This window comes from Streptomyces sp. NBC_00358, assembly GCF_036099295.1.
Lineage (GTDB): Bacteria > Actinomycetota > Actinomycetes > Streptomycetales > Streptomycetaceae > Streptomyces.
Map to the genome: position 1 here is coordinate 3909010 of NZ_CP107976.1, position 57671 is coordinate 3966680.

Consider the following 57671-nt stretch of genomic DNA (forward strand, 5'->3'; position numbering starts at 1 on the left):
GAGGAGTGCGATGACCGCCGCGAAGAGCGTGTTGTGGGCACCGGAGAGGATGGACAGGCCGATCGCGTCGGCGTCCTCCTGGATCGCGGTGTCGACGATCTGCTCGGGGGTCTGATGGAGGCCGGTGTAGATGACCTCCATACCCGCGTCGCGCAGCGCCCGCGCGATCACCTTGGCCCCGCGATCGTGGCCGTCGAGCCCCGGCTTGGCCACCACCACGCGGATCGGACCGGCTGCCACACCCATCACTGCCTCCATGAACCGACTACATCAACCTGCGCCGACGAGGACTGCCGACACCTGCCTACGACTACTGACCGACTACCGACTGGCTGTCTTCCGGCTGACGGCCGGCTGACGATGGACGACCACTGATCGATCGTCGACCGATTGACCAGTAACGACTACCCGCTGTCACCAGCGGACGCCTGCCGGCCGCGCCGACTACTGACCATCGACACATACCGCACATTTTTCCGCTCGCCACACCGGATGACTCCGGATCGCCGATCGTGCCAAGCGGCACAGGCCCCCCGGCCCCAGTCGGCCGGGGAAGTGAACGAACGTTATCGCCAGCATCCCGCAACCGGCAGTTTCGCGGTGGAGACCGAGGGGGAAATCACACACTGGGACAAGTTCGCCGCGCACGGTTCCGTATCGCGGCACTGGCGCCGCAGGGAACTGCGGCGTACGGGCCACGGCCGGAGCCGGCGCAAGAAGAGCCGCGATCAGGTGGCCGCACCACCGCGCCGTCACGGGACGGCGAGGTGCTGGGGCACATCGGTGACGGCACGACAGCGGGGAGCAGGACCGGGCAAGAGGACACAAGGGAACACGAGGGCGACTCCACGCCACGACACGACGCCGGCGCACCCAGCCCGGCGGACCGTCGCGGAGGCGGGGTCGGTGTCGTATCCCGCGACCTCCGGTCGAGCACTCCGTAGCGCCGGCGGGGTCACACTCCGCGGACGCGCCGTCGGCCACCGCCGTCGCCGACCTCACGGCTTTCCACTAGGGCACACGGGGGACGGAGTGGTCCTGCCGCGTGCCGACTGGAGGTCGGCCATGAAGGTCACCGAGGCTGCGTCGCCCTTTCTCCCCCTGTGCCAGCGCCTGTTCCCGACCAAACTGGCAGGGCTGTCGGTGGCCCTCCTGAAGGCGACGGCCCTGGAGCTCGCGATCCTCGCCGGGCACCTCCTCCTCTACCCCTCCGGCATCACCCAGGAACGCCGCGCCGGTTCCCCGCTCCCCTCGCCCGATGGCGCGACCCGGCTGCCCACCGAGGCCAAACCCCCGGTCGTGCTGCTGCACGGCTTCATCGACAACCGCTCGGTCTTCGTCCTGCTCCGCCGCAACCTCGCCCAGCACGGCCGGCAGCACATCGAGTCCCTCAATTACTCGCCGCTGACCTGCGACATCCGCACCGCGGCCGAGCTGCTGGGCCGGCACATCGAGGAGATCTGCGAGCGCACGGGTCATGAGCGGGTGGACATCGTCGGGCACAGCCTCGGCGGACTGATCGCGCGCTATTACGTGCAGTGCCTCGGCGGCGACACCCACGTGCGCACACTCGTCACGCTGGGCACCCCGCACTCGGGCACCCGCGTGGCCCCCTTGATGAACGCGCACCCGATCGTCCGGCAGATGCGCCCCGGTTCCCCGGTGATCGAGGAACTGACCGGACCCGCCCCGGGCTGCCGTACGCAGTTCGTCAGCTTCTGGAGCGACCTCGATCATCTGATGGACCCGCTGGAGACGGCCTGCGTCGAGCATCCCGACCTGCTCGCCCAGAACGTCCGCGTGAGCGGTGTCGGCCATCTGGCGCTGCCGGTGCACCCGGCCGTCGCGACCGGGATCCGCCAGGCACTCGACATCGAGGTGTCGGGGGAAGCCCGCACCGGCGCCCGGATCAGCGGCCTCACGGTGGCCTGAGGACGGCCCGGGAGGGGCCTGGGAGCGGCCCGACGGCCGCCCCGCACCCCTCCCACACCCCCAAAATCTCGAACGCTTATCGAACGCCAGGCCAAGGCCTTGCCCGCCCTCCCCCGAAACACGGCCGATTGCCCGTTTCCCGGGAAGGGGAAACCTGCCGAAGATTGTCGCGCCCGCATACCGCCGGGTACAGTCGCCGCACTGCTCTGCCAGCCCCTGTTGTCGAGGCGAAAGAGAAGTTGGTGAACGACCGTCACCCGTCGGGGATCGCGACCGCCCCGGCTCCGGCTTCCGACGCCGCATCGGCGCTCTACGCGCCCTACGGTGCGCAAGAAGCCCAGTACGGCGACTTCACCGCGTACGGCGACCACTCCGCCACGGCTTTCGGCCCCGGTACCGACGCGGGCGTCCACCCGGACACGAACTTCGCCGGGGACCCGCTCTTCGGGGCCATGCCCGGCGGGGGCGACGGCACCGGTTCGTACGACGCCACGCAGTGGAACTCCGGCGCCCAACAGCCGCTGAACCACGACCCGTACGCGACGCAGCACCAGACCGCGTACACCACCGGCGGCCACGACACGAGCGCATGGGCGAACGGGTACCAGCAGCTCGCCGACATCCCCGCGCAGTACCCGGGCCCCGACGCCTCGGGCCAGTGGGACGCGAACGCCTGGATCCATCCCGAGCAGCCGCTCGACGGGACCCAGCAGTGGACCGTTCCGACGCAGCAAACGGGCGCGTACGACGCCACGCAGTGGAACTCCGCCGGCGGCCAGGACGTGTACCAGGGGTACGAGCACCCGCAGCAGGAGTCCTACGAACAGCGGCACCAGCAGGCCGAGTCGTACGGACAGCCGCACGCGGAGCCCGAGCCGTACGGCCATGACCTCACGCAGCTCGACATGACCTACGAGCACCCCTCCGAGCCGGCGGCCCAGGTCCCCTTCGACCAGCAGGCGACGTCGACCTTCGACCAGGCGGCCGACGGTGGGCTCGACTCCGACGAGGACGAGTTCGCCGGAGCCGACGCAGAGGATTTCGCCGACGCGGACGACTCCCACGGCTCTCACGACTCCCACGACGCGTACGACCCGTACGACGAGGAGCGCGAGAGGCCGCTGCTCGACGACATGGAAGAGGTCACCCCGGCCCGGCGCCCCGCACCGCGGACCGCTTCCCGCTCCCGGCGCCGCAGCCCCGCGAAACGTTCCGCTCTGCTGACCGTGGCGGTGCCCTCGGTCTGTGTCATGGGGGTCGCGGGGTTCGCCGCCGCCTCGGTGGGCGGCTTCGGCGGCTTCGGCGGGGACGACTCGAAGGACACGACGGCCAGCGCCTCCGACGCGACCGCCGTGAAGCCGTCGGCCGCCAACGTCAAACTGGACACCCAGCTCCAGAGTCTCTCCGCGGGCGCGGACGACTTCGCCGACCGGGCGAGCCGCACGCAGGAACGTATCGACCTCAAGACCCAGCAGGCGACGGAGAAGAAGAAGGCGGCGGAGGCGGCGGCCCGCAAGGAGCGGCTGCGTCCGAAGTTCGTCCTTCCGGTGACGCAGCGGGGCCTGAGCGCCTACTTCGGCCAGGCGGGCGTCAACTGGATGTCCGTGCACACGGGCATCGACTTCCCGGTCTCCTACGGGACGTCGGTGATGGCCGCGACCGACGGGACCGTGCGGACGCAGTGGAACAGCGCGTACGGCAACATGCTGATCCTGACCGCGATGGACGGCACGGAGACGTGGTACTGCCACCTCTCCTCGTACAAGGTCCCCTCCGGCACCACGGTGAAGGCCGGTGACCAGATCGCCTTCTCCGGGAACTCCGGCAACTCGACCGGCCCGCACCTGCACTTCGAGGTCCGTCCGGCCGGTGGCGCGGCGATCGACCCGCTGCCGTGGCTGCGCAGCCACGGCCTCGACCCCACGTAACGACCCGACCCCACGTAACGACCCGGGCGCGCGTGCCGACCCGGGGTCGGAGCGGATGAGCGCCGGGCCCCGGCCGTCATCGGACGGCCAAGGGTCCCCGCGACCGCGATCCGGTCCCGCGAACGATCTCGCGGGTTACAGCTTCTCCACCGGCGCGTACCGCAGCAGCAGCCGCTTCGGCTTGGGCTCCCCGAAGTCGACCGTCGCCTCCGCGTTCGCGCCCGTCCCCTTGACTCCGACGACGGTGCCGAGGCCGAACTGGTCGTGCGTGACCCGGTCCCCGACGGCCAGCGAGACCACCGGCTTCTCGGAGACACCACGGCGGGTGGCGAACCCGGAGGCACCCGAGGCCGCGGACCGCGAACGCGAGGACGAGAGGGAGGCGGCGACACCGGAGACGGGACCGGCCGGCATGGGCGCGGTCGCCCCCGTGCGCTTCCAGTCCAGATGGGTCGCCGGGATCTCCTCCAGGAAGCGGGAGGGCGGGTTGTACGAGGGCTGTCCCCACGCGCTGCGCATCGACGACCGGGTGAGGTAGAGCCGCTCCCGCGCGCGCGTGATGCCCACGTACGCCAGGCGCCGCTCCTCCTCCAGCTCCTTGACCTGTCCCAGCGCGCGCATGTGCGGGAAGACGCCGTCCTCCATGCCGGTCAGGAAGACCACGGGGAATTCGAGGCCCTTGGCGGTGTGCAGGGTCATCAGGGTGATGACGCCGTTGCCGTCCTCCTCGTCCGGGATCTGGTCGGAGTCCGCGACGAGCGCGACCCGCTCCAGGAACGCGGCGAGTCCGGCCGGGGTCTCGCCCTCACCCGTCTCCTGCTCGAACTCCAGGGCCACGGCGGCGAGTTCCTGGAGGTTCTCGATCCGGGTCTCGTCCTGCGGGTCGGTCGAGGCCTGCAACTCGGCGAGATAACCGGTGCGTTCGAGGACGGCCTCCAGGATGGTGGCGGGTCCCGCGCCGGACTCGACGATCGTACGGAGGTCCTCCATCAGCGTGTTGAACCGCTTGACCGCGTTGGTGGAGCGCGCGGCCATGCCGTAGGCCTCGTCGACGCGGCGCAGCGCCGCCGGGAAGCTGATCTTCTCGCGCTGCGAGAGGGCGTCGATCATCGCCTCGGCGCGGTCGCCGATACCGCGCTTGGGCACGTTCAGGATGCGGCGCATCGGGACCGAGTCCTCGGGGTTGGACAGCACCCTGAGGTACGCCAGGACGTCCCGGACCTCCTTGCGCTCGTAGAAGCGGACGCCGCCGACGACCTTGTAGGGCAGGCCTACGCGGATGAAGATCTCTTCGAAGACACGGGACTGCGCGTTCGTGCGGTAGAAGACCGCGACGTCTCCGGCCTTGGCCTCGCCCGCGTCGGTGAGACGGTCTATCTCCTCGGCGACGAACTGGGCCTCGTCGTGCTCGGTGTCCGCGACGTAACCCGTGATGTTCGAGCCCGCGCCCGCGTTGGTCCACAGGTTCTTGGGGCGGCGGGACTCGTTGCGCTCGATGACCGCGTTCGCGGCGGACAGGATCGTCTGGGTGGAGCGGTAGTTCTGCTCCAGGAGGATCGTCGTCGCGTTCGGGTAGTCCTCCTCGAACTGGAGGATGTTGCGGATCGTCGCGCCCCGGAAGGCGTAGATCGACTGGTCCGCGTCACCCACGACGCACAGTTCGGCGGGAGGCAGGTCGAACTCGCTGGGCGGTACGTCCACGGGGTGCTCGGAGGTCCCCACGAGCTCCCGCACCAGCGCGTACTGCGCGTGGTTGGTGTCCTGGTACTCGTCGACCAGGACGTGCCGGAAGCGGCGGCGGTAGTGCTCGGCGACGTCCGGGAAGGCGCGCAGCAGATTGACCGTGGTCATGATCAGGTCGTCGAAGTCGAGCGCGTTGGCCTCGCGCAGCCGCGACTGGTACATCGCGTACGCCTGGGCGAGGGTCTTCTCGAAGCCGTCGGTGGCCTGAGCGGCGAAGTCCTCCTCGTCGATCAGCTCGTTCTTCAGGTTCGAGATCTTGGCGCTGAACGACTTCGGCGGGAAACGCTTGGGGTCGAGGTCGAGATCACGGCAGACGAGCGCCATCAGCCGCTTGGAGTCGGCGGCGTCGTAGATCGAGAACGACGAGGTGAAGCCGAGCGTCTTGCTCTCGCGGCGCAGGATGCGGACACAGGCGCTGTGGAAGGTCATCACCCACATCGCGTTGGCGCGCGGGCCCACGAGCGCCTCGACGCGCTCCTTCATCTCGCCCGCGGCCTTGTTCGTGAAGGTGATCGCGAGGATCTGACCGGGGTGGGCGTTGCGCTCGCCGAGCAGATGCGCGATCCGGTGGGTGAGCACCCGGGTCTTGCCGGATCCGGCGCCGGCCACGATGAGCAGCGGGGAGCCGGAGTGCACCACGGCCGCGCGCTGGTTCTCGTTCAGCCCGTCCAGCAGGGCCGCCGGGTCGACGGCGGGCCGGGGCGCGCCGTCGCGGTAGTACGCGTCCCGGCTCGGCGGCACGTCGAACTTCCCGCCGAACAGATCGTCCGGAACCGGCTCCGGTACGTGATCGTCCTCGGGCGGCGGCGGGTGTTCGTCCTCGTGGGCCCCGGAGGGCTTGAGGTCCGCCAGGAAGCTGTCGTCAAAGAGGCTGCTCATCGCTCTCCGAGTCTAGGCCGCCCCACTGACAGCCCGCCGCCACCCCGGGAACTCCACCGGAGTTTGTGACGCGGATCCCGAACGGCGGGGGCGACGAGCGAGCCCTCTCGCTCCCCACGCTCGCGTGGGGAGCGGGAAAGTCCCCACGCTCGCGTCCCGCGCGTCTTCGTGCCCCTCGCGCGCGTGGCGCGCGTTTTCGGCCCGCACCCGCGCGTGCCCCGCGGGGAACCGGTCCGGAGATCCCTAGCATCGGGCGCATGCGCGATACACCGGACATGCCGGACACTTTCTCGTTCCGCGCCTGGCGGGAGGGGCGTCCGCCCGCCGTCGGGAGCGCCGTCATGGCCACCGGCATCATCTCGATCGGGCTGCACCTGACCGGTGACGAGACCCTCTCCCGGATCGCGCTGGTACTCGCGTCGGTCGCCTGGATCGGGCTCGCCGCGGACTTCGCCGTCCGGCTGGTCGGCGACCGGGAGCAGTGGCTTCGGCAGGCCGGCACCCCGGCCGGGCTCACCGCGGTCGCGGCGAGCAGCGTGCTCGGCACCCGGTTCTCCGAACTGGGGTGGCAAGGGGCGGCCGAGGCCCTGCTCGCCCTGTCGGCCGTGCTGTGGCCGATCCTGCTCCTGGCCGTCGTACGGCACCGGCGGCGGCGTATGGAGGGAGGTGTGTTCCTCGTCTGCGTGGCCACGCAGGGGCTCTCGGTCCTCGGCTCCACCATCGCCACCGCCGTGGGCTCAGACTGGCTCGCGCACGCGGCGATGGTGCTGTTCTGGCTGGGGATCGTGTTCTACGGGGTGTCGTTCGCCCACTTCGACCTCTGGGAGCTGAAGCGGGGCGCCGGGGACCAGTGGGTGGCGGGCGGGGCGCTCGGCATCTCGGCGCTGGCCGGGTCGAGACTCGTCGCCGCGCACCACGTGAACCCGTACCTGTGGAACAACGACGACCAGGGCGTCCTGCGCGCCGCGACCGCCGCGCTGCTGGTGCTGGATCTCGTCTGCTACTGCGTGCTGCTCGTCACGGAGGTGGTGTGGCCGCGCCTGCGGTACGACACACGGCGCTGGGCGACCGTCTTCCCGATGGGGATGACCGCGGTGGCGGCACTCTCGGTCGCGAGCGCCCTCGGCGTCTTCTGGCTCAAGGGGACGGGCCACGTGCTGCTGTGGATCGCGGTGGCGGCCTGGCTCGTGGCGGCCACGGGCGCCGTCCTCGCCGTCAGGTCCGCGACACGGAGGTGAGGGCGCCGGTCAGGCCTGCCGCGCGGGCGCGCGGAGCGAGGGCGCCGGTCAGGTCCACAGGACGGCGATGAAGATGTTCGCGACGGTGAGGAGCCCGACGAGACCGAAGAGGCCCTTGTCCACCTTCTCGTCGTCCCGCTTCACATAGACGAGCCCGAGAATCACGATCAGCAGGGCCAGCTTCACACCGATCTTGAAGGTGTTGACCGTGTTGCCGTCGGCCTGGTTGAGGCCGACCAGGGCGACACCGGTGACCAGCATGGTCAGCGCACCGTGCAGCATCGCGGGGACGAAGCGGGCCGTGCCCTGGCCCATCGCCTTCATCTGGGTGAAGAAGCCGCCGAGGAGTGCGGCGATGCCGATGATGTGCAGGCCGACGAAGAGGTGGATGAGTACGCCCATGGGGCCGGAGCCTAATCGCACGCCCTGACGCCCCTTCCCACCGGGCCACCCCCTTCGCTCCGCCCCCTCTCACCACCCTCTCGCCACCCGGCCATCGCGTGTCATCCATAGCACCGGCGCCACTCGGGTAGTCCGGGATTCGGCGCATCGGTCATCACCCTGTGTGAAGCCGACGGCTACGGACCAGATTCTTGGCCACATTGAGTCATCTGCCGATCCAATGGCGACAGTTCCGCACATAGCGTTACCAACGTCGCACCTCCAGGTTTAACGTCCTCCCCCAGGTGACCGGCTCCCCACCGCCGCCCGGGCCAGGGGCGGCAGTCGGACACCACCGCCGAGAAGGTCCGGCGGCGGCCCGCTCCCCCTGTGCGAGCCGCCGCCGGACGTGTCACCGCTTGACCGCACCCGCAAGGGCGGTCGCACGGAAGGATGTGGGCCCTCGTGGCAGCGCACCGCAAGACCAAGCAGCGCTCGATCGGCGGAAACACGGCCCGCACAGCAGTCACCATCGCCCTCGCGGGCGCGGCGACGGCGACCGGCTTCGACGGGGTCGGGCAGGCCGCCCCCCAGCTGTCCCCGGCGCAGGTGAAGGCCAAGGTCGACAAGCTGTACGAGGAGGCCGAGAGCGCCACCCAGAAGTACGACGGCGCCAAGGAGAAGGCCGACCGGACGGAGGCGCACCTGGGGACACTCCGCGACGAGGCCGCGCGCCGCGAGGACCGGCTCAACTCGGCGCGGGAAGCGCTGGGTTCGATGGCGGCGGCGCAGTACCGCAGCGGTGGACTCGACCCGGTGGTGCAGCTCGCGCTCTCCGACCACCCCGACCAGTACCTGGAGGGGGCCGCGTTCGCCGAACGGGTCGGCACCCGGCAGTCGGCGGCCGTCGCCGGGGTACGCAAACAGCTCTGGGAGATCGAGCAGTTGCGCGGCGCGGCGCACGTCGAGCTGACCTCGCTCAAGTCCCGGCAGACCGAACTGAAGCAGCAGAAGAGGACGATCAACGAGAAGCTCGACGCGGCCCGCCGACTGCTGGCGCGGCTCACCCCCGAGCAGCGGACCCAGTTCGCGGAGCGGGGCGGCGCGGGCGGGCAGCAGCACGTCTCACGGTCCTCGGCCCGCGGACCGGTGCCGGTGGCACCGTCCGGCACCTCCGGTACCGCCGTCGACGACGGCGGCGGCACCGTCGCGGCCCCGAACTCCCGGGCGGCGGCGGCCGTCGCCTACGCCTATTCGAAGCTCGGCAGCCCCTACGTCTGGGGCGCCACCGGACCCGACGCCTTCGACTGCTCCGGACTCGCCCAGGCCGCGTACCGTTCCGCGGGCATCTCGCTGCCCCGGACGACCTACTCCCAGATCAACGTCGGCCAGCGGGTCACCGTCTCCGAACTGCGCCCCGGCGACCTGGTGTTCTTCTACTCGGGCATCACCCACGTGGGCATCTACGTCGGCAACGGCCAGATGATCCACGCCCCGAATCCGTCGGCACCCGTACGGCTGGCCCCGATCAGCGAGATGCCCTTCGCGGGAGCGGCGCGGGTGGTGTGATCACCTGGCCCCGCATCCGGCCGCCTCAGACCAGCCGTCGCGCCGTCGCCCAGCGGGTCAGCTCGTGGCGGTTCGAGAGCTGGAGCTTGCGCAGGACCGCCGATACGTGCGACTCGACCGTCTTGACGGAGATGAAGAGCTGCTTGGCGATCTCCTTGTACGCGTAGCCCCGGGCGATGAGGCGCAGGACCTCGCGTTCGCGCTGGGTGAGACGGTCCATGTCCTCGTCGACGGGCGGGGCGTCGGTGGAGGCGAAGGCGTCGAGCACGAACCCGGCGAGGCGCGGCGAGAAGACCGCGTCGCCGTCCTGGACGCGGAAGACGGAGTCCACGAGGTCCGTGCCGGTGATCGTCTTGGTGACGTACCCCCGGGCGCCGCCGCGGATCACGCCGATCACGTCCTCGGCGGCGTCCGACACGGACAGCGCGAGGAAACGGACCGGCTGCTCCGCGTCGGCCATCAACGGGGCGCAGCGGCGCAGTACTTCGACACCGCCGCCGCCGGGAAGGTGGACGTCGAGGAGGACGACCTCGGGGCGGGTGGCGGTGATGACGGTGACCGCCTGGTCGACGTCCGCGGCCTCGCCGACCACCTCGACGCCGGTCCGCTCGGTCTCCCCGATCTCGGCCTGCACCCCCGTACGGAACATGCGGTGGTCGTCGACGAGCACCACACGCACCCGGCGCCCGCCCTCGGTTCCGGCCGGCCCCGTCCCGGCGGCCGCACCGGACGCGGCGGCAACGGGGGTCCCGCCGGCCGAACCGCCGGACTCCACAGGCTCGTTCGTGTCGCTCATGACGTCTTCTCCACCCTCTCCATCTCCAGCTCGACCTCCGTGCCGCCGTCCGGCACCGCGCGCAGTCGCGCCGTGCCACCGTTGCGCTCCATGCGGCCGATGATCGATTCTCTGACGCCCATGCGGTCGGCGGGTATCGCGTCGAGGTCGAAGCCGGGGCCTCGGTCGCGGACGGACACGAAGACCTTCCTGCCCTCGACTTCGGCGTAGACCTGTACGGCGCCGCCCTCGCCACCGTACTTGGCCGCGTTCACCATTGCTTCCCGCGCCGCCTGCATCTGCGCGGTCAGGGGGTCGTCGAGCGGGCAGTCGCCCACGACGACGACCTCGATGGGAACGCCGTGCTTGTCCTCGACCTCGGCGGCGTGGCGGCGGACCGCCTCGGCGAGGGTGTCGGGCTCCTCGTCCTCGTCCTTGCCGCTGCCCTCCGGCTTGTAGAGCCAGGCCCGCAGATCGCGCTCCTGGGCGCGGGCCAGCCGTCGCACCTCGTTCGCGTTCTCCGCGTTGCGCTGGATCAGGGTCAGGGTGTGCAGCACCGAGTCGTGGACGTGGGCGGCGACTTCGGCCCGCTCCTGCGCGCGGATGCGCATCAGGCGCTCCTCGGAGAGGTCCTGGGTCATCCGGATCAGATAGGGGCCGGCGAGCAGCGCGATGCCGACGAGGACCGCGAGCGCCGCCTGGAGCACCGAGCCGAGGTGGGCCGCGGAGCCCTGCAGGACGAATATCCCGGAGACGCCGGCGGTGACGAGCAGGACGCCCGCCGCCGAGCGCAGCAGCGTGAGCGTACGGCGACGGCGGCCGACCTCCGCCCAGCGGGCCCGCCGCGCGTTGTCCGCCTGGCGCCAGACCAGGGCGACGCCCGCCCCGACCAGGACGGTCGGCCACAGATACGCCTTCGTGCCGCCGCCGAGATTCACGTTGCCGACGAACACCATGGCCACGACGACCATGAGGAGCAGGGCGACGATCTGGCCCCTGTCCGGCTTGCGGGCCACGAGCCTGCGGCGGCCGTCGGGCGAGGTCTCGGTGGTGAACGCCGGTGTACGGCCGGAGCCGACGCCGCCGACGCCGAGCGGCACGAAGAACCAGAACGCGGCGTACAGCAGAGCGCCGAGCCCGTCCGCCATGAACAGTCCGACGAACATCAGCCGCACCCAGACCACGGGCAGCCCGAGATGCCCCGCGAGCCCTCGCGCCACGCCCCCGAGCCAGCGGCCGTCGCTGCTGCGGTAGAGCTTGCGCGGGGGCCGCGGTTCGTCGACGGGCATGGCTGCGGCTTCCGGCATGCCATCGATGTTCACACGCCCGGCGGACCGGAGCATCAGGGTCGGCCCCCGATACTCCCCTGATCTTCGGAATCCGGCCCGCTCGAACAGTCCCCGCCCTCCCCTCCGGGCGGATATCAGGGTTCGGCCAGGGTCATCCCGACTGCCGCCACGCCGTCCCGCCCGTCACCATGGACGCATGACAGATCAGCAGCACGCGGCGGCGGAGCCGGACCCCGGCACCGCTCCGGGTGATGAGCCGCGCGCTCACGGGGAGGCGGCACGGCCCGCGGGCCCCGGGACCGACTCCGAGGTGCCGCGCAGGTTCCGGCGCGACCGTCGGCAGAAGATGCTGGGCGGGGTGTGCGCCGGGCTCGGCCGGCAGTGCGACATGGACCCGGTGATCTTCCGGATCGTGCTCGCGGTGCTCGCCGCGACCGGCGGCATCGGCCTCATCTTCTACGGCTTCGCCTGGCTCTTCGTCCCGTACGACGAGGAGGAGGAGAACGAGGTCCGCAAGCTGCTCACCGGTCGTGTCGACGGCCAGGCCCTGACCGCCGTGCTCTTCGCGCTGGTCGGCTGCGGAGTGTTCCTGTCCATGCTGAAGAACGGCAGCGTGCTGACGTTCGCCGTCGTCCTGTCCCTGCTGCTGGCGGGCGCGGGCTACTGGTCGCAGAACCGCGGCGCCACCGACCCGGATCCCCTCGCCGCCCAGGCCGTGGCCGATGCCCCGCCGGAGGCGCAGGCACCGCCCGTCCCCGCCTCCTATCCCTCCTGGTGGCGCGATCCGATCGTCAAGGACGGTTCGCACGTCGGCGGGACCGGATACATGTGGGGCCCGCCGGAGACCCGGGACCGTGATGTCGCCGCCGCGCTCAACATCGCCCGCGGCACCTCCCGCCCCGACCCGCGCCCGGAGCGGGAGCCGAAGCCGCGCGGCCCCCGCCCGACGGGCGGCCGGATCTTCCTGCTCGCCCTTCTCGCGGGCGGCCTCGGCACCGGACTGACCTGGCACGACCAGGCGCTCGGCACCAGCCTTCAGACCGGACTGGCAGCCGCCCTCATCGTGTTCGGCCTGGGCATCGCCCTCAGCGCCTTCCGCGGCCGGACGGGCGCGGGAACACTCTTCCTGGCCGTGCTCACCGCAGGTCTCCTCGCGGCCTCCGCGGCCCTGCCGAAGGACATCGACACACACTGGGTACGGACGAACTGGACCCCGGCGACCGCCGCCGACCTGCGGCCGCGCTACGAGCTCGGCACGGGCGTCGGCACCCTCGACCTGACCGGTGTCGACCTCGCCAAGGGGCAGACGGTGAAGACCGCCGTTCAGGTGGGAGCGGGCCGGCTGAAGGTGATCGTCCCCAAGGACGCGACCGTGCGGCTCACCATCGAGGTGGGCGTCGGCGACATCCGGTTGCCGGGTGACGACAAGAAGGACGTGGACGTGGAACCCGGGAAGCACCAGCAGAAGACCCTGCCTCCGGCGACGGACGGCAAGAACAGCGGCACCTTCGACCTCGATCTCCAGGTCGGCGTGGGCCAGGCGGAGGTGGCCCGTGCCGCGTCATGAGTTCCAGCCCGGAAAGCTGGTGGTGGGCCTCTTCCTCACCGCCGGGGGCGTCGCCTACGCGGGAGACGCGGGCGGCTGGTGGGACACCGAGTGGTTCGCGATCATCCCGGTCGTGGTCGTCGGCCTCTGCCTCGCGGGCGCCGTGGCCTCGGTGACCCACGGGATACGCAGACGCCGCGCGAACCGGGGTCCGCGCGGCGTGAACTCCTAGGACCGCCCTAGCGGTAGGCCCCGGCGCGTTGCCTGCGCCGGGCTCGTAGAGCCGAGTCCACGGAGAAGAGCGAGGCGCCCGCCAGGACGAGGGGGGTCCAGGCCATCATGTAGGCGAGGTCGTTGCCGTAGTAGTACGGGTCGGAGCCCCAGCTCACCGTCAGCCACAGGCTGAGCGAGATGAGTGCGCCGCCGAGTGCGGCGATGCGGGCCAGCAGACCTATCAGGGTGCCGATTCCGACGGCCAGTTCACCGAACGCGATGGCGTACCCGAAGCCGACGGGGTTCTTCAGGGACAGGTCGACAAGGGCCGGTATGGCGGAGGAATTACGCACGTTGTGCATCAGGTCGCCGATCGAGCCCGGCCCGGAGGCCTTCATGAAGGCGCTGTTGGTCAGTTTGTCGAGGCCGGCGTAGATGAAGGTGACGCCGAGGAAGAGACGCAGTGGCAACAGGGCGTAGCGGGTCGCGGTCTCCCGCCAGTCCCGCCTCTCATCCAGATACTGGGTGTGAGTGTCCGTCCGCATACCGTGAGTCATCGCTCTCCGCCGCCTCTCGCCCGCGTGCCGTTGACCACTCAACAGACCATACGTACGAATCCGTTCCCCGACTCAGTCCCAGGAACCTTTTTTCGGGCTCCACCTCACAGAATGCGTCGCGCCACCCCACCACCCCCGGGCACCCCACAACACCTCTTCGCCGACCGGGGCTGAATTTTCAGGCTGAACCGTCACGCAGGTGAGGGCCGCACCCAAACCACCACGCACCCGCAGCCGGGACCCGGCGCGAGGGGCCGTGCCGGTACATCAAATGCCCGCAGGCCGGACGGATCAGCACCCGCCCGCACACCGGAACGCCGGGGGGATCCGTTCGGATGCGGGCGGATGTACCGGCGCGGCCCCGCCCCACCACCGGACCGAACCCGACCCCCCACCGGACCGGACCCGGCACCGCGACCCTCGACGCAGCGAGCCCTCAGTCCGTCACATCGATCTCGTAGCGATTCGTCTCGACCCCCGCCGCGGTGACCACCTGCACCTCCACCCGCCCCGGCTCCACATCCACCGGAACCGGCACCGTCAGCACCGCGTCCGTCGGATTGCTGAACCCCCCGGACACCGGCACCAGCGGCACGTGCACATGCACCGCCCCGATCCGCACGACCATCCGCGACAGCCGGTCCGCGTTCTGCGCCCCGGGCGGCACGAACCCGGCCCCCCGGATCTCGATGTCGTCCCCGGTACGGATGGGCGCGTCCAGATCGCCCGCCTCGCGGGACCGGACCACGGAGAGGATCACCGGCCGCCCGCCCTCGGCGTACTTCCCGGCGAGATAGGTCGCGGCCGACACCAGCACCAACAGGGCCAGCCCCCACGGAAGGTCCGGCAACTGCCACGGCCGCCGCGCCAGCCGCACCGCCGCGAAGACCAGGGCGACCCCGCTGATCACGACGTACTGGATGTCGGCGAAGCTCCCCCGCCCGGAGTCGTCGGTCAGCAGGTCCGCCGCGCGCGGCCGGTCCGCGCGCACCTTCTGCAGCCGCTGCCCCAGCACCCGCAGCCCGACCACGCGCCGCACCAGCACCGCGACCCCGCACACCACGGCGACGACGGTCACGACACCGGCGCCCCGGGCGAGTTCGAGCCCGGCGATGAGCTGGTCCCGGCGGCCGTGCTCGGAGGCCACCGCCAACTGCCCCACCAGCACGAGCACCGCGAACACCACGAGCAGCACCCAGCCGGCGGCGACCGCGCGGGAGGTGGAGAGCCGGTTGTCCTCGCCGATGACCGGCGCGAGGGCCCCGCCCCGCGCCCGGTGCAGCCGGGCCGCCCCCGTCAGGAGTCCGGCCAGGAGGACGGAGGCGAGCAGTCCGGCCGTCCGTGCAGCCGTCCAGCCGGCCCCGATCGCGGTGAGCGCCTGGCCGAGGAGGAGGGCGACGACGGCGGCCCAGACGGTGTACGCGGTGTACCGCCACTGCCTGCCGAGCCATGCCTCGCCTTCGAGGCGGCCGCGTTCGGCCACGAGGTTCGCGGACTGGGTGAGTTCTTCGGACACCCACTGCCGGGAAGCGGAGGCCGAGTGCGCGACGGCGGCGGGCAGCCCCTGCCCGGACGCGAACGCGTCGCGCTTGGCGAGGAACGCGGCGACGGCACGCCGGTGCCCCGCCCGTGCCCCGTGCGGGCAGTCCCCGCACGTGCAGCCGCCCTCGTGCACAACCGACCCTCCGCCCAGGTCTCCGCTCAGGCCCCCGCCCGTTCCGCCACCGGGACCACCGCTCCGCCCGCCGCCGGATCCGCCGCCCGGTCCGGTGCCCGAACCGGCACCCGACCCGGCACCGTGCCCCGCACCGTGTCTCGCCTCCTGCACCGCCACGCCCACTGCCGCCTTCCCGCGCCAGAAAACTCCGTACAGCCGAAGCGCCACACACGCCCGACCGCCACACCGCCGGAACGCCACACGCCCGACCGTCAAATCGCCCGAAATCAGCACCGATCGACCGCCGGAGCGACCGACCGCCGGACCGACCGTCCGCCCACGATACGAAGCGCCCGTCAGGCCGCGCGCGGGCGGGATCCCGTACACCCCCCGGCCGTCGTACGGCCTGATCCGGTACGCCCGGACGGGACCGGCCGCCGTGCGACCGGAGGTGATGTGCCCGACCATCGCACACCGGAGCGTCCGTACGCCTGACTGCCGCACACCTGCCTGACAACTGTCCTGTGATGACAGCGAATTGTGCCGTACCGAACACGGCGCGCACGCGTCAGGTCGGTTCGGCGCGGGTGAAGCGAGGGACCCCTGGTTGACCCGGCTGCGAGAATTTCCCCATGGCCGAGATCATCCAGCGCGACGGGACCTGGGCCTTCGACGGCAGCACGGTCAGGATCACGCCGGGACTCCACCGCACCGTGCCGCTGTTCCGGCAGACGTACGGGGAGATCTCCGTTCCCCTGGAGGCGGTGTCGGGCGTCGTCTACGAACCGGAACGCAAGCGCGGCCGTCTGCGGCTGCGTCTGCGCGAGGGAGCCGACCCGCTGCTCCAGGCGACCGGGGGCCGGCTGCCCGACACGGCGGACCCCTACAGACTCGCGGTCGACACCGACCGCTCCGGAGTGGCCGAGTACGTCGCCGAGGAGATCCGCCGCGCGCTGCTCCTGGACCAGATCCCCAAGGAACCGGCGACGGCGTATCTGCTCGCGGGACCGCCCGTCCCGGTGTCCGTCCGTTCCAGCGACGGCACGGTCTCCTTCGACGGGACGCAGGTACGCATCGACTGGGCGGACACCTCGGACCGGGTCAAGCGGGCGACGGGCCCGCGGATCATCGCCCTGGGCGACCTCGTACAGGTCGAGTGGCTGCCCAACTCCGGCTACGAGGAAGGCTTCCTGCGTTTCATGACCCGCGAGGCGGCCTTCTCCAAACTGCCGCCCGGAAAGGACCCGTACGCCCTCGATCTGTGGGGCAGCACCCGCCGCGACCTGCTCACCGCGCTGGTCGCCACCGCGGTCACGGCCCGGCTGCCGCATCCCTCCGCACACCCCGGGGCGTTCGCGGACCGCCCCCCGTCGGCCCCGGTGGTGTCGCCGCGGTCCGACCATCACGACGTACTGCTGCGCCGCCTGCGGGAGTTGGGCGAGCTGTACCACGACGGTGTCCTGACGGAGGAGGAGTTCACCCTGACGAAGGCGGCCGTCCTCCGGGGCTTCTAGGGCGTTTTCCCGGAAGTCCCGACGCGGTGGCGGACACGTCCCGCCTGGCGCCGGTCCGGAACCTCGGCGGGTCCTAGCTGAGGAGATCGGGTTCGCTGCGGCTGATGTCCTGCCACAGCGGCTGGTAGTTGATCCACGCCACCAGGTCGCCGCCGAGCTGTTCGCGGGTGGCGACCGCCTGTTTGTGGTCGATGAGGAGGGGCCGGCCCGCGGCCTGCGCGGTGAGCTGGACCTGGCTCGACCGCTCCATGGACAGGAACCACCAGGCCGCCGCGTCCACCGAGTCCCCGACCGTCAGCAGTCCGTGGTTGCGCAGCACCAGCGCCTTGCGGCTGCCCAGCGCGGACGCGATCCTGCGGCCCTCGTCCGCGTCGACGGCGACCCCGGTGTACGCGTCGTACAGGGCGTGGTCCTCGTAGAAGGCGCAGCTCTCCTGGGTGATCGGGTCGAGCAGATCGCCGAGGGCGGCGAGGGCCCGGCCGTGCACGGAGTGGCAGTGGGCGACGGCGACGACGTCGGGACGGGCGGCGTGGACCTGGGAGTGCACGGTGAACGCCGCCTGGTTCACGTGGTAGCGGCCCTGGATCACCTGGCCGTCCTGGTTGGCCATGACCAGGTCGCTCACGGTGACGTGCTGGAACGGCATGCCGAACGGATTGACCCAGAAGCAGTCGCTGTACTCCGGGTCGCGTGCCGTGATGTGTCCGGAGACGCCGTCCTCGAAGCCGAGCCGTCCGAACAGCCGCAGCGCGCCGGCCAGCCGCTCCTTGCGGTGCTGCCGTTCGTCGTCCGTCGACTCGTGCATCGGCGGCATGGCGAAGCGCAACTGGTCGGTGGGGCGGGGCAGGGGCGGAATGGGCCCTTGCATAGGTCCTCCAGCACTGGCGTGTTCGGTACGGAGCGGAAGTTACCCGGGGTCAGCGCAGGAGAACAGGGGTGTTCCGTGAGAGAAAAAAGAGGAACAAAGAGGGACACCCGCAATACCGGACAGAAGATGTCGGGTATACGCGCCAGACTCGGGCCATGAACTGGGCAGCTCTCTGCACGGCCGAGCCGGTCCTCGCCGGCACCGTCGAACAGCGCTTCGGCGCCTTCACCCACCATGTCCTCGCGACCCTGCGCAAGGACGGCTCGCCCCGCACCTCCGGCATCGAGGTGCGCTTCCTGGACGGCGAGCTGTGGCTCGGCATGATGCCGGACTCTCTCAAGGTGCTCGACCTGCGCCGCGACCCGCGCTTCGCGCTCCAGGCGAATCCGGGGGCCGGAACGGATATGGGCGGCGGCGACGTGCGGATCAGCGGGCGGGCCGTCGAGGTGGGCGACGGCCTCCCGGCGAAGGCCGCGTACGTGAAAGAGGTGGAACCGCCGGAGCCGTTCCACCTCTTCCGCACCGAGCTGACGGAGGTCACGCGGACCTACGTGGAGGACGAGACCTATCTGGTCGTCCAGGTCTGGAGGCCCGGCGCGCCGGTGCGCACGCTCAAGCGGACCTGAGGGGGAGGGTCACTCCCCCAGGGAGAGTGACCCCGGGAGGACTACTCCCACTCGATGGTGCCCGGGGGCTTGCTCGTCACGTCGAGCACCACGCGGTTGACGTCCGCGACCTCGTTGGTGATGCGCGTCGAGATCTTGGCGAGGATCTCGTAGGGCAGCCGCGACCAGTCGGCCGTCATGGCGTCCTCGCTGGACACCGGACGGAGCACGATCGGGTGGCCGTACGTCCGGCCGTCACCCTGGACGCCCACGCTGCGCACGTCCGCGAGCAGGACGACCGGGCACTGCCAGATGTCCCGGTCGAGACCGGCGGCGGTGAGCTCCTCGCGGGCGATGGCGTCGGCCTGGCGGAGCAGGTCGAGACGCTCCTTGGTGACCTCGCCGACGATCCGGATGCCGAGGCCGGGGCCGGGGAACGGCTGGCGCTGGACGATCTCGTCGGGCAGGCCGAGTTCCTGTCCGACCATCCGGACCTCGTCCTTGAAGAGCTGGCGCAGCGGCTCGACGAGCTGGAACTCCAGGTCCTCGGGGAGGCCGCCCACGTTGTGGTGGGACTTGATGTTCGCGGTGCCGGTACCGCCGCCGGACTCGACCACGTCCGGGTAGAGCGTGCCCTGGACCAGGAACGCGACGTCCTCGCCCTCGGCGGCCTCGGCGATGATCTCCGCCTGGGCCTGCTCGAAGACGCGGATGAACTCGCGCCCGATGATCTTCCGCTTCTCCTCGGGGTCCGAGACACCCTTGAGCGCGGTGAGGAAGCGCTCCTCCGCGTCCACGACCTTGAGCTGCACGCCGGTCGCGGCGACGAAGTCCTTCTCGACCTGCTCGGTCTCGCCCTGGCGCATCAGACCGTGGTCGACGTACACGCAGGTGAGCTGGGAGCCGATGGCCTTCTGCACGAGGGCCGCGGCGACCGCCGAGTCGACTCCGCCGGACAGACCACAGATCGCGCGCTTGGTGCCGACCTGCTCGCGGATCAGGGCGACCTGCTCGTCGATGACGTTGCCGGTGGTCCAGGTCGGGGTGATACCCGCGCCGCGGTACAGGAAGTGCTCCAGGACCTGCTGGCCGTGCGTGGAGTGCATGACCTCGGGGTGGTACTGGACGCCGTAGAGCTTCTTCTCGTCGTTCTCGAACGCGGCGACCGGGACGACGTCCGTGGAGGCCGTGACGGTGAAGCCCTCGGGAGCGGCGGAGCAGGCGTCGCCGTGCGACATCCACACCGGCTGCTCGTCCGGGGTGCCCTCGAAGAGGGTGGAGCCGGACTTGGAGACGTGCAGCGGCGTACGGCCGTACTCGCGGGCGCCGGTGTTGTCGACCGTTCCGCCGAGGGTGGTCGCCATCAGCTGGAAGCCGTAGCACATGCCGAAGACGGGGACGCCCGCCTCGAAGAGCTCGCGGTCCAGGCGCGGGGCGCCCTCCGCGTAGACCGACGAGGGACCGCCGGAGAGGATGATCGCGGCCGGGTTCTTGGCGAGCATCTCCTGGACCGGCATGGTGCTCGGCACGATCTCGCTGTAGACCCGGGCCTCACGGACGCGACGGGCGATGAGCTGGGCGTACTGCGCACCGAAATCGACGACCAGGACGGTGTCGGGGGCGGCGGGGGACGCTTCTGGCACGGTCTGCCTTCCGGCGGTGAGCAAAAGGGTGTGTAGGGCCGATTCTACCGGGGGCCGCGGCGGGCCCGGCGCCCACGGGGCTTCGGGGTCGCCGACGGGCCCGGCACCTGCGGGGTTCCGGGAGCGTGGTGGGCTCGGCACCTGCGGGTTCCGGGGGCCGCGCGGGACCGGCGCCCGCGGGTTCCGGACGCCGGGTCTCACCATCCGAACCGTCCTGGCCGACGCCCCCGCGGGCGTGCATACTGCCGTCATGCTCACGCACACGACCTACCTGTTTACCTATGGCAACCGGCCCACCGGCTGCCATGGTCGTGCTGCTTGAGCAACTGACAAGCGACTTCCCAGGCGCCCCGGGCCGACAAGGCCCGGGGCGTCTGCCGTTTCCGGGCCCTGCCGCTCCGGGGCACCCCTTCCGCAGAGGAGCCCCACCATGGCCGACGTACTCGACAAGACCGGCGCCCGCACCGACGAGGCGGCCGATGTCATCACCGGTGCCCGTGAGCGCATCGACGCCCTCGACGACCGGATCATCGGTCTCGTGCAGGAACGGATGGCCGTCTCGGCCGTGATCCAGGAGGCCCGGATCTCGTCCGGGGGCCGCCGGGTGAACCTCTCCCGCGAGATGGAGATCCTCGGCCACTACCGGGAGGCGCTCGGCAAGCCGGGCACCTCCCTGGCCATGACCCTCCTCGAACTGTGCCGCGGCCGGGTCTGAGCCCTTGGCGGGGTACGGCATCGCGCACCCGGCGCACGCACGTACGCATTCCCTCTCACCCGTACGGCGCGTGACCGAGGTGCCGCGGACTTCGTTTCTTCTGGTGTCCGTGTCAGCCAGGGGCGGGCCCGAAAGAACCACGCGTGGCTTCACTGGAGCGATGAGACGTACGGATCGTGCCGTGCGTCGTGGGACCTCGCTCCAGGTGGTGTGACCGGACGGCAGGGGACAGCGGCCCGGTCACTCAAGAGAACGGTCGGCTCCGGGGACGCCCGGAGCCGTCCGACGGAAACTCCGGGGACGGTCCCGGTCCCCCGCCGGACAGTCCGTCGGCATCCATGGACAACCTGATCCGTGCCGCGCGTCGACACGGATCAGACGCGGGACACCGTGCCGCAGCCGGTCGTCGGGGAGTTCTCGATGTCACGGCTGCGGTCGTACGGGTCGGTGGTCGGGCCGGTCGGGGCCGCGCTGGTGGGTGTGCCCGACGCCGACTCGAAACGCGGGTGCAGGAAGCCGTCGTGGACGTCGCAGGCGGAGTTGCCGATGTCCTCGGTGTAGCGGCGGACCGTCAGCCTGCCGGGCGTGACCCGGACCTTCCTCGGGTCGGAGAACGCGACGTCGATCACGCGGCGCACGATGGTGCGGGTCACCTCGTCCGCGTTCCCGTCGGCCGGGGACACCGGGTAGACGAAGGTGTAGTCGGCGTGGATGGCGACGGACGCGTCCTTGCCCGTGGTGAAGGTGATCCGGCCGCGCGTCTTGACCACGTGTCCGACCAGGCGCGCCTCGTGGGGGTCGAAGCGGCTGAAGAGGGTCAGCGGATCGTGCTTCTTGTCCGGCGCGCGCAGCCGACGCTCGACGTCGTCGATCATCCGGGGCTGCTTGGGGTCGAGGACGGCGATCGCCGCCTCGGGCCGCTCGCCCCGCAGGGTCGCCGGGGCGAGATTCGCGCCGACGAGCAGGTTCTTGGTCTGCCGCAGCGCGGTGGCCACCTGCTCCTTGGTGAGGGAGCCGACCGGGGTGGCCTTCGGGACGATGATGCCGGCCGCGCCGTCGGCCCAGCGTTCGGCGGGCGATCCGGCGAACGGCCTTTCCCGTGTGGGCGTTCGGGAGTCCGGGGCGGAGGGCGCGGCGGTCGGGGCCGCGGTCTCGGGCGGCAACGGGGCTTTCGTCGCGGAGGACTTGGCCGAGGTGCCGAAGGGATCGCCGGGCAGCAGGGACGGCTTCATCGCGACGACCGCCACGGCGACGGCGAGCGGGACGCCGAGGACCGCCCACAGCCTGCGCCGCCGGGACGCGCGTCCGTCCATCTCGCGCCAGGCGGTGCCCGTGCGCCAGCCTTCCGGCTGGACGGTCCCGGGCTGGTCCTTCCGGGCGGCCCGGCGGCCGGCGCGCTCGGCCTCGCGGGCGTCCTGCAGGCGCAGCCGTTCCGTCACCATGCGCGCCCGGGCGGACGGCTCCTTGGGGGCCGAGTCACGGATGTCGCGTTCACTGTCACGCGCGAAGCGTTCCCACACGTCGTCAGGAACAGTCGGCTCTCCGGCTTCCCCGGGCTGCTTGTCGGACACGAAGACCATTTCTAAGCGTCTCGAACGTGCATACGCAAGGCGCACATGGATGTGACTCAGCCCACATGTGAATTCGATGAGTGCCAGGACAACCATTCACAGATTTCGCCGGTCACACCTGCAGAACCAACGGCCACACCCGCGCCCCACACGCGGAGGCCTCACCCATGAACGTCATATTCGCGCCGCGAGTTCACGGCGCACTGGACATCGAGGTCTTCATGAAGCTTCGCCGTGCCATGGCCACTGCGGCCGCGACGGCTGTCATAGCACCGCTCGCGCTGCTGTCGGTCGCGCCGGCCGCGTTCGCGGAAGAGAGCCCGTCCCCGAGCGCGAGCGTGTCCGAGTCGGCGTCCGAGTCGCCGTCACCCAGCGCGAGCGAGTCCGCCCCCGCGCCCTCCGAGTCGGCGTCCGCGTCCGCCTCCGCGTCGGAGTCGGCGTCCGCGAGCCAGTCCGCTCCGGCCCCGAGCGCCTCCGCGTCGGCGTCCGCCTCCGCGTCGGCGTCCGCGTCGGAGTCCCCGGAGCCCGAGCCCTCCGAGTGCTCGGACTCCAAGGTCCAGGTGTCCATCAGCGGCCTGCCCGGCAAGATCGCGGCGGGCAGCGGCTGGCACAAGTTCTCCCTGAACGTCCTGAACAACTCCGACTCCACCCTGAGCGACCTCGGCTTCTTCGCCGGCGCGTCCTCCGACAAGGCGGGCGAGGACCTCTTCCAGAGCAAGAAGGTCCAGCTCCAGGCGTACAACCCGGACGACAAGGTCTGGGAGGACGTCGACTCCGAGGGTTACGCGGTCGGTTACGTCGGCTACACCGACGAGCTCAAGCCCGACTACGAGGTCGACATCCCGCTGCGCATCAACGTGAAGTCCAGCGCCCCGGTCGGGGCCGGCTTCTCCCTCGGCGCGAGCATCTACGGCGACTCCGACTCGGAGTGCACCGGCTACGGCGAGGTCGCGTACAAGTTCCAGATCGTCGCGTCCGGCACGGACACCGACGGCACCAAGCCGCAGGAAGGCGGCGAGGCACCGGTCTCGGACAAGCCTGCCGACAAGGGCAACACGCCGCAGGTCGACGGCAGCCTCGCCGAGACGGGCTCCAGCTCCGCCCTGCCGATGATCGGCCTCGCCGGCGGTATCGCGGTGGTCGCCGGCGCCGGTGCGCTGATCGTCGTCCGCCGCCGCAAGTCCGGTGACGCCACCGCGTAACACGGGCACCGGCCTCGCGAGAGGCGCGGGAAACGACACGGAACAGCACGACGGCAAGGACCCGCGCTCGGAGGGGGGCGCGGGTCCTTCTCGCTGCCCGGGGAGGGCATTCGGCTACCGCTTCGGCGGTACCGTCGGCAGCCCCAGGAACGGCAGTCGCAGCGCGCCGAACGCGTCCGCGGGGACGGCGGGCCGCAGCGGCTCCACCGCCTTGAGGCGCTCGTACGCGGCTCCCGGCGCCGGACGCGGATCGGCCTCGCCCTTGTTGGGCCAGAACGACATGGCCCGCTCGGCCTGGGCCGTGATGGTGAGCGACGGGTTGACGCCGAGGTTCGCGGAGACGGCGGCGCCGTCGACGACCGAGATGCCCGGGTGGCCGTGGAGCCGGTGGTACGGGTCGATGACACCCTCCTCCGCACCGGCGCCGATCGGGCAGCCGCCGAGGAAGTGCGCGGTGAGCGGGGTGCCCATCAGCTCACCGACATTGCTGCCCGCGAAGCCGTTGATCTCCTCCGCGAGGACGGAGGCGGCCCGTGAAGCGGCCTTGATCTGCTTGGGGTTGGGCGCACCGTGCCCCTGACGTGCCGTCAGGAGCCCCTTGCCCGCCCCCTTCGGCTTCAGGTACGTCGTCAGGGAGTTGTCGAGCGACTGCATGACAAGACCGATGATGGTGCGTTCGGACCAGCGGCGGTTGGAGAGCGACCGGAGCACCAGCATCGGGTGCCGGGCCGCGTTGACGAGCCACCCCGCCACCCGCGACGAGCCCTCCGCGTAGGGGACTTGGAGGATGGACATGCCGCCCATCGCGTTGGAGCCCTTGCCGTAGCGGACGGGTTCGATGTGGGTGTTCTCGTCCGGGTGGATCGAGGACGTGATGGCCACGCCCTGGGTGAAGTCGGCCCTGGGCGTGCCGTGCGCCTTCCGGTAGCGGCGGTTGTCGGTCTGCGCGCCCACCAGCGCCTCGGAGTTGGTGCGGGTCAGCTCGCCCAGCCGCTTCGACAGGTACGGCAGTTGTCCGCCGGCCTTCATGCGGTGCAGCAGCGTCTGGGTGCCGTAGGTGCCGGCCGCGAGAACGACCCGGTGCGCCGTGAAGGTCCGCCCCTCCCCCTTGCGCCGCTCGTCCGTCGGGAGGGCCTGGACGGCGTACCCGCCCCGCGAGTCGTCGGTGACGGACACGACGGTCGTCATGGGATGGACGACGGCGCCCGCCTTCTCGGCAAGGTGCAGATAGTTCTCGTTGAGGGTGTTCTTGGCGCCGTGGCGGCAGCCGGTCATGCACTCGCCGCATTCCGTGCAGGCCTTGCGGGAGGGCCCCACGCCCCCGAAGTACGGGTCGGCGACCTCGTCGCCGGGCGCGGCCCCGGCCGCTCCGTCCGCGTCCTGCCCGTCGCCGAAGAAGACGCCCACGGGCGCCATGTGGAAGGTGTCGCCCACCCCCATCCGTTCCGCGGCGGCCTTGAGGTGCACGTCCGACGGGGTCATGGTCGGGTTGAGCCGCACACCCAGCATGCGCCGGGCCTGGTCGTAGTACGGCTTCAACTCCCCTTCCCAGTCGGTGATGTCCTTCCACTGCGGGTCCTCGAAGAAGGGCTTCGGCGGTACGTAGAGGGTGTTGGCGTAGTTGAGGGAACCGCCGCCGACGCCCGCCCCCGCGAGCACCATCACGTTGCCCAGCAGATGGATGCGCTGGATGCCGTACATGCCGAGCCGCGGGGCCCAGAGGTAGTTCTTGAGGTCCCAGGAGTTCTTCGGGAGTGTCTCGCGGGTGAAGCGGCGGCCGGCTTCCAGGACACCCACGCGGTATCCCTTCTCCGTCAGCCGAAGGGCGGTGACGGAGCCGCCGAAGCCGGAACCGACGACGATGACGTCGTAGTCGTACGTCCCCTCGGCCGTTCCCCCGGCCGTTCCGTCCGCCACTCCCTCGGCCGTTCCGTCGGCCGCTCCCTCGTCCGGCTGTTCCTGGACAGAGCTCTCCTGTGACACGTGCCGCTCTCCTCATCGAGAACCGGTCGGGGACCGTGGGTCGGGGGATCGTTGCCGAGGACCCGCGAAGGGCCGTGGGTGAACGGCTAGCGCAGCCGGAACACCTTCATGAGCTTCAGGCTCCGGCTCATGAACGCCGCGTACTTCTCGTCGTCCATGCCGAGGGACGGCGCCATCGGCAGCAGCCTCTGATGGGCGACCGTCTGCGCCTCGGTGTACTTGAGGATGCCCTCGGAGCCGTGCCTGCGGCCGAGGCCGGAGTCCTTCATGCCGCCCATGGGCGACTGGACGCTGCCGTACGCGGGCGCGTACCCCTCGTTGACGTTCACCGTGCCGGTCCGCAGCCGCGCCGCGACCGCGCGACCGCGCCGCCCGTCCTTCGTCCAGACGGACGAGTTGAGGCCGTACGACGTGGAGTTGGCGAGTTCGACGACCTCGTCCTCGGTCTTGAACCGGTAGAGGGAGACGACCGGACCGAAGGTCTCCTCGGCGCAGACGGCCATCGGGGCCTCCACACCGTCGAGGATCGTGGGCTCGAAGAAGTACGGGCCGATGTCGGGCCGGGCGACACCGCCGGCGACGACCCTGGCCCCCTTGGCCACCGCTTCCTCGACGTGCCGCGTCACGGTCTCCAGCTGCCGTTCCCCGACCAGCGACCCCATGTCGGCCCCGTACGCCAGGGACGTGCCGAGGCGCATGGCCCTCGTCCGGGCGGCGAACCGCTCCGCGAAGGCGTCGGCGATCGACTCGTGGACGTACAACCGCTCGATGGAGATGCAGAGTTGGCCGGCGGAGGAGAAGCAGGCGCGGACGGCACCGGCGGCGGCCTTGTCGAGATCGGCGTCCTCCAGGACCACCATGGCGTTCTTGCCGCCGAGTTCGAGTGAGACCCCGACGAGGCGGGCGGCGGCGCCCTGGGCGACCTCGCGGCCGGTCCGGGTCGAGCCGGTGAAGGAGACGTAGTCGGCGTGCTTGACGACCTCCGGTCCGACGACTGGCCCGTCCCCGATGACGACCTGGAAGATCTCGGCGGGCAGCCCGGCCTCGATCAGGAGGTCACGCGCCCACAGGGCGGTGAGGCACGTCTCGGTGTCGGGCTTCATGACGACCGCGTTGCCCGCGACGAAGGCGGGCAGCGCGTCGCCGACGGACAGCTCCAGCGGATAGTTCCAGGGCGCGATCTGCCCGACGACACCGCGCGGGTGCCGCAGCTCGGTGACCTTGGTGAGGGTCGGGACCGCGCCCGCGTGCCGCTTGGGACGCAGGTACGAGGGTGCCTTGCGTCCGTAGTGCCGGGCGGCGACCACGACCGCCTGGACCTCTTCGTGGGCGTGCAGCCGGGCCTTGCCGGTCTCCAGCTGGATGAGGTCCAGTACCTCGGCCTGCCGGGCGAGCACGAGGTCGTGGAAACGGAGCAGGACGGCGGCACGCTGCCGGACGGGGGTGGCCGCCCAGGCGACCTGGGCGGCACGGGCCCGCTCGAAGGCCTTCTCGACGTCCTCCGGGGTGGACTCGGGCACGTCGGCCAGCTTCTCGCCGGTGAACGGCGTGTGGTTCGCGGTCCGCCCGGACCCGGCCACACCCTTGGTGAGCTGCGCGACGAGCTCGGGGGTGACCACATCGGCGGCGGTACGGGCGCCGGCCGGGGCGGGAGCGAGGGGGTTGGTGCCGACGGCACCGGCCGTGGCGGCCCCGTCCACACCCACGGTGCCGTCCGCGGCGCTGTCGGAGCCCGCGGCCTCGGCGGTCGAGGCCGGACCGGCGGTTTCCGGGGCGGCGGCCGCTTCCGCGGCGCCGGACGTCTCCACGGCGGCGGCGGACGTCAGGTCCGTGGCGGTAGGCGCGGTCGTGTCGACCGCCGCGTCGGCACCGGCCGTCCCGTCGGTACCGGCCGTCTCGTCGGTACCGGTGTTTTCCGTGGCCTGCTCCGCGGCCTGCGAGTCCGTCATGAGCCGCAGGGTATGCCCGCTCGCTCCCTTTGGGTACCCGTCGGTAACGGCCTTTCACGGACTACTCACAAAGCGCCAGTGATCACTGGCAGCGAATACCCTGATCAGGGCGTTGTCGATCCGACGATCACCGGGGGATCGTTTCTCCGGTCACAGTCAGGTCACCGGGGACGAGAGAGCCGCCGCCCGCACGGCACCGGCCCGGCACCGGCCCGGCGGTCACCGCTCGCCGATGTCCAGGTTCGCGATCGCCGCCTCGGCCACCGCGCGGCCCCGCGCGGTGAAGTCGCCCTTGCCCGGATAACTGATCGTGAGCTTGTACATGTCGCCGGCCTTCGACTTGTAGTAGAAGAGCCGGAGTTCGCGCGGGCGGGGATTCTGGCTGTCGGTGGTCGTGTACCTCACCGTGTTCTCGGCGGACTCCCCGCCGCGGTACGTCGCCTTGGCGTCCGGGGCCGTCCTCGGCCCCGCGGGCATGGCCAGGGCGTACGCACCGCTCGCCTTGAAGTCACCGTCGTCCGCGTACATTTCGGCCCGCGCCGAGTCCTTGATCTCCTTGTTGGCGTCCTCGGACCTCCTGGCGAGGCTCAGCCCGATCGAGATGCTCCCGCTCCAGTCGGTGTACGTGACCCAGTGCCCCTTGTCCGAGCTCCGGTCCGGGGTCCCCTGCTGGTACTCGGCGGGCACCGCCAGCGTCGCCGCGACGTCCGCCACGTGCCGCTTCCGCCAGCCGTCCGGCAGCGGCCCGGCGAACGGGTCCGCGATCACCAGATACGCCCCCACCGCGGCCGCGGCGACCACGGCGGCGACCGCCGCCACCAGGCCGATCAGGGCCCGTCGGCCGAGGCGGAAACCCCCGGCCACGGGCTCTGCGGGTCCGTCCGGGTGCTCGATCCGCGTGACCCGGGTCGGTGCCGGGGCGGGCGGGCGCGCGGCCTCCTCCAGGAGGCGCCGGACCTCGGCCGCTCCGGGACGGTCCGACGGCTCCTTGCTGAGCAGGCCGTTGATCGCCTCCGCGAGCGGGACTCCCGCCGAAGCGGGCGCGGCCGGCGTGGTGTTGAGGACCGACTGGAGCGTGGCGGGCGTGTTGCTGCGCCGGAAGGGGGAGACTCCTTCGGTTGCGGCGTAGAGCACCACGCCCAGCGACCAGAGGTCGGAGGCGGCACCGGCTCGCCGGCCCAACACCCTTTCCGGGGCTATGTATTCGGGCGAACCGACGAAGCCTCCGGTGTCCGTCAGACTGGTCTCGCCGTCGATCCGGGCGATCCCGAAATCGGTGAGAACGACGCGGTCGTGACGGCCGAGGAGCACGTTGTCGGGCTTGACGTCGCGGTGCAGGATCCCCGCCGCGTGCGCGGCCTCCAGGGCCCCGAGGATCTCCAGGCCGACGCGCGCGGCCTCGCGGACACCGAGCGTGCCCTCCTGGAGGGCGTCGCCGAGCGAGCGGCCCCGCACCAGCTCCATGACGATCCAGGGCTGTCCGTCCACGATCGCGACGTCGTGGACGCCGACCACGGCGGGGTGGTCGAGCCGGGCCGCCGCACGGGCCTCGCGCCGCATCCGTTCGTACGCGGTCGCCCGTTCGCGCTCGGGAAGATGGTCCGGGACGCGCGGTTCCTTGACGGCGACCTCGCGGTCCACGGTCTCGTCCTTGGCCCGCCACACCGTACCCATGCCGCCGTGCCCGAGTTTGGAGAGCAGGCGATAGCGCCCCGCGATGAGCCGGCCCGCCCCCGGTTCCGGCCCCCGTTCCCGCGACGGCTCCGGTGCGGGAGCCTCCGGCCGGTCCGGGACCGTGGGCGCGGGCGCGGCATACGGGTTGCCCGGGTACGGGACGGGGGCCGGGGCTCCCGGCATCCGTCCCGGCACCGGAACTCCCGGCGAGCCCGCCGACACCGACACTCCCGGCGGCCCGCCCGGCACCGTGACCTCCGGCAGCCCGCCGGGCACCGTGACCTCCGGCAGCCCGCCCGGCGCCCCGGCCTCCGGTCGCCTGCCTTCCGCCGCGGCCTCCGACGGCCGGCTCCGCACCGCGGGTCTCGGTGGTTGCAGACTGAAACTCGTCGGCTCGTCGCCCCCGCGAGGGGCTCCCCCGTCGTCGCTCATGCGTCCATCTGTATCGCGGCGGCCCCGTCGCCATCCAGCCTCTTCGGCCGCCGGTCACAGAGCCGTGACGCCACCCATCCCTTATCTCCCGTTTATACGGTTAACGGACGCGGGGTTACGGGGTCCGAGGTTGCGGGATCCAGGGTTGTTGCGCGTTCGGCGGGGCTACGGGTTCGGCGGGGCCACGAACGTATCCACCGCCACGTCGAAGTACTCCTTCGCCTCCGTCACCCGTCCCACCGGGGCGGAGACCCAGACGTCGTACATCCGGCCGCCCTCCTCCCAGCACAGGTCGTAGGTGTGCCGGGCACCCTCCGCCGCGGTGAAGCCGTTCCAGGTGAACTCCCACAGGGCGGCGGAGTGTCCGCCGCGCGTCGTCCGGGCGACCGTGCCGTCGTGGTAGCCGGGGTTGTTGGAAGGCCCCGCGGCGTCCGCCCTGCGCATCACGCCGAGCGGACCGCCCGTCTCGGGGTCGGCGACCTTGATGCCGAGACGGAAGGTCTGCCCCGGCGACATGTAGAAGACCCGCTCCCCCTGCGGATCCCGCGTGAAGCCGACGGGCACGGCGAGGGAGAAGCCGTTCGGATCCGACGCGGTGCGATAGCCGGAGGGTGCCGTGCGGGCGGTGGCCGCCGAGGACTGCCGCCGGGTCACCGTGACCGTGGGACCGGCGTTCGTGGGCGGTGCCGAGAACGCGCCGGAGGCCGAGGACGACGTACTCGGGGTCCGTGACGTACGCGGCGGACTCGACGCGGCCGGTCCGCCGTGCCCGCCGCCGCCCACCAGGAGCGCGGCCGCGGACACCCCCGCACCGGCCAGCGCGGCGACCAGCGCGGCGGCGACGAGGATGCTGCGCGTGGACTGCCGGGGCGGCTGGTCCGCCACGGTGGCCGACGAACCCGGCGGCGCGGGCGAGGGTCTGCGCAGGGGGATGTCCCGGCGCGTGGGCGAGTACGGGACCGCCAGCCGGGGCGTACGGCCGGTGTCGCGGAAGGCGCGCAGCATCCGCTCGGCCTCCGCCGCGTCGAGCCGCCGCTCCGGATCACGCTCCAGCAGGCCTCGTACGACGGGCAGCAGCGGCGCGGCCTGGGCCGGCGGACGGATCTCGTCGACGACGACCGCGTGCAGGATGCCGCCGAGCGAGTCGCGGCGGAAGGGGGACGCGCCGCTCAGCACCGTGCACAGCAGCGCGCCGAGCGACCACAGGTCGGACTCGGGGCCGGTCCGTGACCCGGCCATCCGCTCGGGCGCGGTGTACTCGGGTGAGCCGACGAACGCGCCGGTCTCGGTGAGCGTCGTCGAGCCCGCGACCTGGGCGATCCCGAAGTCGGTGAGCACGACGCGGTCGGTGCCCGCCTCGACGAGGACGTTGGCGGGCTTGAGGTCGCGGTGCAGGACACCCGCGTCGTGCGCGCGGCGCAGCGCGCCGAGCAGGTCGATGCCGATACGGGCGGCCTCACGCGCGTCGACCGGCCCGTTCGCCGAGATCCGTTCGGCGAGCGAACCGCCGTCGATCAACTCCATGACGATGTACGGGCGTTCGTCGTCCTCGACGACGTCGTGGACGACGATGATGTGCGGGTGGTGCAGTTGGGCGACGGCCCGCGCCTCACGCAGGGTGCGGTCGCGCTGGAGCCGGGCCTCCTCGGCCGAGAGCGAGTCGTCGAGGACCAGCTCCTTCACCGCGACCCGGCGGCCGAGCAGTTGGTCGGTGGCACGCCACACGACGCCCATGCCACCCCGGCCGATTCTCGCCTCCAGCCGGTAACGCCCCGCGATCACACGGACGTTCTCCCCCTCGGTCCCCATGGGCACATCATGCCCCACCGGACGGAGACCCTCCGGAGCACTGAGTCGGCAGTAGGCGTTATCAGGCCTTGGGGTTCCAGCTGCGCAGGATCACCTTGAACTGCTGAAGCGCGGGGTCCCAGTCCGCGGCGGGCGAGGACATGTAGATCGCGTACTCGATGCCGTCCCGGCCGAGGTAGGTCTGCTCGATGGCGCGACGCTGCCCCGGGAACGGCGTCTGCTTCGGCAGCGCGGTCCAGGTGAAGTCCCACAGGGAGCCGTGGCAGTCCCGGAACGTGTTCGCCTCCAGGCTCACCCGCGTGTAGTTCTGAAGCTTCGTCAACTGCTGTTCCAGGTCGAGCTGGTGGCTGTGCGGGTCCGGGAAGTCCGGTGAGTCGTCGACGGCGAAGCGGACGAAGTGCTTGCCGCCGTCCGGGCTGTAGTCGATCTGGGAGCTGTTGGGAATCCGCTTCCAGTTCTTGCCGGGGAGGGCGATGACGAAGCCGGCGGGGTCGTCCACGTTCACCCAGCCGGCGGGGATGGTGCCGGCGGCGTTCCCCGTCCCGCTCCCCGTCGACCGGCCGCTGGGCTTGCCGGTGGCTCCGCCCTTGCTGCCGCCGGTTCCGACGGAGTTTTCGCTGTTCTGCCGCCAGTTGTCCGCGTACCGCATGGCGACCGCACCGCCGCCGCCGACGAGCCCGGCCATGACCAGGACGAGGGCCACGGTGCGGCCACGCCGCCGCTTCCTGGGCTGGGAGCCCGACTGCAACTGGTACATGGTTCCGGCCGGGCCGCCGCCGTGGGGCGCGGCCCCCTGCGCGGTGACGCCGGTCCCGTGGCCTTGGGCGCCCGCAGTCGGTGCGCCGTAGGACGGACCCGTGTGGGCGGTATCCCCCTGGCGCTGACCGCCATGGGTTCCACCTCCGTGTGTCCCGCCCCCATGGACAGAGTCCTGTCCCTCACTTCGGTCCACGTGTTGCGTCGGCACATACGCCTGCGCCGTCCTCGGGCGGCGGCCCTCCGCCGCCTCGGCGAGCATCTCCTCAGCCTCCGCCGAACTGGGGCGTCCCGCGGGATCCTTGCTGAGCAGCGCGAAAATGACGGGCTCCAGCGCCCCGGCGTACTGCGGAGGCGTGAGCTCCTCGTCGACCACGGCCTGCATGGTCGACAGCGCCGACGTGCGCCGGAACGGCGACCGCCCCTCCACCGCCGTGTACAGCGTGGCCCCGAGGGCCCACAGGTCGGCGGCCGGACCGGGGTCGTGGCCGCGCACCCGCTCGGGCGCGAGGTAGTCGACGGAACCGACGATCTCGCCGGTGCGCGTGATGGTCGTATCACCCTCGACCTGCGCGATCCCGAAGTCGGTGAGCAGCACCCGCCGGTCGGAGGACAGCAGGACATTGCCCGGCTTCACGTCCCGGTGCAGCACGCCGGCCGCGTGCGCGGCGCGCAGCGCGCGCAGCACCCACAGCCCGATCCGCGCCGCCTCGGCCGGTTCGAGGCGCCCCTGCTCCTTGACCTCGTCGGCCAGCGAGTTGCCCTCGACCAGCTCCATGACGATCCACGGCCGGTTGTCGTGCTCCAGCACGTCATGGACGGTGACTACGGCCGAGTGGTTGATACGGGCCGCGGCCCGCGCCTCGGCGTGGGTCCGGGCGAGCAGCCGTGCCAGCTCGCTCTCGGCGACGTACAGCGCGGCCGTCAGCTCCTTGACCGCGACCGCCCGGTGCAACACCTCATCGTGGGCACGCCAAACCCGGCCCATGCCACCGCTGCCGATGGATTCGACAAGCCGGTAGCGGCCCGCGAGGAGCAGGCCTTGCATCTGATTCACGTTTCCCCGCAATGGTCTTGACAGGGTCAGACTAAGGAGCGGTACCCACCCTGGGAACAAGCGGGGTCGTACGGAGACCGCACTGTGACGGTTGTCCCTTCCTTGTACGGAAGGGAACCGTTTGGCGTTCAAGTGCCCCCGCCTGCCCAAATGCGACGTCCAGGGGCGCAAAGGGCTTGTTCAGCCGGTGACTTGGTAGGTCGACGACGCCTGCTCGTAGAGTCGGGTGACCTCGTCCCGTTCGGCGTCCGGGCCGCGCACCTGCACCACGTGGTAGTGCCCGCCGACGAGGATCGCGAGGTTGCGCACATAGAGCGAACGCCCCGCGGAGTCCTGCCAGGTGAACTGACCCTCGGCCATCACCTTGCCGCCCACGTCGATCCGCCGCATCCCGCTGGAGGTGGCCCAGGTCGAGTCGCGGAAGGGCTGCAACTCCTTCTCGCTCTCCCGCTGGTACGTCATCGGGTCGCCGCCGTACGTGGCCGTGCCGTCCCGTCCGGGTACGACGATGAGCTCGAAGTCCCCCTGGGAGTAGACGATCTGGCCCCTGCCGTTCTTCGGCGAACGGTTCCAGCCGTCGGCCACGGCGACCTGGAATCCCTCGGGGTCCTTGCGGAGCGTGAACCCGTCGGCGACGCCGGGATCGGCGGTCGTGTGCGAGGAGGTCGAACTGGACTTCCCCGAGGGGCTCTTGCCGGGGTCCGGCGAGGTCTGGTCGGGGCGGGTCCCACTGCTCGCCGTCGCGTCGCCGCCGGGTGCGGGCCCGGCCTGCCCGGCGGCCCCGGTCCGCCCGTCGCCCGAACCGTTCCGGTCCGACTTGGGCATGAACACCACGGCGTACGCGACCGCCGCGGCCAGCAGGAGCAGGACCAGCAGCAGAAGGTTCCGGCCCAGCCGGCGAGGTCCCGCCGAACCCTCCCGCCTGGCCCGCTTGTGGCGGGCGTGCGGGCTGGTGGCGGGCAGCCCTGCGCGACGCCTGCGGACGAGTTCGCCCCGGCGCCGTACGATCGGCAGCCGGCTCGGGTCGACGGGCGGCGCGGGCACGACGTGTGTGCCGGCCTCGGGCTCCGGCGCGGACCGCACCAGGGACCGCAGCCAGCCGCGCAGTTCCTCGAAGTCGAGCCGCTCGGTGGGGTCCTGGCGCAGCAACGACTCGACGACGGGACGCAGCGGTCCGCACTCCTCGGCGAACGCGGGCGGCTCCGCGCACACGAGCTGCACCAGCTCGGCGGTGTTCTCCTCGGGGTACGGCGCGTGTCCCTGTACGGCGCGGAAGAGCAGCGCGCCGAGCGCCCACAGGTCGGTCGCCGGCCCGATCGGGGCGGCGAGCTGCCAGTTCTCGTGCACCGGCCCGGCCTGCTCGGGAGCCCAGCGCTCGGTGACCGGCCCGACCACGGCCATCCGTGCCTGCCGGGCCCGCTCCGCCGCGAGCGCGGTGGCCGGGCCTCGGCGCGGTGGCGCCCCGACCACCAGCTCGCCCCAACCGCCGCCATGGCGCTCGGGGTTGTGCTGGGCGGGGACGGGGCTCTGCGGGGCACCGGGGACCCGGGTGTGACCGGGGGCCGGGGAGGTACCGGGCGCACGGGTGTGGCCGGAATCCGGGAAACCGCCCGGACGTGCGGGTACTGGGGTGTGGCCGGACGCCTGGAAGCCGCCCGGGAACCGGCCGTTGTCCGCGACCCGGTCGCCGTCGAGGGGCCGTCCGGGCGCAGGTACACCGGGCCGCCCGCCGTACCCCGCGACGAAGGCCCCCTGTCCGGGCGCGAGCGCGGAATCGTCATGGCCCGGGGCCTGGGGGACGGGCCTGCCGCCCGCTCCCGATCCGGCTCCAGCGGGGAGTGTGGGGCGGCCTTGGCCGTTGTCGCCGCCACCGGGTCCGGCGGGGCGCGGCTGAGTCCCGTGCCCGCCGGCGCCGCCGACTCCGTACGGGTCGGCTATCTGGCCAGGGGGCGCGGTGTGCGGACGCTGCTGCTGCCCGCCCTGGCCGGGCAGGTGCGGCGGGGCGTAGGCCTGGGCCTGGTGCGGGGAGTACGGGGAATGCGGGGAAGTGCCGTGACGGCCGTCCTGACCGGTCTGCTCGTGCTGCTCGCCGGGTGCCGAGGACCGGGGCGCCGGGAGGGCGAACGGGTCGCCCCGCTGTTCCCCCTGCACCCGAGCGGCGGCACGCGCTCCGGCGCGGTACGCCGCGATGGCTCCTGCGCGCGCGGCGCGGACGTCGTCCCCGGCGTCCTCCGCCTCCCCGCCCGTCTCCGGTCCGCCGCCCTGCCCGGCCGCTGCCGCCGGACCGCCCGGACCCCCGGGACCGCCCGCCTCCAGAGCGCGCGGTTCCCGGCCCGCCGGGGGCGCCCCAGGAACCGGCGTTCCCTGTTCGGCGCGGGCTTCGATCGCCGCCCGCCGGGCCGCTTCGGCGTCCGCGCCGGACGTGGCCGCCACAGCGACACCGTGCGCGGCACCACCGCCGAATCCGATACCGCCGGCGGGACCCCGCCCGCCCGCGGCAACCGGCCCGCCCGCGGCTCCCCGAAGAGCGGCCGGGACCGTCCCGGCCTGGCCGCCGTCCCCCGGCTGCCCGGCGCGGAGGCCCGATCCGGGGGCGGACCGGGAGCCGGCCCCGGGCTCACTCGCCAAGTCCTCCGGCGCCGGCACCGGGTCGTACCCGCACAGCGCCTCCTCGGCGGCCCCGGCCGCCAGTCCCGTGAGCAGGACGCGGCCGTCGTCGCAGACGAGCACCGTGCGCGCGGTGATGTTCCGGTGCACCCATCCGTGCGCGTGCAGGACCCGTAGCGCGGCCAGTACGTCGGCGGCGACCTCGGCGGCCCGGTAGGGGCTGAGCGGCTTCTCGGCGAGCAGTGCGGCCAGCGGCCTCGCGGGCACCAACTCGCTGACGATCCACAGCGACCCGCCCTCGGCGAACACGTCGAAGACCTGGTCGAGCCTGGGATGGTCGGGGATCTGCGCGGCGGCCTGGGCGGCCTCGATCGCGCGCCGGACCGCCGGTTCGGTGGGCCGGCGCGTGGTCCGGGCGGACGCCCTCCGCACCCCGCCGTCCCGGGCCACGAACCCGTCGGGCAGTCCGTCCGCGTCGAGCACCTCGGCCTCGACGACTTCCGGCAACGGCACCTGCCGTACCAGGACTTCCTGCCCGCTGTAGGTGTCGAAGGCCCGGCTCTCGGCGAGTTCGTACTCGTCGGACGGCGGCAGAGGGAGGCGGTAGCGGTCGGCGAGTACCCGTCCCGCATAGTCGTCCACGATGCCTCCCCCAGCCGACCGGTTGGTCAATTCCGTTCGCCGTGCGTCCCGTTGTGGCTTCGTTCGGTCCGCAACCACTCACGATACGTGCCCGAGGCAACCCGCAGAGCGGTGATGCGAGATCTCGGGCTCCCGTTCGTGGCGGAACGTCACCTCGGCGAGCGGTACGTCACGACTTCGGCTGGAACGTCTCGGTCAGCGTCTTCCAGGTGCTCTTGCGCAGATCGCTGTCCCAGGCGGACGCCTTCGCCGTGTACATCAACCCGTACCCCTGATGCGAGTTCACGACGAAACCGCGGTCGATCGACCGGTACTTCGTGCCTCCGTCGACATAAGTGAACTCCCAGTCGGCCGTGTTCCAGCCGCGGTAGTCCACCTTCGCTATGCGCACCCGCGTGTACTGGGAGCGCGTCATGTAGCGCTCCTGGTTCTTCCAGTCCGCGACCGGGTCGTCCTTGGGCGTACTCGTCCAGCCGACGAGGAGCTTCTGCCCGTCGGGACCCGTGAACCGGGCTCCCGCGCCGTCCTGGGACTGGAACTTCCACCCCTTGGGCAGCCCGATCGAGAAGCCCTGACCGCTCTTGTACGTCGTCACGGCGGTGGAGGAACCCGCCCCCGAGCCGGACTCCTTGCCGTCGCCGCTCGAATCGTCCGACGTGCCCGTGCCCGTGCCCGTGGACGTGTTCGTGCTGTCGTCCGAACCGGAGCCGGAGCCCGACTTGTCGCCTCTGTCGGTGTGCTCGGCGTCGCTGTCGCTCTTGCCGCCGCCCTTGCCTGTGCCCTTGCCGCTTCCGGACGTCGCTCCGCTGGACGCGGTCGCGCCGCTGCCGCCGCTCCTGCCGCCCTTGGAGCCGTTGCCGTCCCCGCCACCGAGCGTGAGGGCCAGCACGATGCCGAGCACGACGAGTGCCAGGACCACCACGAGGATCACCAGCGTCCGCAGCGGCACGACATCCGTCAGCGAGGCCTTCGGTACCGGCCGCGCCGGGCGCTCGGGGGCCACAGGCCATCCGGACCCCGAGGTGCTGCGCGCGGCGGCGGCACCCGCCGACCCGGCACCCCCGGCCGAACTGGAGTTCACCGACGTACCGTCACGACTCCCCGCCTGCCCCGGCACCGACGACGCTCCGGACCCGGACGAGCCCACCGAGGGCGAGGACACGGAGGTGCCACCGGCCGAACCGGCTGCCCCGCCGGAACCTGCACCCGTACGCGGGGAGGCCGTCGCCGCGGCTCCCTCCGCCAGGGCGGAATCCGAGCCCCCGGCCGACTTCGCACGGGCGGTCGCCGCGGAGGTGGCCGCCGCCGTGGCGGCCCCGGCCGCCGTCGCCGCCTTGCGTACCGAACGCAGGGCCCCGCGCAGCCGCTCCGCCGGCTCCTCGCCCTTCTTGGCACCGGAGCCGAACCCGCGCCCCGGGCTCTCCGGAAGGGGAGGCATGGCCACGACCTTCGTCGCGTCCGGCGGCTCCGGCACGCTCTGCTCGGGGTCGGGCGCGCTCAGCACCTCGTTGAGCATCGCCCGCGCGCCCGCGTCGTCGAGCCGCTGCTCGGGGTCCTTGGCCAGCAGGCCGTAGATCACGTTCTCCAGCGGGCCCGCGTTCTTCGGCTGTTCCACCGGCTCGGTCATCACGGCGGTGAGCGTCGCGATCGCGGAACCCTTGTCGTACGGCGGCACACCTTCCACCGACGCGTACAGCAGCCCACCCAGCGACCACAGGTCGGCCGCGGGCCCGGGCTTGTGGCCACGCGCCCGCTCCGGCGAGATGTAGGAGGGCGCGCCGACGAGCATGCCGGTCGAGGTGATGGACGGGTCGCCCTCCACCTGGGCGATGCCGAAGTCGGTGAGCACCACCCGGCCGTCGTCCGAGATCAGCACGTTCGACGGCTTCACGTCCCGGTGCAGGATGCCCTCACGGTGCGCCGAGCGCAGCACGTCGAGGATGGCCAGGCCCACCTCGGCGGCGCGCTTCGGCGTGAGCAGTCCGTCCTCGCGGATGGCCTCGGCGAGGGACTTGCCCTCGATGAGCTCCATCACGATCCAGGGCCGGTTGTCCTCGTCGACCACGTCGAAGACCGTCACCGCGCCGTTGTTGCGGATCCGCGCGATGGCCTTGGCCTCCCGCAGCGTGCGCGTGATCAGCCGGCGCTTCTCGTCCTCGTCGATGGCCGACGGGAACCGCAGCTCCTTCACGGCGACCGTGCGGCCCAGGGTCTCGTCCTCGGCGCGCCACACCGTGCCCATGCCGCCGCGGCCGAGAACATCCCCCAGCCGGTACCGCCCGGCGAGGAGACGTTCGCTCTTGTCCTGACGGGATGCTCCCGCCCGCTCCGCCTCCGACATGCGTCCCCTCATGCAACCCGCCCTGACAGAGCCTCCATTGTCCCTCACCCGACAAGTGCACAACGCCCAGGGGCCCCCTGGAACCGCAACAGCTCAGCCAGTGAGACGCCCGGACCCCGCCGACGGCCACGGACGGCTCACCACCCGTCGCACCCCGCGCACGCCGACCGCCCCGCACCGGGAGCAACACCCCTCCGCGCCACCCGGCCCACGGCTCGGCACAGGGCACAGAAACGTGCTCCATGATGGGCCGCGACAAGGAAGGAGCGGCGATGTCACGGCCCCGGACACCTCGGACACTTCTGGCCATACCCGTGTCCCTGGCGCTCCTCGGCATGGCCCAAACCGACATGCTGGAACAGGCCCTGGTCGCCTCCCAAGGCCCCGTCACCCAGGCCCCGGACACCGCGCTCACCCTCCTCGTGACCCGGGGCGGCGCTCCGGCCGCCGCCCTGCTGGCCGGTGACGGTCCCGGTGCGCGTTTCGAGAGCGCCGGAAACGGAATCTCACGCTCCGATCGTTTCCGCGCCGGAAGCATCACCAAGACGTTCATCGCGACCGTCGTCCTTCAACTCACCGCCGAGCACCGGCTGTCCCTGTCCGACTCGGTCGACGACCATCTGCCCGGTCTGGTGCGCGGTGCGGGCAACGACGGCCGCCGCATCACGCTGCGCGCCCTGCTCCACCAGACCAGCGGCCTCTATGACTTCACCTCGACGACCCGGGGCGCCGTCCCCGTGACCCCGCTTCAGGCACTGCGCATCGCACTCACCCATCCCCCGGCCCACCGCGGCCGCTTCGCCTACTCGAACACCAACTACGTGCTGCTGGGCCTGATCGTCGAGCAGGTCACCGGCCACCCGTACGCCACCGAGGCCGAGCGCCGCATCATCACTCCCCTTCGCCTGTCCGGTACTTCGTTCCCCGGTGACCGCGAGGCGCTTCCCTCACCGCACGGCCGCGCGTACACCGCCGACGGCTCCGACGTCACCGAGCTCGACCCGCGCGTGGCCGGCGCGGCGGGTGAGCTGGTGAGCACGCTGGCCGATCTGAACCGCTTCTACGCGGCCCTGCTCGGCGGCGGGCTGCTGCCCTCGCACTGGCTGCGCGAGATGCTCGACACCCGCGCCGCACATGGCTCGTACGGCATGGGGCTGTTCCCGGTGAAGCTGCCGTGCGGGACCACGGTGTGGGGGCACAACGGCCGGATCTCCGGCAGCTACGTGCGCAGCGCGGCCACCGTCGACGGACGCCGTGTCCTCACCTTCCGGGTGAACACGGACGGGGTCACGGACCCGACGCTCGAACCGGCGCTGCTCGCCGCCGAGTTCTGTCCCCGCACCCCGTAGAACGGCCGGACCGCGAGCGGAGATCCCGGCTCACCGCACTCGTTCGGGTGACACGGCCCGGACCGGCGGTCAGAACGGGACGATGTCCGGCGCTCCCAGCCGAGCCGCGTCGGCCGTGAGGTCGTCCGGCTGGCGCTGGGACTCCCGCTCGGCCTCGACCCGCTTCTCGTAGTGCTCCACCTCGCGCTCGATCTGGCCCTTGTCCCAGCCGAGGACCGGGGCCATCAACTCGGCGGCCTCCCGGGCGCTGCGGGTACCGCGGTCGAAGGTCTCGATGGAGATGCGCGTACGCCGGGTCAGGACGTCGTCCAGGTGACGGGCGCCCTCGTGCGAGGCGGCGTAGACGATCTCGGCCCGGAGGTAGTCCTCGGCGGCAGGCAGGGGCTCGCCGAGGGAGGGGTCGTCCGCGATGAGGTCGAGGAGTTCCTCGGCCATCGCCCCGTACCGGTTCAACAGGTGCTCCACACGCACCACATGGATGCCGGTGCGTGCCGCGATCCGCGCTCGGGCGTTCCACAGCGCCCGGTAGCCCTCGGCGCCGAGCAGCGGGATGTCCTCGGTGACGCATTCGGCGACCCGCTGGTCGAGGCCGTGCACCGCCTCGTCCACCGCGTCCTTGGCCATCACCCGGTAGGTCGTGTACTTGCCGCCGGCCACGACCACGAGGCCGGGCACCGGGTGGGCCACGGTGTGCTCGCGCGACAGCTTGCTGGTGGCGTCCGACTCCCCGGCCAGCAGCGGCCGCAGCCCCGCGTACACCCCCTCGACGTCGTCCCGGGAGAGCGGCACGGAGAGCACCGAGTTCACATGCTCCAGCAGATAGTCGATGTCCGCGCTGGAGGCCGCCGGGTGGGCCTTGTCCAGGTCCCAGTCGGTGTCGGTGGTGCCGATGATCCAGTGCCGGCCCCACGGGATCACGAACAGCACGGACTTCTCGGTGCGCAGGATCAGGCCCGTCGAGGAGTTGATCCGGTCCTTCGGTACGACCAGATGGATGCCCTTGGACGCCCTGACGTGGAACTGGCCCCGCTCGCCGACCAGGGCCTGGGTGTCGTCGGTCCACACGCCCGTGGCGTTGACGATCTGCTTGGCGCGGACCTCGTACTCGCCGCCGCCCTCGACGTCGCGCACCCTGGCCCCGACCACCCGCTCGCCCTCGCGCAGGAAGCCGGTGACCCGCGCGCGGTTGGCGACCTTCGCGCCGTACGACGACGCCGTGCGCACCAGGGTCGCCACATAGCGGGCGTCGTCCATCTGCGCGTCGTAGTACTGCAGGGCGCCGATCAGGGCGTCCTTCTTCAAGGCGGGTGCGACGCGCAGGGCGTGGCGGCGGCTCAGATGGCGGTGGCCGGGCAGGCCCCGGCCGTGGCCGCGGGCCATCGACATGGCGTCGTACAGCGCGACGCCGGAGCCCGCGTACAGCCGCTCCCAGCCCTTGTGCTGGAGCGGGTACAGGAACGGGACGGGCTTCACCAGGTGCGGTGCCAGCCGTTCGAGGAGGAGACCGCGCTCCTTCAGCGCCTCGCGGACGAGCGTGAAGTCCAGCATCTCCAGATAGCGCAGGCCTCCGTGGATCAGCTTGCTGGATCTGCTCGACGTGCCGGACGCCCAGTCACGCGCCTCGACCAGGCCGGTGGACAGGCCGCGCGTCACGGCGTCCAGCGCGGTGCCCGCGCCGACCACACCCGCGCCCACGACCAGCACGTCCAGCTCACGCTCGGCCATTCCCGCAAGTGACTCGGCGCGCTCCGCCGGCCCCAGTGTCGCTGTCCTCACCGCTGCCTCCCGCTGTTGGTCGCGCCGGCCGCACCTGTCCGGCCACACGCCCGGCTCGCATCCCCCCTGCCCAAAGTCTGACCGCCCAGCCCCTCATCGGCCACCGTCCGTCCGCAGGCTGTGGACAACTCTGGGCGACGCGTACGGAATCTTGATCGATCAATCCCACAAATCGGTCATATTTACTCCTAGTCTGACATTGCTCTCGCCCATCCTGTCCACAGGGCTTGCGCACCTGTCCCGTATCGGTTACTGGGAAGGACGGCCCACTCCATGCCCGCAGACCTCGCCGTCATCGGACTCGGTCATCTCGGCCTGCCCCTGGCCCAGGCCGCCGTCGCCGCCGGCATCTCCACCCTCGGCTACAAGACGGGGCCGGAGGGCGGCTCCCTGACCCCCGCGGAACTGCGCCGGATGCTCTCGGGGGGCTTCCGGCCGGCCACCAACCCGGCCGAGCTGGGCCGCGTACGCACCGCCGTCATCTGCGCACCGGTCCCGCGGGGCGCGGACGGCACCCTGGACCTCGGCCAGGTGGAGGCGGCGGCCCGCACCCTGGCCGCGCGGCTGCGCCCGCACACCACGGTGATCCTGGAATCGCCCGTGCACCCCGGCACCACCGAGGACTTCCTCCGCCCGCTCCTCGAAACCGGCTCCGGCCTGCGCGCGGGGCGCGACTTCCACCTCGCCTACTCGCCCAGCCGGGTCGATCCCGGCAACCGCGACTTCACCCCCGCCGGAACACCGAAGGTCATCGGGGGCCTCACCCCCGCCTGCACCGAATCGGCCGCCGCCTTCTACGGGCGGCTCACGGACAAGGTCGTACGCGCGCGTGGCCCCCGCGAGGCGGAGACCGTGCAGGTCCTGGAGACCAACTTCCGGCACGTCAACATCGCGCTCGTCAACGAGATGGCCGTGCTCTGCCACGACCTGGGTGTCGACCTGTGGGACGTCATCCGCTGCGCCGAGACCAAGCCGTTCGGGTTCCAGGCGTTCCGGCCAGGACCTGGAGTCGGCGGGCACGGGATCGCCCAGGACCTCGGCGGCCCCTCGGGGCGCCCCCTGCGGATGGTCGAACTGGCCCAGCAGGTCAACGACCACATGCCCCAGTACGTCATCCAGCGTGCCGCCGCGCTGCTCAACGAGCACGGGAAGTCCGCCCGTGCCGCGCGCGTGCTCCTGCTCGGCGTCACCTACAAGGCGGACATCGCCGATCAACAGGGCGCCCCCGCCCACGAGATCGCCGTACGCCTGATGGAACTCGGCGCGTCCGTCAGCTATCACGACCCGCACGTCCCGGCCTGGAGCGTCCTCGGGCGGCCCGTGCCTCGCGCGGACTCCCTCTACGAGGCCGCGGCCGACGCCGACCTGACGATCCTGCTCCAGCAGCACCGCACGTACGACCTGCAGGGCCTCTCCGTGAAGGCCCAACTCCTCCTGGACACGAGGGGGGCGACCCCGACGGGGGCGGCACAGCGGCTCTGAGCCGATCGAAATCACCTCACGGATTGTCACTCCCCCCTGCTAACCTGCGGCAGCTCTCGCACACACGTACGCCCGTGCCCCGGGTGCCCTCAGCTGTGCGGCGCAGTCCACGCGCACCCACGGGTGCGCCCGTATCCCTGGGGGGAACCACATGAGCCAGTCGACACCGCCGTCCGGTCCACCGGTCGACAACAACCCGTACGCGAGCGAACCCACCGACCAGCCGGCCGCCCCTCAGGGGGCCGTCCCGCCGCAGGGCGTTCCGCCGCAGGCCTTTCCGCAGGGCGCGCCGCAGCCGGGCTTCCCGGTCGCGCCCGTCGCCCCGGCCGCTCCGGTGCGCAACAACTTCGCGCTCGGTCTCGTCGCCGCCGTCGGCGCCGGCGTGGTCTCCGCGGTCCTGTACGGCCTTGTCATCGGCCTCACCAAGCACGAGATCGGCTACGCCGCCGTCGGCGTCGGCTTCCTCGTCGGCATCGCGGCGGGCCGCGTCGGCGGCCGCAACCAGACGCTGCCGGTCGTCGCCGTGGTCCTGTCCGTCGGCGCCATCTACCTCGGCCAGCTGATCGGCGAGGCCATGATCATCGCCAAGCACTTCAGCGTCGGCTTCAACGAGGTCTTCTTCGACCACCTCAGCGTGGTCCAGGAGAACTGGAAAGCCGATGCCGACCCGCTGACCTTCGCGTTCTTCGCGGTCGCGGCGTACGTGGCGTTCCAGAGCACCCGCAAGACCGGGCACGGTCACTGAGATGCCCGTCTGGCTGTTTCTGATGCTGTTCGGCCTCTCGGGTTCGGTCGCCGGCGGCTGGGTCGCCCTCAACATCCGGGGCGCCGCGGACGCCATGACGGCCTCCCAGCAGCGCGGCCACGACCTGCGCGCCGCCGCGACCGGCAATTTCTCACCGCCGGTCAGCTGGGTCACCGCGTTCGGCTTCCGGGCGATCGGGGCGGCCATCGGTCTCGCCGGTCTCGTGCTGTTCCTCGGTGGCATCCTCGAGCTGCTCACGAACGGCTGACAGGACCCGGACATGTGAGAAGGGCCCCCAACGAACCGGTGGGGGCCCTTCTCACATGGGCACGTGAGCGCTGGTGAACCGTGGCGGCTACCGCTTGTGCTGCGAGTCCGCCACCGTCACCTCGACGCGCTGGAACTCCTTGAGCTCGCTGTAGCCGGTGGTGGCCATCGCGCGGCGCAGGGCGCCGAAGATGTTCATCGAGCCGTCCGGGATGTGCGACGGACCGGTGAGGATCTCCTCGATGGTGCCGACGGTGCCGAGGTCGACCTTCTTGCCGCGCGGCAGCTCCTCGTTCACCGCCTCCATGCCCCAGTGGTGCCCACGGCCGGGCGCGTCGGTGGCGCGCGCGAGCGGGGAGCCCATCATCACGGAGTCGGCGCCGCAGGCGATGGCCTTGGGGAGGTCGCCGGACCAGCCCACACCGCCGTCGGCGATGACGTGCACGTACCGGCCGCCGGACTCGTCCATGTAGTCGCGGCGGGCCGCGGCGACGTCCGCGACCGCGGTGGCCATCGGGACCTGGATGCCCAGGACGTTGCGCGTGGTGTGCGCGGCGCCGCCGCCGAAGCCGACGAGGACGCCCGCCGCGCCGGTGCGCATCAGGTGCAGGGCCGCGGTGTACGTGGCACAGCCGCCGACGATCACCGGGACGTCCAGCTCGTAGATGAACTGCTTCAGGTTCAGCGGCTCGGCGGCACCGGAGACGTGCTCGGCCGACACCGTCGTACCGCGGATGACGAAGATGTCCACGCCCGCGTCGACGACGGCCTTGGAGAACTGCGCCGTGCGCTGCGGGGACAGGGCGGCGGCGGTGACGACTCCGGAGTCGCGCACCTCCTTGATGCGCTGCCCGATCAGCTCCTCCTTGATGGGAGCCGCGTAGATCTCCTGGAGGCGGCGGGTCGCGGTCTCCGAGTCCAGCCCGGCGATCTCGTCCAGCAGCGGCTGCGGGTCGTCGTACCGCGTCCAGAGGCCTTCCAGGTTCAGGACGCCCAGGCCGCCCAGCTCACCGATACGGATCGCGGTGGCCGGGGAGACGACCGAGTCCATGGGGGCGGCCAGGAAGGGCAGCTCGAAGCGGTACGCGTCGATCTGCCAGGCGATCGAGACCTCCTTCGGGTCCCGCGTACGGCGGCTCGGGACGACGGCGATGTCGTCGAAGGCGTACGCCCGGCGGCCGCGCTTGCCGCGCCCGATCTCGATCTCAGTCACGTTGTGGCCTTTCCCTCTTCGCTTCTGCGCCTCCCAGTATCCCCGACGCCCACGACAAGGGCGGCCCCGGAACCCTCCGGGGCCGCCCTTGTCGTGGCCTCACGCGCGCGCGTGAGGCCGCGTTCACGTATACGGGTGACTACTTGTTGCGGCTGTAGTTCGGCGCCTCGACCGTCATCTGGATGTCGTGCGGGTGGCTCTCCTTGAGACCCGCCGAGGTGATCCGGACGAACCGGCCGCGGTCCTGGAGCTCGGGAACGGTACGGCCGCCGACGTAGAACATCGACTGCCGCAGACCGCCGACAAGCTGGTGGACGACCGCGGACAGCGGGCCCCGGTAGGGGACCTGGCCCTCGATGCCCTCGGGGACGAGCTTCTCGTCGGAGGCGACGCCCTCCTGGAAGTAGCGGTCCTTGGAGAAGGAGCGCTGCTCGCCACGGGACTGCATGGCGCCCAGGGAGCCCATGCCGCGGTACGACTTGAACTGCTTGCCGTTGATGAAGAGCAGCTCGCCCGGGGACTCCTCGCAGCCCGCGAGCAGCGAACCGAGCATCACCGTGTCGGCGCCCGCGACCAGGGCCTTCGCGATGTCGCCCGAGTACTGGAGGCCACCGTCGCCGATGACCGGGACGCCGGCCGCCTTGGCGGCGAGCGACGCCTCGTAGATGGCCGTGACCTGGGGGACGCCGATGCCGGCGACGACCCGGGTGGTGCAGATGGAACCGGGGCCGACACCGACCTTGATGCCGTCGACGCCCGCGTCGATGAGCGCCTGCGCGCCGTCACGGGTGGCGATGTTGCCGCCGATGACGTCGACGCCCGCGGAGTTCGACTTGATCTTGGCGACCATGTCGCCCACCAGGCGGGAGTGGCCGTGCGCGGTGTCGACGACGATGAAGTCGACGCCCGCCTCGATCAGCGCCTGGGCGCGCTCGAAGGCGTCGCCCGCGACGCCGACGGCCGCGCCGACCAGCAGACGCCCCTCGGCGTCCTTCGCGGCCATCGGGTACTTCTCGGCCTTGACGAAGTCCTTGACCGTGATGAGGCCCTTGAGGACGCCCGCGTCGTCGACCAGCGGCAGCTTCTCGATCTTGTGACGGCGCAGCAGCTGCATCGCGTCGTGGCCCGAGATGCCGACCTTGCCGGTGACCAGCGGCATCGGCGTCATGACCTCGCGCACCTGGCGCGAACGGTCCGTCTCGAAGGCCATGTCGCGGTTGGTGACGATGCCGAGCAGCTTGCCGCCGCCGTCGGTGACCGGCACACCGGAGATGCGGAACTTGGCGCAGATCGCGTCGGCCTCGCCGAGCGTGGCGTCCGGGTGCACGGTGATCGGGTCGGTCACCATGCCGGACTCGGAGCGCTTCACCAGGTCGACCTGGTTGGCCTGGTCCTCGATGGACAGGTTGCGGTGCAGAACACCGACGCCGCCCTGGCGGGCCATCGCGATCGCCATGCGCGACTCGGTGACCTTGTCCATGGCGGCGGACAGCAGCGGGATGTTGACCCGGACGTTCTTCGAGATGTGCGAGGCGGTGTCGATCTGGTCGGGCGCCATGTCCGACGAGCCCGGCAGCAGCAGCACATCGTCGTAGGTCAGCCCGAGTGTCGCGAACTTGGCGGGCACTCCGTCGACGTTGGCAGTCATGACACCTTCCCCAAATGGCCTTGATCGGTGCGGATGTCCATGCTAACGGGAAGCATGGCTCTCTCATTCCACGGTTGAGGGTGGGCTTCGGCTTCGTATGTTCGTACGGGATGAAGGTCGTCCCCGTTCAGAGCCGTGCCCGGAGAAGGTGCCGGGGCCCCGTCGGGGCCGCCCGGCCTGCACGGGTCCTCACCGGCCGGCACCCCGCCCCCGCGCCGGAGGGGGAGGCGCCGTCCGTTCACGGCAAGCGCTTGCCGTGCCACCGGGGTCCGCCACCTTTTGCTTGCAATTTGCTGAGGGGAAGGGATTCGGTGCCGCGGGGCGAAGGGCCTACTGCTCGGCCAGCGCCCGGAGCCGGCTCAGCGCACGGTGCTGGGCCACCCGGACGGCCCCTGGTGACATACCCAGCATCTGGCCCGTCTCCTCGGCCGTGAGGCCCACCGCGATGCGCAGGAGGAGCAGCTCGCGCTGGTTCTCGGGGAGGTTGGCCAGGAGCTTCTTCGCCCATTCGGCGTCACTGCTGAGGAGCGCGCGCTCCTCGGGGCCGAGGGAGTCGTCCGGGCGCTCCGGCATCTCGTCGGACGGAACAGCCGTGGACCCCGGATGGCGCATCGCGGCACGCTGGAGGTCGGCGACCTTGTGCGCGGCGATCGCGAAGACAAACGCCTCGAAGGGGCGCCCGGTGTCCTTGTAGCGCGGCAGCGCGAGGAGCACCGCGACACAGACCTCCTGCGCCAGGTCCTCCACGAAGTGCCGCGCGTCCCCCGGAAGCCGGGACAGACGGGCGCGGCAGTAACGCAGCGCGAGCGGGTGTACGTGGGCGAGCAGGTCGTGTGTGGCCTGCTCGTCGCCGTCGACCGCGCGATGGACGAGCGCACCGATCCCCGTCGTCTCGTCTTCACGCATCGGTCCATGGTGCCTTGACGTCGTCTTGTCCGTGGCACCGCGTCCGTAGTTGTGCACCGAAGCGTTATGAGCAGGTGCGCCGGAACTCATATCCTGCGCCCTCCCCTTCCGCTCGACCGACTTGTCCCCAAGGAACTCCACACCTCAAGGATGCGGCATCCGCCGGGAAACGGGGATCGGACACCGAAGAGGCTCTCTTCGAGGGCCCGGCCCCACCCGCCGTCCGGCGGGCAGGGACTACTACCGTCATACCCTCGGGACGGCTCACCTAGCGGACCAGGCCCCACCGGAATCCGAGCGCGACCGCGTGCGCCCGGTCCGAGGCACCGAGCTTCTTGAAGAGCCGCCGGGCGTGGGTCTTGACCGTGTCCTCGGAGAGAAAGAGCTCACGGCCGATCTCCGCGTTCGAGCGGCCGTGACTCATGCCTTCGAGTACCTGGATCTCACGCGCGGTGAGGGTGGGCGCGGCGCCCATCTCCGCCGAACGCAGTCTGCGCGGCGCGAGCCGCCAGGTCGGGTCGGCGAGCGCCTGGGTCACGGTGGCGCGGAGCTCCGCCCGTGAGGCGTCCTTGTGCAGATAGCCGCGGGCGCCGGCGGCGACGGCGAGAGCCACACCGTCCAGATCCTCGGCCACGGTGAGCATGATGATGCGCGCACCGGGGTCCGCGGACAGCAGCCGCCGGACCGTCTCCACGCCGCCCAATCCGGGCATACGTACGTCCATCAGAATCAAATCCGAACGGTCGGCACCCCAGCGGCGGAGGACTTCCTCGCCGTTGGCCGCCGTCGTCACACGCTCGACACCGGGCACGGTCGCGACCGCACGGCGGAGCGCCTCTCGGGCAAGCGGGGAGTCGTCGCAGACGAGGACGGATGTCATGACCGTCCTCCGCAGCTGATGCGCGTCACCTTGAGCCTCCAGGCTGTTACGAATCGTCACCTGTGCGGTCGACACTCGCAGGCGGATATGACCGCCTACCCGAGCGCTTGTTCCTTCAACCGCCTCAGCCATCTCAACGATGGTCACTCGAAAGAGTTACGGGGCAGTCGGCCGTCATCGGCACTGTACGTGAGGGCACGGACACGGTGCAGACATGCGCGCCGACCCTCAACGTTTCATCACAACCCATGCCCCATTTAGCCTGTTTTCTTCCCATTTGCTGGTGTCTGAGGCTAGATTCGCAATGAGTCATATTTTCATCTCCTTAGATCGTAGATGTACGGTCGGTGGGCACAGAGCAGCCCAGAACGGCAACAAGGGGACACGCAATGGCAGATTTCTCCCGCCTTCCCGGTCCGAACGCGGACCTCTGGGACTGGCAGCTCCTCGCGGCCTGCCGAGGGGTCGACAGCTCGCTCTTCTTCCACCCGGAGGGCGAGCGTGGTGCGGCACGGAGCGCTCGTGAGAACTCGGCCAAAGAGGTCTGCATGAGATGCCCGGTGCGCGCGGAGTGCGCGGCACACGCGCTGGCGGTGCGCGAACCGTACGGCGTGTGGGGCGGACTGACCGAGGACGAACGCGAAGAACTCATGGGCCGGGCCCGCAACCGACTGGTCTCGGCGTCGGCCACCGGAAACGCCGCCGCTTCGAACAACTGAAGGAACGTTTCTGCTTCGAAGCGGGAACGGGCAGGTGCGAACGGGCAGGCGCGTCCGGAGGATTGTGGATGACGTACGCGGCCGAAACCGTGGGTCCCTGAGGGCCTCCGCGAAGGCCGCCAGTGGGCCGCCGACGGGCCGCTAGCGGGCCGCCGCCGTCGCCAGCCGGTCCAGCGTCGCGGCCACGGCCGGCACCCCGGCGAGATCCGGGAGGGTGAGGGCGACGATCTCGCGGCGCACCGCGGGCTCCACCGTCACGGTGCGCGCCCCCTTCGGGCGTACGGACTCGATGGCGAGCTCCGGGAGGACGGCGACGCCGAGTCCCGCGCCCACGAGCCCGACCACCGCCGGATAGTCGTCCGTGGCGAAGTCGATGCGCGGCTCGAAGCCGGCGCCGCGGCAGACCTCGACGAGCTGGCCGCGGCAGCGCGGGCAGCCGGCGATCCACGACTCGTCGGCGAACTCGCCGATGGCCACGGACTCCGCCCGCGCGAGCGGGTGCCGCTCGGGCACCAGGCCGACCAGACGGTCCATCAGCAGGGGTCGCACGACGAGGTCGTCCCACTCCTCGACGCCTGGAGCACCCTCGTAGCGGAACGCCAGCGCGATCTCGCAGTCACCCGCCCGCAGCTTCTCCACGGACTCGGGCGGTTCGGCCTCCTCCAGGGAGACGCGGGTGCCGGGGTGGGCGGCGCGCAGCGCGGCGAGGGCCGTGGGAACGAGGGTGGAGCTGCCGCTGGGGAAGGACACCAGGCGGACGCGGCCCGCGCGCAGACCGGCGATCGCGGCGACCTCCTCCTCGGCGGCCGTGAGGCCGGCCAGGATGCTCGCCGCGTGCTTGACCAGGGCCTCACCCGCCTGGGTGAGGCGCATCTCGCGGCCCGTCCGGATGAGCAGAGGGGTACCCACCGACGTCTCCAGCGCCTTCATCTGCTGGCTGACGGCGGGCTGGGTGCAGCCCAGCTCGCGGCCCGCCGCCGAGAAGGATCCGGTGGTGGCGACAGCGCGCAGGACACGGAGATGACGAGCCTCGATCACCGTTCGAGCATAAGCGCATCTTGGATGTGGCGGCGAATATCGCGTCGACGCTTTGGGCTGTATCGCCTAGCTTGGTGCCATGAAGCTCCTGTCGCTGAACCTGGGCCGCGCGCGGGCCGTCGACTACACGGACCAGCCGGAGGGCGTGACCGGCATCGACAAGCGACCGGTCGACGGGCCGGTCCGGGTGACGGCGCCGGGCCCCAAGGGGATCGGCGGCAGCGGACTCGCCGGCGACGCGGTGTGTCATCTGCGGCATCACGGCGGTGACGACCAGGCCGTGTACGCGGTCGCGCGCGAGGACCTCGACGGCTGGGAGCGCGAGCTCGGCCGGACGCTGCCGAACGGCGTGTTCGGCGAGAACCTCACGACGCTGGGGCTCGACGTGTCCGGCGCGCTGATCGGCGAACGCTGGCTCATAGGTTCCGAAGTCGTCCTGGAGGTCGCCTCCGGACGCATCCCCTGCCGCACCTTCCAGGAGCACCTGGGCGAGAAGGGCTGGGTCAAGCGGTTCACGGGACGGGGTGCGCCCGGCGCGTATCTACGGGTGATCGCACCCGGCGAGATCCGCTCCGGGGACCCGATCGAGATCGTGCACCGGCCCGGCCACGATGTCACCGTCGCCGTCCAGTTCCGCGCCTCGACGACCGAACGGGAGCTGCTGCCAAGGCTGTTGGCGGCGGGCGACGCGCTGCATCCGGAGGCACTGGAGTCGGCGCGGGAGTATGTGGCCAAGTTCGGCGGACAACCGCGGCCCCGGCCGCATCCCCCAGGAGTGTGATGCCCGTCGGGAGCCGGGGCCGCCGGGGTGTCCGTGTCCGTCGACAGTCGGGCCGCCGGGGATTCCGCGCCCGTCGGCAGTCGGGCCGCCGGGGTGTCCGTGCCCGTCGGGAGCCGGGGCCCGGAGAACGCGTCGAGTGCGGTCGGGCGTTGGGCGGTACCGGGCGGCGGCGGCCCCGGCCTGTCACTAACCTTCAGCCATGACAACGGCTCTGATTACGGGATCGACCGCGGGGATCGGTGCCGCGTTCGCGCGGCGGCTGGCGGCGGACGGGCACAACCTCGTGCTGGTGGCGCGGGACACGAAGCGGCTGCGGGAACAGGCGACCGAGCTGCACGACCGGCACGGCATCGAGGCGGAGGTGCTCACCGCGGACCTGGCGACCGACGAGGGCATCGAAACGGTGGCCGCCCGCCTCTCCGACCGCAAGAACCCGGTCGACCTGCTGGTCAACAACGCCGGCTTCGGTAACAAGGGCCGCTACCTGGACGTATCCATGGCGGACGAGCTGAAGATGCTCAAGGTGCACTGCGAGGCGGTTCTCCGGCTGACGTCGGCGGCGACCGAGGCGATGCGGGAGCGCGGACGGGGCGGTGTCGTCAACGTCGCGTCGGTGGCGGCGTTCGTGCCGCGGGGTACGTACGGGGCGTCGAAGGCCTGGGTCGTGCAGTTCACGCAGGGCGCGGCGAAGGATCTCGCGGGCAGCGGCGTACGACTGATGGCACTCGCTCCCGGTTTCGTGCGGACCGAGTTCCACGAGCGGGCCGGCATGGGCACGGACAACATCCCGAACTGGATGTGGCTCGACGCCGACAAGCTGGTCGCGGCCGCCCTCGCCGATCTGGCGCGCGGAAGAACCCTGTCGGTCCCCGATCCGCGCTACAAGGTGCTGATGGGCGTGGTGAAGGTGACGCCGCGCGCGCTGCTGGGCGGGATCTCGTCGAAGACCGGTCGGAAGTACGGACCTCAGTAACCTCAGCAGACCCAGAACCCCCGGTGAAGCGGGCCCGGCAGGACGGATCGAGTGGGCCGCGGGGGATCGGGGCGGGCGCTCGCGATGATCGTGCGGTGGGTGGTGCCGCCCCTCCGGTGGGAGAATTGGGGCAATTCGACCGGAGCGAGAGCCGGAGGCGGCGCCATGACTTTCGTACAGCTGATTGACGGCAGGACCAGTCGGTTCGACGAGATGAACCAACTGATGGACACCTGGGTCGAGAAGACCAACGGCAAACGGACCGCGACGCGCGGCGTCATCGGCAAGGACCGCTCCGACGCGAACCACTTCGTGGAGATCGTGGAGTTCCCGTCGTACGAGGAGGCGATGAAGAACTCGGCGATGCCGGAGACCGAGAAGATCTTCCAGGAGATGGTGGCGCTCTGCGACGAGATGCCGACGTTCACGGACCTGGACGTGGTGCGCGACGACCGGCTCTGAGCCTTGGGCATCCGCCGGTTCCGCGGGATCGTCGCGGGATCGCCGTGGACCGATGGCCGCACGGCCGGTGGCCCCGATGATCAGGTCTCGGCCGCGCTGAAGAGCTGATCCCCCGCGTTGCACGGATCCACCAAGAGCGAAGCCTCCGATCCCGGACACCGGGAGCGGGGGCTTCTCCCGACGGTCGGCTCATGTCCCTGGCGACGGCAACCACCGCGGGCCAGAACGCCCCCGCGTCGACCAAGGAACCGGAGAACGGCCGCGAACGGCACGGGTGTTAGCTTCTTCCCCGTGGCGGGACACCAGGACGAGACCAGGGCGGCCTACGACGGGGTCGTCGAGCTCTATGCGTCGATGTTCACCGATCGAATGGAGACGCACCCGTTCTCCCGGAACATGATCGGCACATTCGCCGAGCTGGTGCGCGGGACGGGGAACCCGCGGGCAGCCGACGTCGGGTGCGGGCCCGGACATCTGACGGCCATGTTGCACGAACTGGGGCTGGACGCCTTCGGGTTCGACCTCTCCCCCGGCATGGTCGACCACGCCCGGCGGGCCCATCCGGCGCTGCGTTTCGATGAGGTGCCGATGCAGGCCCTGCCGGTCGAGGACGGCGCGCTCGGCGGCGTGCTGGCCCACTACTCGATGATCCATACCCCGCCTGGGGAATTGCCCGCGCTGCTCGCCGAGCAGGTTCGTGTTCTGACACCAGGGGGCCTGCTCCTGGTGTCGTTCTTCGCGACCGACGGACCGGAGCCGGTCCGGTTCGACCACAAGGTGACGCCCGCCTATAGCTGGCCGGTCGACCTGTTCGCAGAGTTGCTGGCCGGGGCCGGGCTTGTCACGTTCGCCCGGCTGCTCCACGACCCGGCCTCCGAGCGAGGCTTCCTCGATGCCCATCTGCTGGCCCGTCGCCCCTGAGGACGCCAGCACGCGACGTGCACACCTTCCGCGTGCGCCTTCCGCGTGCAATTTCCCATCGACGTCGCGCACTTGGACCGCCGGTCGCCGGTCGCCGAGGTTACGAACCCTCCGTGAACGCGGTGGCGTGGTCGGCGGCCCACTGGCGAAACGTTCGCGGCGGCGTCCCGAGGATGTCGGCCACCGCGGTGGTGATGTACGCGGGCTGTCCGACTGCCGCGCTCCATGCGGCGAGCAGCATGTCGACGACCGGGCTGGGGGCCGTGCCCTCCGACAGGCTCCGGAAGTCGTCCGGCGTCATCTCCTCGAATGCGATCCGGCGCTCCAGGGCGTCACCGATGACGCCCACCTGTGCGGCCTGGGTCAGCGATTCGGGGCCCGTAAGGACGTAGTCGCCTCCGACGTATCCGTCGAGACAGAGCGTCCGCGCCGCTACGGCCGCGACGTCGCGGTCGTCGACCGGTGCCGTCTCGGCGGCGCCGTAAGGCCATCGGACGACCTCGCCGGCCCGGATCGCGGGCGCCCACCAGGCCAGCGAGTTCGACGCGAACATCCCCGGCCGGATGATCGTCGACTCGAGTCCGGTGGCCGCGATGAGCCGCTCGATGTCGGCGTGCAGCACCGCCATGGGATTGGGCTGCTGGAAGAAGGGGTGCGGCGTCCGGTGCGGGGAGGAGAGGAAGACGACCCGCCGTACGTGGGCCGCGAGCCGCTCGACGACTGCCGCGGCGGTCCGGGGCGGAGCGGTCCAGACGAGGAAGACCGCACCGGCACCCTTCAATGCCGGGTCGAGCGACTCGGGCACGGTGAGGTCGCCGGCGAAGACCTCGACCTTCGCCGGCAGCGTCTCAGCCGCCTCGGCGCGATGGGTGAGAGCGCGGACCGGCACGCCCGCGTCGAGGAGTCGGTCGATGACGAAGCGGCCGACCCGGCCCGATGCCCCGGTCACGAGCACGGGAGGAATGTCTGTCCTATTCACGTCACCCATAAAAGCGTTACTCGGTTAAAAAAGCAACTCGGTCACGAATGCCACGGGTGGCCCGCACGCACACAGGGGAGGTCCCCCCATCCGGTGGGACGGAGATCGTCGTTGACCTGCCGGCTGAGCGGGAACAGCCTGGCTCGGGCCTCGCCGGCGGCGATGGCCATGGACTCGTCCTCCCCGCGTGACCCGGCAACGTTCCTGACGTCGACGACGCGTCGGCGTGTCGGCGCGTCCGCCGGACAGCACTTCGCCCCGCCGTGGGAACGGCGGGGCGAAGCAACGCGGCCCGATTCAGCGCGGTGTCCCTGTCCAGGGACTCAGTGCCGGCTCCGGCCCACCGGTCTCCCGGTGTGCGTCAGTGGGAGTGGCCGTGGCCGCCGTGACCGGCGTCGGCCTCTTCCTCGGCCGGCTTCTCGACGACCAGGGTCTCGGTCGTGAGGAGCAGGGAGGCGATGGAGGCGGCGTTCTCCAGGGCGGAGCGGGTGACCTTGACCGGGTCGATGACGCCGGCCTTGACCAGGTCGCCGTACTCGCCGGTGGCGGCGTTGAAGCCCTGGCCCTTGTCGAGCTCGGCGACCTTGGCGGTGATGACGTAACCCTCCAGGCCGGAGTTCTCGGCGATCCAGCGCAGCGGCTCGACGGCGGCCTTGCGGACGACCGCGACACCCGTGGCCTCGTCGCCGGTCTTGCCGAGGTTGCCCTCGAGGACCTTCACGGCGTGGACGAGCGCGGAGCCACCACCGGAGACGATGCCCTCCTCGACCGCGGCGCGGGTCGCGGAGATGGCGTCCTCCAGACGGTGCTTCTTCTCCTTGAGCTCCACCTCGGTGGCGGCGCCGACCTTGATCACGCACACGCCGCCGGCCAGCTTCGCGAGGCGCTCCTGGAGCTTCTCGCGGTCCCAGTCGGAGTCGGTGTTCTCGATCTCGGCCTTGATCTGGTTGACGCGGCCGTGGACCTCGTCGCTGCTGCCGGCACCGTCGACGATCGTGGTGTCGTCCTTGGTGACGGTCACGCGGCGGGCGCTGCCGAGCACGTCCAGGCCGACCTGGTCGAGCTTGAGGCCGACCTCCTCGGCGATGACCTGACCACCGGTGAGGGTGGCGATGTCGCCGAGCATGGCCTTGCGGCGGTCACCGAAGCCGGGGGCCTTCACGGCGACGGCGTTGAACGTGCCGCGGATCTTGTTCACGACCAGGGTCGACAGGGCTTCGCCCTCGACGTCCTCGGCGATGATCAGCAGCGGCTTCGACGCGTTCGACTGGATGACCTTCTCCAGCAGCGGCAGCAGGTCCTGGATGGAGCTGATCTTGCCCTGGTGGATGAGGATGTACGGGTCGTCGAGGACGGCCTCCATACGCTCCTGGTCGGACACCATGTACGGGGACAGGTAGCCCTTGTCGAAGGCCATGCCCTCGGTGAAGTCCAGCTCCAGACCGAAGGTGTTGGACTCCTCGACGGTGATGACACCGTCCTTGCCGACCTTGTCCATCGCCTCGGCGATGAGCTCGCCGACCTGGCTGTCCTGCGCGGAGAGCCCGGCCACGGCGGCGATGTCGGACTTGTCGTCGATCGGGCGGGCCGTCGCGAGGAGCTCCTCGGAGACGGCCTTGACCGCGGCGTCGATGCCCTTCTTCAGGAGGGCGGGCGACGCGCCGGCGGCGACGTTGCGCAGGCCCTCGCGGACGAGCGCCTGGGCCAGCACGGTGGCGGTGGTCGTACCGTCACCCGCGATGTCGTTGGTCTTGGTCGCCACCTCCTTCACGAGCTGCGCGCCGAGGTTCTCGAACGGGTCGTCGAGCTCGACCTCGCGGGCGATGGTGACACCGTCGTTGGTGATGGTGGGGGCGCCGAACTTCTTGTCGATGACGACGTTGCGGCCCTTGGGGCCGATCGTCACCTTCACCGTGTCGGCAAGCTTGTTGACGCCGCGCTCGAGGGCGCGACGGGCGTCCTCGTCGAACTTCAGGATCTTCGCCATGGGAGCGGTTCAGCCCTCTCGGAAAACTTGGGAGAAACGAACGGCGCCCCCAGCGCCCGGTTCATCAAAGGTAGCGGGGGCCAGGGGCGCAGTTCACTGCAATGCTTGGTGCGGGGTTGTCCGGGGAATGACCCCGAACGCCCTTACCGGGTGAATTACTTCTCGATGATCGCGAGCACGTCGCGAGCCGAGAGGACGAGGTACTCCTCGCCGTTGTACTTCACCTCGGTGCCGCCGTACTTGCTGTAGAGCACGACGTCGCCGACGGTGACGTCGAGCGGAAGACGGTTACCGTCCTCGAAGCGCCCCGGACCCACGGCAAGGACGACGCCCTCCTGGGGCTTCTCCTTGGCGGTGTCCGGGATGACCAGGCCAGAGGCCGTGGTCTGCTCGGCGTCGAGCGGCTGGACCACAATGCGGTCCTCGAGCGGCTTGATGGCAACCTTGGAGCTGGTGGTCGTCACGATCCG

45 protein-coding genes and 1 pseudogene (1 of these 46 running past the window's edge) are annotated in these 57671 nt (G+C 71.3%); 19 read left to right on the top strand and 27 right to left on the bottom strand.

The features are described from left to right. Positions 1-246, bottom strand: the 5' portion of a protein-coding gene (locus OHT01_RS16285) for a cobalamin B12-binding domain-containing protein (protein ID WP_037626795.1). Its footprint begins 171 nt before the window's first position; the window shows 246 of its 417 coding nt (coding positions 1-246); it begins with the start codon at positions 244-246; its stop codon lies off the left edge, out of view. A gap of 819 nt (positions 247-1065) precedes the next feature. Here OHT01_RS16285 and OHT01_RS16290 point away from each other — a divergent pair. Then, positions 1066-1932 (top strand): esterase/lipase family protein, encoded by an 867-nt coding sequence (locus OHT01_RS16290; RefSeq protein WP_328553885.1) that lies wholly within the window; start codon positions 1066-1068, stop codon positions 1930-1932. Between the two features lie 242 nt (positions 1933-2174). Continuing rightward, positions 2175-3860, top strand: coding sequence for a M23 family metallopeptidase (locus OHT01_RS16295; protein WP_328553886.1), 1686 nt, complete (start codon positions 2175-2177; stop codon positions 3858-3860). A gap of 135 nt (positions 3861-3995) precedes the next feature. On the opposite strand, the gene pcrA is transcribed toward OHT01_RS16295, so the two are convergent. Continuing rightward, positions 3996-6482 carry a DNA helicase PcrA gene (pcrA, locus tag OHT01_RS16300; protein WP_328553887.1) on the bottom strand — a complete coding sequence of 829 codons (2487 nt, stop codon included), beginning with the start codon at positions 6480-6482 and terminating at the stop codon, positions 3996-3998. A 257-nt stretch (positions 6483-6739) separates the two neighbouring features. Here pcrA and OHT01_RS16305 point away from each other — a divergent pair, with 257 nt between their 5' ends. Beyond that, complete coding sequence (locus OHT01_RS16305) at positions 6740-7720, top strand: tellurite resistance/C4-dicarboxylate transporter family protein (protein WP_328553888.1); 981 nt, start codon at positions 6740-6742, stop codon at positions 7718-7720. A gap of 48 nt (positions 7721-7768) precedes the next feature. On the opposite strand, the gene OHT01_RS16310 is transcribed toward OHT01_RS16305, so the two are convergent. Continuing rightward, positions 7769-8122, bottom strand: a complete 354-nt coding sequence (locus OHT01_RS16310) for a hypothetical protein (protein ID WP_328553889.1) — start codon at positions 8120-8122, stop codon at positions 7769-7771. Positions 8123-8566: 444 nt separating this feature from the next. On the opposite strand from OHT01_RS16310, the gene OHT01_RS16315 reads away from it, so the two are divergent. Further along, positions 8567-9670 carry a C40 family peptidase gene (locus tag OHT01_RS16315; RefSeq protein WP_328553890.1) on the top strand — a complete coding sequence of 368 codons (1104 nt, stop codon included), beginning with the start codon at positions 8567-8569 and terminating at the stop codon, positions 9668-9670. A 25-nt stretch (positions 9671-9695) separates the two neighbouring features. Here the strand turns inward: OHT01_RS16315 and OHT01_RS16320 are convergent, their stop codons facing one another. Together OHT01_RS16320 and OHT01_RS16325 are read right to left on the bottom strand one after the other, a co-directional pair. After that, entirely contained in the window at positions 9696-10466 is a 771-nt protein-coding gene (locus OHT01_RS16320) for a response regulator transcription factor (protein ID WP_328553891.1), read from the bottom strand. Next, complete coding sequence (locus OHT01_RS16325; RefSeq protein WP_328553892.1) at positions 10463-11752, bottom strand: ATP-binding protein; 1290 nt, start codon at positions 11750-11752, stop codon at positions 10463-10465. The genes OHT01_RS16320 and OHT01_RS16325 overlap by 4 nt, the downstream gene beginning before the upstream one ends. A gap of 178 nt (positions 11753-11930) precedes the next feature. Between OHT01_RS16325 and OHT01_RS16330 the strand changes: the two genes are divergently transcribed. Beyond that, positions 11931-13301 carry a PspC domain-containing protein gene (locus OHT01_RS16330; RefSeq protein WP_328553893.1) on the top strand — a complete coding sequence of 457 codons (1371 nt, stop codon included), beginning with the start codon at positions 11931-11933 and terminating at the stop codon, positions 13299-13301. Continuing rightward, the gene (locus tag OHT01_RS16335) at positions 13288-13512 is read left to right on the top strand and encodes a hypothetical protein (protein ID WP_328553894.1); all 225 of its coding nucleotides are present in this window, start codon (positions 13288-13290) and stop codon (positions 13510-13512) included. Before OHT01_RS16330 ends, OHT01_RS16335 begins: the two co-directional genes overlap by 14 nt. Before the next feature lie 7 nt (positions 13513-13519). On the opposite strand, the gene OHT01_RS16340 is transcribed toward OHT01_RS16335, so the two are convergent. After that, complete coding sequence (locus tag OHT01_RS16340) at positions 13520-14050, bottom strand: DoxX family protein (protein ID WP_328553895.1); 531 nt, start codon at positions 14048-14050, stop codon at positions 13520-13522. Between the two features lie 436 nt (positions 14051-14486). After that, positions 14487-15725 (bottom strand): hypothetical protein, encoded by a 1239-nt coding sequence (locus tag OHT01_RS16345; protein WP_328553896.1) that lies wholly within the window; start codon positions 15723-15725, stop codon positions 14487-14489. Positions 15726-16339: 614 nt separating this feature from the next. Here OHT01_RS16345 and OHT01_RS16350 point away from each other — a divergent pair. Next, positions 16340-17221, top strand: coding sequence for a DUF4429 domain-containing protein (locus tag OHT01_RS16350; RefSeq protein WP_328553897.1), 882 nt, complete (start codon positions 16340-16342; stop codon positions 17219-17221). A gap of 73 nt (positions 17222-17294) precedes the next feature. Here OHT01_RS16350 and OHT01_RS16355 read toward each other — a convergent pair whose 3' ends face one another. Continuing rightward, positions 17295-18089 carry a class II aldolase/adducin family protein gene (locus tag OHT01_RS16355; RefSeq protein ID WP_328553898.1) on the bottom strand — a complete coding sequence of 265 codons (795 nt, stop codon included), beginning with the start codon at positions 18087-18089 and terminating at the stop codon, positions 17295-17297. Positions 18090-18244: 155 nt separating this feature from the next. Between OHT01_RS16355 and OHT01_RS16360 the strand changes: the two genes are divergently transcribed. Then, positions 18245-18715, top strand: coding sequence for a pyridoxamine 5'-phosphate oxidase family protein (locus tag OHT01_RS16360; protein WP_328553899.1), 471 nt, complete (start codon positions 18245-18247; stop codon positions 18713-18715). 41 nt (positions 18716-18756) lie between these two features. On the opposite strand, the gene guaA is transcribed toward OHT01_RS16360, so the two are convergent. Next, complete coding sequence (gene guaA, locus OHT01_RS16365; protein ID WP_328553900.1) at positions 18757-20337, bottom strand: glutamine-hydrolyzing GMP synthase; 1581 nt, start codon at positions 20335-20337, stop codon at positions 18757-18759. A gap of 430 nt (positions 20338-20767) precedes the next feature. Here guaA and OHT01_RS16370 point away from each other — a divergent pair, with 430 nt between their 5' ends. Beyond that, the gene (locus tag OHT01_RS16370) at positions 20768-21052 is read left to right on the top strand and encodes a chorismate mutase (protein WP_328553901.1); all 285 of its coding nucleotides are present in this window, start codon (positions 20768-20770) and stop codon (positions 21050-21052) included. 374 nt (positions 21053-21426) lie between these two features. On the opposite strand, the gene OHT01_RS16375 is transcribed toward OHT01_RS16370, so the two are convergent. Both OHT01_RS16375 and OHT01_RS16380 read right to left on the bottom strand, forming a co-directional pair. After that, a complete protein-coding gene (locus OHT01_RS16375; protein ID WP_443043405.1) occupies positions 21427-22632 on the bottom strand; it encodes a hypothetical protein in 1206 nt (401 codons plus the stop codon). 184 nt (positions 22633-22816) lie between these two features. Then, positions 22817-23191, bottom strand: a complete 375-nt coding sequence (locus OHT01_RS16380; RefSeq protein WP_328553903.1) for a hypothetical protein — start codon at positions 23189-23191, stop codon at positions 22817-22819. On the opposite strand from OHT01_RS16380, the gene OHT01_RS16385 reads away from it, so the two are divergent. After that, the gene (locus OHT01_RS16385) at positions 23184-23825 is read left to right on the top strand and encodes an LAETG motif-containing sortase-dependent surface protein (protein ID WP_328553904.1); all 642 of its coding nucleotides are present in this window, start codon (positions 23184-23186) and stop codon (positions 23823-23825) included. The two genes, OHT01_RS16380 and OHT01_RS16385, sit on opposite strands and share 8 nt — an antisense overlap. Before the next feature lie 114 nt (positions 23826-23939). Here OHT01_RS16385 and OHT01_RS16390 read toward each other — a convergent pair whose 3' ends face one another. The 7 genes from OHT01_RS16390 to OHT01_RS16420 form a co-directional block, all read right to left on the bottom strand. Then, positions 23940-25742: a GMC oxidoreductase gene (locus OHT01_RS16390; protein ID WP_443043529.1), complete on the bottom strand. Its 1803-nt coding sequence runs from the start codon at positions 25740-25742 to the stop codon at positions 23940-23942. A 152-nt stretch (positions 25743-25894) separates the two neighbouring features. Next, positions 25895-27757 carry a succinic semialdehyde dehydrogenase gene (locus OHT01_RS16395; RefSeq protein WP_328553906.1) on the bottom strand — a complete coding sequence of 621 codons (1863 nt, stop codon included), beginning with the start codon at positions 27755-27757 and terminating at the stop codon, positions 25895-25897. A 219-nt stretch (positions 27758-27976) separates the two neighbouring features. Beyond that, the gene (locus OHT01_RS16400) at positions 27977-29863 is read right to left on the bottom strand and encodes a serine/threonine-protein kinase (protein ID WP_328553907.1); all 1887 of its coding nucleotides are present in this window, start codon (positions 29861-29863) and stop codon (positions 27977-27979) included. Between the two features lie 165 nt (positions 29864-30028). After that, complete coding sequence (locus tag OHT01_RS16405) at positions 30029-31672, bottom strand: serine/threonine-protein kinase (RefSeq protein WP_328553908.1); 1644 nt, start codon at positions 31670-31672, stop codon at positions 30029-30031. 61 nt (positions 31673-31733) lie between these two features. Next, a complete protein-coding gene (locus tag OHT01_RS16410; protein WP_328558144.1) occupies positions 31734-33476 on the bottom strand; it encodes a serine/threonine-protein kinase in 1743 nt (580 codons plus the stop codon). Positions 33477-33665: 189 nt separating this feature from the next. Next, positions 33666-36734 (bottom strand): protein kinase, encoded by a 3069-nt coding sequence (locus OHT01_RS16415; protein WP_328553909.1) that lies wholly within the window; start codon positions 36732-36734, stop codon positions 33666-33668. Between the two features lie 169 nt (positions 36735-36903). Beyond that, positions 36904-39075, bottom strand: a complete 2172-nt coding sequence (locus OHT01_RS16420; RefSeq protein ID WP_328558145.1) for a serine/threonine-protein kinase — start codon at positions 39073-39075, stop codon at positions 36904-36906. 242 nt (positions 39076-39317) lie between these two features. On the opposite strand from OHT01_RS16420, the gene OHT01_RS16425 reads away from it, so the two are divergent. Beyond that, positions 39318-40424, top strand: a complete 1107-nt coding sequence (locus OHT01_RS16425; protein ID WP_443043406.1) for a serine hydrolase domain-containing protein — start codon at positions 39318-39320, stop codon at positions 40422-40424. A gap of 69 nt (positions 40425-40493) precedes the next feature. On the opposite strand, the gene OHT01_RS16430 is transcribed toward OHT01_RS16425, so the two are convergent. Then, complete coding sequence (locus tag OHT01_RS16430) at positions 40494-42200, bottom strand: glycerol-3-phosphate dehydrogenase/oxidase (protein WP_328553911.1); 1707 nt, start codon at positions 42198-42200, stop codon at positions 40494-40496. Between the two features lie 273 nt (positions 42201-42473). Here OHT01_RS16430 and OHT01_RS16435 point away from each other — a divergent pair, with 273 nt between their 5' ends. The 3 genes from OHT01_RS16435 to OHT01_RS16445 all read left to right on the top strand — a co-directional run bounded on the left by OHT01_RS16435 (position 42474) and on the right by OHT01_RS16445 (position 44695). After that, complete coding sequence (locus tag OHT01_RS16435) at positions 42474-43682, top strand: nucleotide sugar dehydrogenase (protein WP_328553912.1); 1209 nt, start codon at positions 42474-42476, stop codon at positions 43680-43682. A gap of 151 nt (positions 43683-43833) precedes the next feature. Then, positions 43834-44427 carry a hypothetical protein gene (locus tag OHT01_RS16440; RefSeq protein WP_328553913.1) on the top strand — a complete coding sequence of 198 codons (594 nt, stop codon included), beginning with the start codon at positions 43834-43836 and terminating at the stop codon, positions 44425-44427. A gap of 1 nt (position 44428) precedes the next feature. Beyond that, positions 44429-44695 carry a hypothetical protein gene (locus tag OHT01_RS16445; protein ID WP_328553914.1) on the top strand — a complete coding sequence of 89 codons (267 nt, stop codon included), beginning with the start codon at positions 44429-44431 and terminating at the stop codon, positions 44693-44695. 87 nt (positions 44696-44782) lie between these two features. Here the strand turns inward: OHT01_RS16445 and OHT01_RS16450 are convergent, their stop codons facing one another. The 4 genes from OHT01_RS16450 to OHT01_RS16465 all read right to left on the bottom strand — a co-directional run bounded on the left by OHT01_RS16450 (position 44783) and on the right by OHT01_RS16465 (position 49341). Next, the gene (locus OHT01_RS16450; protein WP_328553915.1) at positions 44783-45907 is read right to left on the bottom strand and encodes a GuaB3 family IMP dehydrogenase-related protein; all 1125 of its coding nucleotides are present in this window, start codon (positions 45905-45907) and stop codon (positions 44783-44785) included. Between the two features lie 139 nt (positions 45908-46046). Beyond that, positions 46047-47555, bottom strand: a complete 1509-nt coding sequence (gene guaB, locus OHT01_RS16455; RefSeq protein ID WP_328553916.1) for an IMP dehydrogenase — start codon at positions 47553-47555, stop codon at positions 46047-46049. Positions 47556-47885: 330 nt separating this feature from the next. Continuing rightward, positions 47886-48461, bottom strand: coding sequence for a sigma-70 family RNA polymerase sigma factor (locus OHT01_RS16460; protein ID WP_328553917.1), 576 nt, complete (start codon positions 48459-48461; stop codon positions 47886-47888). Positions 48462-48729: 268 nt separating this feature from the next. Further along, the gene (locus tag OHT01_RS16465; protein WP_003948568.1) at positions 48730-49341 is read right to left on the bottom strand and encodes a response regulator transcription factor; all 612 of its coding nucleotides are present in this window, start codon (positions 49339-49341) and stop codon (positions 48730-48732) included. A gap of 389 nt (positions 49342-49730) precedes the next feature. On the opposite strand from OHT01_RS16465, the gene OHT01_RS16470 reads away from it, so the two are divergent. Continuing rightward, positions 49731-50060 carry a WhiB family transcriptional regulator gene (locus OHT01_RS16470; protein WP_261705375.1) on the top strand — a complete coding sequence of 110 codons (330 nt, stop codon included), beginning with the start codon at positions 49731-49733 and terminating at the stop codon, positions 50058-50060. 141 nt (positions 50061-50201) lie between these two features. Here OHT01_RS16470 and OHT01_RS16475 read toward each other — a convergent pair whose 3' ends face one another. After that, on the bottom strand, positions 50202-51098 hold the full coding sequence (locus OHT01_RS16475) for a LysR family transcriptional regulator (RefSeq protein ID WP_328553918.1): 897 nt from the start codon (positions 51096-51098) through the stop codon (positions 50202-50204). A 79-nt stretch (positions 51099-51177) separates the two neighbouring features. On the opposite strand from OHT01_RS16475, the gene OHT01_RS16480 reads away from it, so the two are divergent. The 4 genes and pseudogenes from OHT01_RS16480 (at position 51178) to OHT01_RS16495 (ending at position 54235) form a co-directional block, all read left to right on the top strand. Next, on the top strand, positions 51178-51879 hold the full coding sequence (locus OHT01_RS16480) for an MOSC domain-containing protein (RefSeq protein WP_328553919.1): 702 nt from the start codon (positions 51178-51180) through the stop codon (positions 51877-51879). 199 nt (positions 51880-52078) lie between these two features. Continuing rightward, positions 52079-52852, top strand: coding sequence for an SDR family NAD(P)-dependent oxidoreductase (locus tag OHT01_RS16485; protein ID WP_328553920.1), 774 nt, complete (start codon positions 52079-52081; stop codon positions 52850-52852). 165 nt (positions 52853-53017) lie between these two features. Then, positions 53018-53311 (top strand): annotated as a pseudogene (locus OHT01_RS16490) (ester cyclase); the annotation flags it as partial. A gap of 294 nt (positions 53312-53605) precedes the next feature. Next, entirely contained in the window at positions 53606-54235 is a 630-nt protein-coding gene (locus OHT01_RS16495; protein WP_328553921.1) for a class I SAM-dependent methyltransferase, read from the top strand. A 100-nt stretch (positions 54236-54335) separates the two neighbouring features. On the opposite strand, the gene OHT01_RS16500 is transcribed toward OHT01_RS16495, so the two are convergent. The 3 genes from OHT01_RS16500 to groES form a co-directional block, all read right to left on the bottom strand. Continuing rightward, a complete protein-coding gene (locus OHT01_RS16500; RefSeq protein WP_328553922.1) occupies positions 54336-55190 on the bottom strand; it encodes an SDR family oxidoreductase in 855 nt (284 codons plus the stop codon). Positions 55191-55575: 385 nt separating this feature from the next. After that, on the bottom strand, positions 55576-57201 hold the full coding sequence (groL, locus tag OHT01_RS16505) for a chaperonin GroEL (RefSeq protein ID WP_328553923.1): 1626 nt from the start codon (positions 57199-57201) through the stop codon (positions 55576-55578). 155 nt (positions 57202-57356) lie between these two features. Further along, complete coding sequence (gene groES / locus OHT01_RS16510) at positions 57357-57665, bottom strand: co-chaperone GroES (RefSeq protein WP_261705370.1); 309 nt, start codon at positions 57663-57665, stop codon at positions 57357-57359. Positions 57666-57671 lie beyond the last annotated feature (6 nt).

Excerpts from the sequence above, each read along its gene's own strand:
- OHT01_RS16400 (WP_328553907.1), bottom strand. The coding sequence starts at position 29,863 with ATGAGCGACGACGGGGGAGCCCCTCGCGGGGGCGACGAGCCGACGAGT.
- OHT01_RS16470 (WP_261705375.1), top strand. The coding sequence starts at position 49,731 with ATGGCAGATTTCTCCCGCCTTCCCGGTCCGAACGCGGACCTCTGGGAC.
- OHT01_RS16330 (WP_328553893.1), top strand. The coding sequence starts at position 11,931 with ATGACAGATCAGCAGCACGCGGCGGCGGAGCCGGACCCCGGCACCGCT.
- OHT01_RS16395 (WP_328553906.1), bottom strand. The coding sequence starts at position 27,757 with ATGACGGACTCGCAGGCCGCGGAGCAGGCCACGGAAAACACCGGTACC.
- OHT01_RS16480 (WP_328553919.1), top strand. The coding sequence starts at position 51,178 with ATGAAGCTCCTGTCGCTGAACCTGGGCCGCGCGCGGGCCGTCGACTAC.
- OHT01_RS16340 (WP_328553895.1), bottom strand. The coding sequence starts at position 14,050 with ATGACTCACGGTATGCGGACGGACACTCACACCCAGTATCTGGATGAG.
- OHT01_RS16420 (WP_328558145.1), bottom strand. The coding sequence starts at position 39,075 with ATGTCGGAGGCGGAGCGGGCGGGAGCATCCCGTCAGGACAAGAGCGAA.
- OHT01_RS16375 (WP_443043405.1), bottom strand. The coding sequence starts at position 22,632 with ATGGTCTTCGTGTCCGACAAGCAGCCCGGGGAAGCCGGAGAGCCGACT.
- OHT01_RS16380 (WP_328553903.1), bottom strand. The coding sequence starts at position 23,191 with ATGGACACCTGGACCTTGGAGTCCGAGCACTCGGAGGGCTCGGGCTCC.
- OHT01_RS16360 (WP_328553899.1), top strand. The coding sequence starts at position 18,245 with ATGAACTGGGCAGCTCTCTGCACGGCCGAGCCGGTCCTCGCCGGCACC.
- OHT01_RS16405 (WP_328553908.1), bottom strand. The coding sequence starts at position 31,672 with ATGGGGACCGAGGGGGAGAACGTCCGTGTGATCGCGGGGCGTTACCGG.
- OHT01_RS16460 (WP_328553917.1), bottom strand. The coding sequence starts at position 48,461 with ATGCGTGAAGACGAGACGACGGGGATCGGTGCGCTCGTCCATCGCGCG.
- OHT01_RS16290 (WP_328553885.1), top strand. The coding sequence starts at position 1,066 with ATGAAGGTCACCGAGGCTGCGTCGCCCTTTCTCCCCCTGTGCCAGCGC.
- OHT01_RS16445 (WP_328553914.1), top strand. The coding sequence starts at position 44,429 with ATGCCCGTCTGGCTGTTTCTGATGCTGTTCGGCCTCTCGGGTTCGGTC.
- OHT01_RS16310 (WP_328553889.1), bottom strand. The coding sequence starts at position 8,122 with ATGGGCGTACTCATCCACCTCTTCGTCGGCCTGCACATCATCGGCATC.
- OHT01_RS16325 (WP_328553892.1), bottom strand. The coding sequence starts at position 11,752 with ATGCCGGAAGCCGCAGCCATGCCCGTCGACGAACCGCGGCCCCCGCGC.
- OHT01_RS16370 (WP_328553901.1), top strand. The coding sequence starts at position 20,768 with ATGGCCGACGTACTCGACAAGACCGGCGCCCGCACCGACGAGGCGGCC.
- OHT01_RS16440 (WP_328553913.1), top strand. The coding sequence starts at position 43,834 with ATGAGCCAGTCGACACCGCCGTCCGGTCCACCGGTCGACAACAACCCG.
- guaB (WP_328553916.1), bottom strand. The coding sequence starts at position 47,555 with ATGACTGCCAACGTCGACGGAGTGCCCGCCAAGTTCGCGACACTCGGG.
- OHT01_RS16465 (WP_003948568.1), bottom strand. The coding sequence starts at position 49,341 with ATGACATCCGTCCTCGTCTGCGACGACTCCCCGCTTGCCCGAGAGGCG.
- OHT01_RS16305 (WP_328553888.1), top strand. The coding sequence starts at position 6,740 with ATGCGCGATACACCGGACATGCCGGACACTTTCTCGTTCCGCGCCTGG.
- OHT01_RS16320 (WP_328553891.1), bottom strand. The coding sequence starts at position 10,466 with ATGAGCGACACGAACGAGCCTGTGGAGTCCGGCGGTTCGGCCGGCGGG.
- OHT01_RS16435 (WP_328553912.1), top strand. The coding sequence starts at position 42,474 with ATGCCCGCAGACCTCGCCGTCATCGGACTCGGTCATCTCGGCCTGCCC.
- OHT01_RS16410 (WP_328558144.1), bottom strand. The coding sequence starts at position 33,476 with ATGCAAGGCCTGCTCCTCGCGGGCCGCTACCGGCTTGTCGAATCCATC.
- OHT01_RS16350 (WP_328553897.1), top strand. The coding sequence starts at position 16,340 with ATGGCCGAGATCATCCAGCGCGACGGGACCTGGGCCTTCGACGGCAGC.
- OHT01_RS16355 (WP_328553898.1), bottom strand. The coding sequence starts at position 18,089 with ATGCAAGGGCCCATTCCGCCCCTGCCCCGCCCCACCGACCAGTTGCGC.
- OHT01_RS16485 (WP_328553920.1), top strand. The coding sequence starts at position 52,079 with ATGACAACGGCTCTGATTACGGGATCGACCGCGGGGATCGGTGCCGCG.
- pcrA (WP_328553887.1), bottom strand. The coding sequence starts at position 6,482 with ATGAGCAGCCTCTTTGACGACAGCTTCCTGGCGGACCTCAAGCCCTCC.
- groL (WP_328553923.1), bottom strand. The coding sequence starts at position 57,201 with ATGGCGAAGATCCTGAAGTTCGACGAGGACGCCCGTCGCGCCCTCGAG.
- OHT01_RS16425 (WP_443043406.1), top strand. The coding sequence starts at position 39,318 with ATGATGGGCCGCGACAAGGAAGGAGCGGCGATGTCACGGCCCCGGACA.